Origin of the sequence: Haloimpatiens lingqiaonensis (assembly GCF_901447495.1) — a bacterium.
GTDB classification, from domain to species: Bacteria; Bacillota; Clostridia; order Clostridiales; family Clostridiaceae; genus Haloimpatiens; species Haloimpatiens lingqiaonensis.
In genome coordinates, this window is sequence record NZ_CABDWS010000019.1 from 1 (window position 1) to 45,287 (window position 45,287).

Sequence of the window (45,287 nt, forward strand, 5' to 3'; positions counted from 1 at the left end):
ATACAAACACTATCACTAATTACCACATAACTAATCATCACATTTAGGCAATGGAGCTTTACTTGCCACACTTTAAGATATTTTTACAGAAATACTTTTAATTTTTAGTCATATATATTTTTACCGCTTAGATTTATGTTTAGACTTATTTTAAATAAAAATGTTTAGCTATAATATTTGAATTTACTTTAAATAAAATGTTTAGATATAATGTTTGAATTTACTTTAAATAAAATGTTTAGATATAATGTTTAGACTTACTGTTTAGATCTACTATAAAAAAATAAAGATTGCCAATGAATAATTTCACTAGCAATCTTCAAATTTTTTTAGTAATGTAAACCGCCGCAGAAATAATCAGCAGAGATTTTATAGTTCAGATGTACAATTTTGACACCTTGTAGCTTCTATATCTATTTCAGTACAGCAGAATGGACATTTTTTTGTAGTTACTACTGGTGTTTCCTTTTTCTTAAATCTATCAAATTGACGAATAACTATGAATATGGAAAACGCTATTATTAGAAAATCTATTACATTATTTAGGAATAGTCCATAGTTTATAGTGGCAACTCCTGCCTTTTTAGCTTCTGCTAAGGAATTAAATTCTTTACCACTTAAATTTATGTATAAATTAGAAAAATCAACTTTGCCCACCAAATTACCTATTATAGGCATTATTATGTCATTCACTAAGGATGAAACTATTTTACCAAATGCTCCACCTATGATTACACCTACTGCTAAATCTACTACATTGCCTTTTAAAGCAAACTTTTTAAATTCTTTTAACATACTATTAGCCAACTTTAATTAAGTTGGCTCTCCCCTCCTTCCATGCAAAAATAAAATTTTATATATAGTTATTATTATTTAATTATAGTTATTATAATTGCTTTTGTAAATAAGAAATGATAAAAAGATGATAGTAATTTAAGATATACTAAAATTTATTTTCAATATTAAATAACGTAAAGCCCGTAAAACCTCCACCACAAGTGTACAAAGTTTTACGGGCTGAATTATAAAAGCAATTTTTTTTACATATTCATACTTTACTATTTTCTTATACTATTTTCTTATTTTCTCATTTTCTTATTTTCTCATTTTCTTATTTTCTCATTTTCTTATTTTCTTAGACTATCTTCTTATACTATTTTCTTGGACTATCTTGCTAGACTATTTTGTGCGAAGCGTAGTGTTCTTCAGCTTCCTTCTGCTTTTCCTCTAGATAAGCGCATATATCCTTAAAATCTTTAATCCATTTTATTTTGGCAAGTTCTCTTAAATCAATAACTATACCTGTGCTTTTTTGTTTTATAAATTCCATATTATATATTGGTGTTTCCACAAAACCTCTTTTGTAATTATATACGCATGGCACAAAGTCCTGCCAGTTGTTTTCAAAGTATTTTGTTTTAGCAAAGCATAATCTATATATGTGAAAAATCATCCCTAGTGGGGAGCTTTTCTTTGCAAATTTGTGACTGAAATATTCTTGGTCCGGATATTTTTCCTGTAATCTTACCCAGTAAAGTCTCTCATTTGGGTGAAGGTTGTATTTATCAAGTATTTTACACTTTTCATCGCCTAGTTCTTCCCTCATTATTCTTTCCCTTTCTTCTGCTTTTAAGGCCTTTAAAGTATCATTATCCATAACACTACAACTCCTTCTACATTTTTAAATATCTTTTCTTTTGTAAAAACCTCTACTAATTATATTTCACTGCCTCTTACTTATACTTTATTACTTATTACCTATTACTTTATTACTTTTTACTTTATTACTTTTTACTTTATTACTTTATTACTTTTTACTTTATTACTTTTTACTTCTCACTTAATTGTCAATTGTCAATTGTCAATTTTCTCTTCTTACCTCTATTCTATTATCCCAATACCTTTATTTCCAATATGGATTATTTATAAACAATATTTCATCTATAGATTATTTCTATTTAATTCATTATTTCTATTTAATTGAATATAAGCCAGTGGAATTCACTAACCTTAAAGAATATTATCTTTTACTGATTCAAATAATACTATGGAAAGGTAATTTTAATTTTATTTGAAAGGTGGTTTGTAAAATGACTGTTGTTAATAAATTAGGTCAAACATTGGAAATGATTAAAGCATCAGAATCTAGTTGTAAGACTTTCTCTATGGATACAGATGATCCTCAAGCAAAGAAGTTATTTAATCAAGTAGCTGAAAATTTAAAGATGTGCGAAGGTATGCTTCAAAGTAGAGTTAACTATATCATGAGTGAAGAACCTCAATATCAACCTCAAGAGCAACAAAAACAAATTGAACAACAAATACAAGCGCAGCAACAAATGCAATCTCAACAACAACAACAACAATAGAATAAATTGAGGAGTAAGAAGTAAGAGTGAAAAGATTAGGTACTAGGTGCTGGGTGCTAGGTACTAGGAAAGGAGGATTTTCCTCCACTACGTTACGGAAAATCTTTAATTAAATAAATGGTATAGTGGGAAAAGGTATAACTGATTCATTAAATGAAGTGGTTATATCTTTTCTTTTTGAGAGCTTAAAAAATCTTTTATTGGCGATAGCCAGCGAAAATATAGAAATATTAAATATCAAATATCAGTTAAAGTGGGAGATAACGGTAGCTACGTCCCTGGAGAACGATCTCTAACCTTCAGATGAATAAAAACTCCATCTGAAGGTTAGAGATCTGTTTATATCAATGCCTAAGGCTATAAACATCATTTATTTATGATGCGGTTCTGCGTATCACCTTCAAGTGAGGTTTTTCCATTTTATTCTTCTGTATAAATCCTACATAATTATGGTATAATTCTAAAGTACAGTATAGAAAATCCGTAGTAGGATGGCTACGGAGGTTTTGAACATTTTATCCTCCTAGGCTATTGGTGAATTATTTCACTTATAGTTAGGGGGTGGTATTGGATATGCTAGAGTTGATTATAAAAAGTTTTACTGCTATCTATATTATTAGATTAGTTTTAAAACATTGTCTTTTTATATCTAGGTTACTTATCAAGATTAAATTTCTTGGTATTCACATAGAACTTAACGGCAAAGAGAAAAAGCACCCATCCCACGAAGATTAGTGCTTCACTCTCAATTAAATCTTTATTTAATTCAACCAATAGCCCTAAAACAAAATAAATGTTCTAAGGATTGCTTAGTGTTAGCGCACTAAGCTTTTCTTATTTATATTATATCAAATTTTTATAAAAAATAAACCTATATAATTTTTTCTATTTAAAAATTTTAATCTCAATAATATAAATTGGAATTTGTGATTGAGAAAATTTCAAAATCAATTTGCCTTTTCATCTCTAAATTGGAATTTGTAAACCACTTTATATTTTGTTATTACTATCCAAAATAGAACCAATGACGATGCCAATAAGCATTCCTACTCCTGCTCCTAAAGGTATAGAAAATATAGAATTATCCCCATCTATGATAATACTAATAATAATTCCTATACCAGCACCAAAACATAATCCAAGTGATATACCTATTGTTAAATACTTGTTTGCATCTTTTTTCATATCACACCTCTTTCAAATTACTATTTATTGAATCGCGTGTACTCTCTACATCACAATATCTTACTATTATGAATTAACTTATTTTTCAATTATATCATACTTTTAGAATTTACTTTTCACAAATTAATTATAAAAAACTCTTTGAGTTTTATCCTTAAATCTTACTTCTTACTTTTTACTTCTTACTTTTTTACCTCTTACTTATACACAAAACTAAGATTTATACAAACAATTGCCTTTCGGCAAAATAAATTGAATTGTAGTTACTGCTTTATTTTAACAAGTATACTATAACTTTTCGAAAGGCTCCGCCTAAAAAATATTATGAGCCCCTTATTTGATATTTATTATTTGATATTTATTATTTGATATTTATTATTTATATATCTAGCCTGGCTACCGCCAATAAAAGATTTAAGTTAAGTCCTAAAAATAGCTAACACAATTTCAAAACGTAAAATTATGTTAGCTATCTTTTACTAGCCCACTAGCCAACTAGTCCACTAATTTTGGCCCTCTAGCACACTAGCCAACTAGCACACTGAAACATCCTTTAGTAGGCTGTCCTCTCCCCGTGACCATATACGCATGACCTGAAAAATCTGATTTTAATGGAGTGATAAATGTGAAATTTAGGACTATTGAACTAGCCTTAGAACTTCTTTATTTGTCCATTTAAAGCACCGTTAAGAAGTTTTCATTGCTTGAGCGAGGCACGAGTGAGTTTGAAAACTTTAGGGGCTTTAAATGGACAAATATTAGAAGTTCTTGGCGTATTGTTCAAGTCCAAAATTTCACATTTATCACGGAATTAAAATCAGATTTTTCCTATGCCACTTCCGTCACAATTTTTCTATATTTCAAAGGTTATGTATTTTCCTATAATTGAGTCTATAGTTTTCTTATCTTCTCTGTCAGCGTATATGGTTAACATATAGTATCCCTTGGAGACTTCATATATAGGTTTAAATAACATTATTATAGCTGTACTCATAGATACAATTATAAAAAATATAGCTGAAAGCAAAATTGTAGATACCACTGTTCCTCCAGCAGAAACAGGATTTAAAATTGGCATGGGGATTACTGAGTTTCCTTGAAATAGTCCTATAATTGCACCTAATATAGCTCCACATAATCCGAATTTTAATGTAGTATTTATTTCTCTTTTTAATAAAATACAGGTACCCCATACTTCTTCTACATAGTTATCTGTAAGCTGTTTACTGTTTAAGTTGTAAATGCCATTGTTATTGAAATCATCAATAGCTCCCTGCAGATCTTCCTTTTTTGAGAATATCTTTGTAACTCTGTAGGTGTATCTAGGCATGTTTTCTAATTTACTTTTCATATTTTCATGCAATGCGTTTTGGGTTTCTTCTTGCATTACCTTTTCATTAACTTTTCTATCTAATTCTTTCATTCTTTTTTCCTTTGCTAGTATTTGTTCTCTTTCCTTTTCATCTTCTCTAGACATACTACACTTCCTTTTTTGGTGAATTCCCCCACCACTTGCTCACACTGAAGTGGTGGTTCTAGGAAAATCATTTATATTCTCTTGTATCCAACAATTCATCTATTTTAGCTTGAAGAAAATTACTTATGGAATCTTCACTGCCTATTATCCACCCATAGTTGTATAAATGTTCTTGGGATGAATTATAGCTAGGTTTTAAAGTTTGGAGATAATTTTTTACTGCATCGGGTATTTTATTTTCTTCCACTAAAAGCATTGGTCCATGCTTACCCTTATGGGATAAAATAGATGAGGTAACTGCTATTTGCCACTGTTTTGGATTTACAAATGTGAAACTATGTCCTGGCTTTGAAATCCCCCAACCAAAATCTCTAGGCCTTGTGCCCAGCCACCAGGAAAAATTTTTACCTACATCTTTATATCTTGCAAATCCCACTGCCATACTGTATGCATCTTCACCCATTGGAATTCTTTGCACGTGTCCATATCGTGATAGCTGATCTTCTGTAGCTTTTGAGATAAGTCCTTCTCTTGCTAATATGTATATGTATGCATTACCATGTCTATTGTTTAAGGCCTTTTCTACTTCCATGGGGATCTTATCTTTTTCTATGAAAAAGAATCCATCTCCCGCATGAGCATTCCAGGCTAATTGTGGCAGGGCATATTCAGGCTCTTCTATTGGGGCTATTATTACTGCATCCTTATGATCTCCTTGAATTGCTGCTAAATAGTTATCTATATTTAAACTTAGAGAAAAGGTGTTTTCTCCATTTATATGTCTATACTTAAGCTTTTGGTCATTTAATTTTTTTAATACACCCACATCCACGTCACCTATAAGGATGATTTTAATATTTCCATCTAAAAATACTCCCCTAGGCTTAAGTCTTTCTATTTCCTTTAAAGTTTCTTCTGGTATATAATCTTTTTTAATATAAAGAATGGGAGCATTTATGGGTTCATGTGATATTCTGCCAGCTAAAATTGCATCCTCTATTTTATCCTCTCTTACTAATATAACTGCATTGGGTCTATTATGTGCAAAATTACTTGGATAAGCTACTTGAGTTATGGCCACTGTAGTTTTATACATATTTTCACCCTGTATTCTAACGGTGTTGCTGGTGATCTTTTGCTCTGTAAAATTCTTATTCCCGATTTTATTACTAGGGGATTTTTGTTCTAAAGTATTTTTGTTTAAAGTTACTCTATTTTTACCATAGTAGGGTTTATGAAAAAACAGTATATATATGAGCATGGCTAAAATAATTATTGCACCTACTAATAGACTTCTATATATTTTTCTTAAAATTTCATTAGTCATAACACCTCACGCCCTTCCCTGTTTATATTGTTATTATTCTCCACGCCCTTGCTTACCGTAAAATCTTTTCATATTATTTCAATTCCTTAACTTATATATTCTACATTATGCCTATCTTTCTGCCACTTCTAACAAGTATCCAATTTGGTATATAGGAAATTAAAAATCCCACAAAGGCTGAAAGCTGCATAAACCCAAACCAAGCTATATTGTCTTCTCTTAAAATTACTGGTGAATATACTCTTTGAAGCCACCAGATACTTAGGTACATGCCTAATGAAACTGCAGTTATACAAATAATTGTAAGAGGTAAACTTTCTTTCACTGCTTCTTTGTATACTATGCCTTTCATTTTAGCTATGATGGTAGGCATGAATAGGAACCAGTTTAATAAAAAGGCAACTATATAGCTTATTATCATGTTTAAAATCATAGGATTTCCTAATAAAAAAGAGCCATATCTTCCGTAAAAACTTATCAGTGGATACCCTATGTAATTAGATATATAGTGAGTAACTATTATGCTAGATGCCCCAAAGGCTACGCTCATTACTGTAGCAACAGCACTTTGCTTCCATAGTGGCCTTAGCCAAACCACATTTTCATTCATTTTCATCCATGGGGAATTTATGTAGCATATTATGTAAAGCCATAAACCCACAGGCCCTAAAATAAGTACTACCAGTACCCACATTATTTTTGTAATAGAATTTAGCCCTTTCATTCTATAAAACGCATGCAATCCAGTCCAAAGGGCTCCTAATAAAGAAATTAGGCTAAATATTATGGAAAGTACATCTATTCCACTTACTCCCTCAGTCCCTAGTGTTTTATAGGGCTCTATTTCTTGTGAGTAGTCTCCTCTGGCTTGAACAGAAAAATCTATTATATCTTCATCACCTATTATCCATAAGTTGTTAAAAGGACCCTCTGCAGGTGTTACCCAGTAATTAGGTTTATTTCTCCAAAGATAGTTTTCTGTTAAAGTGGATAATTTATTTTTATCAGTCCATAAAATAGGCCCTGCCTTCCCTTTAAGTGAAAGTTGGCTGCCCATTAAAGCCATAATAGGTTTCTCCTTAGAACAAAGTATAAAACTCTGGTCATTGTCACTTCTGCTCCTGTTTATATTCCATCCAACGCCCTCTTCTTCATCATAAAATCTTGAAAAGTTAATGGAAAAGCTTTCGTGATTGCGTGCAGAAATAACCTTAACAGGAATGTTCAAGTTTTCTAAGTCTTCTATGAATTTCTCCCCTGCATTATTTTTTTTGCCAAGTATGTATACCTTTTTGGGTTTTATATTATTTATTACATTTTTGGATGAGTTATAAAGCTTATTGTCTTGGTTTAAATATAGTATTAAGCCTCCATTTTTGACTATCCAGGGTGCCACTGGAATTGCCATTAAAGGCTCTTTGTCAGAAATTATAAATGCATATTTTTCTTTGTCCTCTTTATATGCACTTTGAAAGTTTTGCATTTGGTATACTTTTTCTAAGAGTTCTTCTGTGTTTTCGTAGTTTATGGCTTTTGTGCTAAGACCTATATTTTCAAAATCTTTCTTTAGTCCATCTATATTTGAACCTAAAAGAAGTATCTGTGAATTTTCCAAAGACATTATTCCTTTTGGGAATATATTTTTTGCATAATTTAGGACAGTATCTTTGTTTTTATCATCTATTTGTATAATAGGGCTGTTGTACTGCTTCACCAGTGGCATCAGACTTAAAATATGCTGCCACTGTTGTGATTTGATTATTATGAGTCCATTGGGTTTGCTTTTATAATCCCCCACTGGAAACAAAATATCTGAAATCTTTATGCCCATATCCTCTTGAGATTTTCCCATAACTCTTATGGTATTTCCCGTGTTTAGATGAATTCTTTCATTTTCTATATTTATTTTTTCTGGTATAATAGCGTTTTTTAAAATTCTCATCTGTCCAAAAACTAATATAAAACATAGAAGCATAGCTACATATACAGATACTTTTTTCATGTATATCTCTCCAATCATCATATTGCACTTTTAGGTTTTCTATCATATATTAGTATTTGTTTTTCTCCCCAAAAAATGCATAAAAGGTGGGATATTTTATCACACCTTTTATGCATACATATATATTTTTTAAAAATTCAATTCATACATTTATATTATTTTAATTTATTCATCGATTTATAATTCCAAATAAGAGTTTTTGATTTTTAAATTTGCATATCTTAATAATTAGTCTACTATCTTGTAACCTACGCCAAAAACTGTCTCTATTATGGAGTTCTTTAAGAATTTTTTTGTTTTCCATCTAATATCACCCATTTAAATTCTATTACAACACATATATGTTAAAAGTTACAATCTAGATACAATTGGGCCTTAAATTGAAACATTTATAGAATATAATTAGGAGACTAAAAGTAAATTTCATTATTTGTAAAAACAAGTTTATCCTACGTGCTAAATTAATCTAAATGCAAGTATATATTCTGTATTGAACTTTCGCAATTATAAAATAAAAATGTAAAAAGAACAAAACTCCTTAGGAGTTTTTGAAAATATGAATTTTATGTCAATAATCAAAAGAAAGCGAGGGAAAAAATTTTGTGCGGCTTTGTAGGTTATTTTACTGATAAAAAAGTCAATCCAGTACATATTGAAACTTTAAAAAAAATGAGCTCTTTGATACAACATAGGGGACCTGATGACGAAGGTATACATGCGAGTGATAATATTTTGTTGGGTTTTAGAAGGCTTAGCATACTATCCTTAGATGCTGGTAAACAGCCATTTTCATATGATGATAATAAATATCACATTATTTTTAATGGAGAAATTTATAATTATATTGAACTAAGGGAAAGTCTTATGAATGAAGGTATAGAATTTTGTACAGATACTGAGGCAGAGGTCATATTAGCCCTATATAAGAATAAGGGTAAGTCCTTTGTAAAAGACCTTAGGGGCATGTTTGCTTTTGCCATCTGGGATGAAGTTAATAAAAAACTCCTATGTGCTAGAGATCCTTTTGGCATTAAACCTTTTTATTATATGGGAAATGACCAAAGTTTTTATTTTGCGTCAGAGTTAAAGAGCTTTACATGCATACCTAATGGGTACTCCAATGAAATTTCTCAGGAATCATTACATAATTATTTAACATTTCAATTTGTTCCTGAACCTAATACTATGCTTAAAAACATAAAGCTTTTAGAAGCAGGCTCTATTTTAGAAAAAAATCTAAATGAAAATATTTCTATTGAAAAGTACTGGCATCCTAAGTTTAATCCTATGATTAAAAACGGAAACGAAAAGATTTGTGAAATTAAAAATGCCTTGGAGAATTCAGTTAAGATTCATATGAGAAGTGATGTGCCTGTAGGTTGTTTCTTGTCTGGCGGTATAGACTCTACTATAATCGCCCTACTAGCTAAAAAATTTAATCCTAATATTAAAACTTTCACTATAGGCTTTGATAGAAATGGATACAGCGAAGTGGATATGGCATATATCATGAACCGCAATCCCTAAAAATGTTTTCATATATACCATCTTCCCTTAAACATGCTTTAAAACATATTGCTCATGTTTTTCCAGATGGAGTTAAGGGCAAAAGTTTTATAGAAAGGGGATGCTGTTCTCTAGAAGAAAGATATGTGGGAAATGCTAAGATATTTAAGGATTATGAAAAAATGGATTTTCTTAAAAATTACAATAAATCTTTAAGTTATACTTTGGTAACAAAACCCCTTTATGATGCTGCCACAAAATACGATGACATTACAAAAATGCAGTATGTGGATATAAATACGTGGCTAAAAAATGAATTGTACTCTTGGGCTGAATCTACTATTAAAAATAGCATGGCCGATGAATATATAAATAAAGAAAATACATTAAAGATGCTGGAAGTTCATAGAACAGGACACATAGACTATAGCAGAAAGCTATGGACGATAATTACATTTATTTTATGGCATAAAGTTTTTGTTGAGGAAAATAAATTACAGGCTAAGGCTATTTAAAAGTAAGAAGAAAAAATATAAATAAAATTGGAAATTATTTATTAAGGTTTTATGGTGTAAGTAAAAGTGTAGTTATTTTGCTACCTAACGGTCTGCGGGCTTACCAACCTTTTCTTTTTTTATAACTTAAAGATTTTCTGAATAAAATAAAGAAACTCCACATTAATTGATATCTGATATTTGATATTTGATATTTGATATTTGATATTTAGTCCAGCTATCGCAAATAAAAGATTTAATTTAAGTCCAAAAGGATAAATAACATAATTTCACAACGTGAAATTATGTTATTTATTCTTTTTACATTCTAAAATTTTTCGTAATGCAATGAAGAAAAATTATCCTTCACTAGCCCACTAGCCCTCTAGCACACTAGCACACTAATTTTGGCCCTCTAGCCCACTAGCCCTCTAGCACACTAATTTTGACCCACTGAAAAGTTTCTATGATGCTAGTTGTAAAAATTCATTCATGGATATGGAGTATTGAATTTCTTTGGCTAGCTCCTTGTCTTCTGTAAAACCTAGTCTTTTAAATGCTCTTTGAGAGCGCTTGTTTTTACAATGAATCTTAGCTACCACTTCATCTACTCTCCAGTTAAAAAAAGCATGTTTTAAGCCTTCAAAAATTGCATTGGTTCCCAGGCCTTTTCCCCATTTATCTTTGTCTCCAATCACTATCACCATCTCGGCGCCGGAGCTTTTAGGCACAAGTCTTAAAAAACCAACTGGCTCTTTTTCCTTGGTGGTTACAACAAAGAAACTTCCATCTTGATTGAATAAGTGAGTTAAAATTGGCATGTTAACTCTGTATATTACTTGTTCAATGCTCCTGCTGACATTTTGTCTTTCATTTAAATACTGTGTAACTTCATTATCCTTTAGCCAATCTGCTATCATACAAGCATCTGATTTGAATACTTCTTGACGCAATTGAACCTTACTAACCATTTTACTCCCTGTTGTATAAAATCTACATGTGCATTTATATTAACTTCTATTATATTTTGGTAGAATTAATACAACAGTTCACCTCCTCCACAAAATAATAAACCCTCTCTATATATAAATTTAATATTTGTATATTTCATTGACTACATGTATTTACTTAATTATAAGCCATTTACATTTATGTAATTATAAATCATTTGTGTAAATGATTTGTGCATTCCTCAATCATTTATATCAAATGCCCTATTGAACTGTCAACGGCTGGAATTTGACTCTAATTATGTTTACTGGAAAATGCCATCAGAAACTTGACTTTCCCTCCCCTTTACTGCTTAATCTACCCATACTCCATTTAATCCAAATTAATTGAAAAAAAAGTATATTAAAACCCAATATGAACTTTATAATTTCGTAAGAAAATCTTCATTTTTATGGTATGCATTTTGTAATATGTTTCCTTTATTATTAACTTAATAACATAAAGGTGCTATTCTAAATTTTATTTGAATAGCTAACTTATAATCCCTATGTATTATTTATTAAAGAAATGGTATTGAGGAGGTTTTTTTATGGAAGGTTTAAGTTCTAATAATTCAATTTGTAAAGATAAAAATCACAAAAACTACAAAAGAAGAAAACGTAAAGTTCGAAAAGTTAAATATAGATTGATATTCCTTACCCTGCTTGTAGTTGTGCCTTTGATCATTTTTTCTCGTAATTTGATGAATTACAATAAAAATTATAACTACCATTTAGGAGAAAAAATATATAAGTCAATGAGTGATGAACAAAATAGAAAAAAAGCATATGTAAGTGCTATATATCTTAATGGAGGCTATTCTGAAAATACTTGCGTGCTATTTTTATCAGAAGTTTTAAGGATGAATGGAGAAAAAATAGATGTTAAAGTTTGTAATACCAATAGGCTTTTAGATATAATGAAAGCAGATGGTTGGAAAATTGAAAGAGATTATAAAAAATTAAAGCCAGGGGATATTTGTTTTACTACAGATGAGTCTTTGAATAAAAAAGGTATTCCATCTCATACTTATATATTTATGGGATGGCAAAAGGAAGGCAGCTATGATTATGCCTACATTTGTGACAATCAAGCCAAGGATTACCAAGGCAAAATATATCATTTGAGGAATATAGCCAAAGTTGATAAGATAGGCAAAAGTTCTAAGGAGCCCTTTAGCTTTTTTATGTATAAAAGATAAGAGTAAGAGGTAGTAGGTAAAACTAAAAGTTAATAAGTAAGAAGTAAGAGTTTCTTAAAAGGCTTTATCCTTCATATATAAATTGTCAATTGTCAATTATCAATTATCAATCGTCAACTGTTACTTATTAATTAGAACTATATATTTTGGGGGGATTATAGGTGAATACAATTCATAACGTGCTTGTGGTAGATGATGAAAAGGAAATTAGGGATGCTATTGAGATTTATTTGAGAAGTATTGAAAATATAAAAATAATAAAGGCTGGGGATGGCTTGGAGGCCTTGGACGCTTTGGAGTGCAATGAAGTACACTTAATTCTTTTGGATATAATGATGCCAAATTTAGATGGCATAAGGACTTGTATGAAGATAAGAGAAAAAAGAGATATTCCTATTATAATGTTATCGGCTAAAAGTGAAGATACGGATAAAATATTAGGACTAAATATAGGTGCTGACGACTATATAACTAAGCCTTTTAATCCACTGGAATTAGTGGCTAGGGTGAAATCTCAGCTTAGAAGATATATAAACTTTGGGAATTTTCCTAAAAGCTCTAGTGATCAAATAGTTATAGATGGGCTGGTTATAAATAAAGCTAGACATGAGGTTTCTGTGGACGGAAGCCCCGTAAAGCTTACCCCTATAGAATACGATATACTTCTGCTTTTAGCAGAAAATCGTGGAAGAGTGTTCCCTTCTAATGAAATTTATGAAAGGGTTTGGAATGAACCTTCTTTTAAAACAGAAAATACTGTATCAGTTCACATAAGGAGGCTTAGAAAGAAAATCGAAATTAATCCTAAGGAACCTAGATATGTAAAGGTGGTGTGGGGCGTTGGATATAAAATTGAAAAATAAGCTCTTAGGCAATCACAAATTATGGAATTTATTAGAAAGATTTGTGTTTTTGTTGTTTATAGCTATTTTTGTTTTTTTTATTTTGATAAATTCAGCTATATCTTCTATTCATTCAAAAAAACAATATATATATAATGCACAACATACATTAACAGAAACAAATTCAAAACTTGATATTATGAATAATTTCCAAAATAACAAATCTGACACTAGTTGGATAGATTTTAATTCATGGATATCACTTTGTGCAAGACCTAGCAATTTATCTATTTACAAGAATACTAATAAACTCAGCATATTGTCTGAAAAATCTCAAGAGGAACTTAATAAGTTTAGCAAAAATTTTAAGCTTACTAGTGATAATAAAGATTTTAGCAGGTTGGTTAAGTTTATAATAATTGATAAAAGCAAGCTTACATTCATTACCAACGACATTGATAATATGGATTTTATTTCAAAAAATATTAAGGCATTTTCTCAGGAGGATGGCCAATTTTACACTTATGTTTCTAGTAAAGGTAAGTGGTACAATTTGTCCTATGATTCATCTTCAGCACCTGCTGGAAACTATGATAATTCAACTATTATACACAATCCTGAAAATTTTGTAGAAGCCTATTGGTTTCCGCAAAACTATGTGTATTCTAGGGAAGATAATTTTGTTATAGAAGATTTATTTAACCAAGCAAATGATAATTTTATGTCTTATAAGAATTCTTTGACACAAGATATTGCAAATAGGAATAGAGAAATAACTATATATAAGGTATTCATAGTTCTATACGGCATTGGTATTTTTGTAATTTTACTTTCCCTTTATCATTTAGGAAGGAAGCGAATTCTTAATGGATTAAAAAATAACTTTATATGGAAGTTTTTTATATCCATAGACAACAAATTTCAAAACAAAAGCTTTATTTTTAAAGTTATAAGCTATGTATTCCTAACTTTGTTAACCATATTTGTGGCGTTTATTAGCCTTTTTTCCTTTGGAATTCTATTTGTTGTCTTCATTCCTTGGGCATTTGTATATTTAGTATTTATATTCCCTAAAATAATTAAAGCTTTGAAGTATTTAGATGCTATAATAAAGGGCGCAGATAAGATAACTAGCGGTGATTTGAATCATGTTATTCCTGAAAAAGGAGATAAGTCTTTGGTTTCTCTTGCGGAAAATATAAATAAAATTAATAGAGGATTTAAGGTGTCCATTGAGGATCAAATAAAGAACGAGAAACTAAAAAGCCAGCTAGTGGCTAATGTATCCCACGATTTGAAAACTCCTCTTACTTCTATAATAAATTATACGGATATACTGCTTAGGGAGGATATTTCCCAGGAGGAAAGAGAAGAATATTTAAAGATTCTCTATAGAAAGGGTTTGAAGCTTAAAAAGCTTATAGATGATTTGTTTCAAATATCCAAAATAAATAGTGGCAAGGTGGATTTGAATAAGGAAAATGTGGATGTTATAGAGCTTTTAAATCAGTCTATTGCAGAATACTCAGATACAGAAATTTATAATGACAAAAATTTGAATTTTATTATTAGACCTTTTAGGGATAGTATTGAGATGCCTTTGGATGGAAATAAAATGTCCAGAGTTTTCGAAAATATAATAAATAATGTTTTAAAATATTCTCTAAAGAACACTAGAGTTTATGTGGATATTGAACCTCTGGATGGTTATGGTACTATAAATTATAATAGTCCTCTAAATGCTAGAAATGTTGTAAGTGACAACAGCATCACTAATAATGAATGCATGTCTTCAGAAAATAATTCTACTATAGTTACTAGAAATAACTCTAGTATAGTTAATGAAAATAATTCTAGTATGGTTAATGGAATTAATTCTAGTATGGTTAATGAAAATAATTCTAGTATGGTTAATAGAAATAATTCTAGTATAGTTAATGAAAATAACTCTAGTATGGTTGCTGGAATTAGAATAATATTTAAGAATATATCTGCTGCTGCGTTGAACTTTGACAGGAATGAAATTTTTGAGAGATTTACTCGTGGTGACGAATCTAGAAATTCACATATTGACGGCAACGGCTTAGGCCTCGCTATAGCTAAGAGTATAGTTGAGCTGCATGGTGGAAAAATGTATGTGGATTTTGATGGTGATCTTTTTAAGTCTATTATTGAGTTGAAGTAAGGTAAAAGGATAGGTGCTAGGTACTAGGTGCTAGGTGCTAGGTTCTAGGTTCTAGGTGATAGGTGATAGATGATAGATGAGGTGGGAAAGATAAAACTGGTGAGGAGTTTTAAGAAAATATAAATTTAAGAAATTCCATAGGAATTTCAACATTAATTGATATTTGATATTTCTATATTTTTGCTGGCTATTGGCAATAAAAGATTTTTAAAGAGCTAAAAAAAAGGCTATAACTACTTCATTTAATGAAACAGTTATAGCCTTTTTATAGGATTTTTACCACAATTATTTATTTATAATTATTTATTTATAATTATTTATTTACAATTATTTATTTAATTTTATATTATAGAGTAAACATGGATTTTTTATAAACATATACCATTATCCATATATTCTTATCCTTATACATTCATATACAATTATTATTCATATATATTATTATTCATATATACTATTATCCATATATACTATTATCCATATATACTATTATCCATATATATTATTATTCATATACACTCCTAAAACATATATCCGTGAATGAAATTTTACACTGTATTAGTAATAAAGGTTTTCTGTAGGGTATTCTGGGTCGCAGGTTACATCTATGCTTAGTCTGCCGAAGGTTTGCTCATCGTTAAGGCTTATGATTGTAGTAGAGTGAGCCTGGCATCCCTTTAACATAGGCAATTTTTCCATAGCTACTTGTGCAGTTGGATTTGTAGCTGCACATATGCTAAGAGCTATTAGAACTTCTTCGCAACTTAAAACAGGATTTTTGATTCCTAATGTTTTAGATTTTAAATTTATTATAGGTTCAAGTATTACTGGAGAAATAAGGTGAATTTCATCAGAAATATTTGCTAAATACTTAACTGCATTTAAAACTACGGCTGCAGTTCCATTCATTATATCAGTGCCTTTTCCAGTAAGTATTGTACCATCGTGAAGTTCTAGTGCCACTGCTGGGCAGATTTCGTTTTTGCATGCTTTTTCCTTTAATTCAGCAGAACGTTGTCTTGCAGGCATTACAACTTTTCTATCCTCTTGTTTTAAATTTAATTCATCCATAATAAGCTTAACTCTTTGTAAAGTTTCTTTGTCTGTATATCCTTTTTTATATTCGCATTGAGTTTTGAAGTATCTTCTTATTATTTCTTGTCTAGAAGCTTCTTTTACCACTTCATCATCTGTAATTCCGAAACCAACTCTATTTACACCCATGTCTGTTGGTGATTTGTATATGGATTCTTTTCCTGTTATCTTTTCTATAATTCTCTTAAGCACAGGGAATGTTTCAATATCTCTATTGTAATTTACTGCCACTTCATTGTAAGCATCGAAGTGGAATGAATCTATCATGTTTACGTCCTTAAGGTCTGCTGTTGCAGCTTCATAGGCAATGTTTAATGGGTGTTTTAGTGGCACATTCCAAACAGGGAAAGTTTCAAATTTTGAATACCCTGCAACTTTTCCTCTTTTGTATTCATGGTAAAGCTGACTTAAACATGTAGCTAATTTACCGCTTCCTGGGCCTGGTGCTGTTACTACTACTATAGGTTTTGAAGTTTCAATATATGGATTTTTTCCATATCCTTCATCACTTACTATTGTATCTACATCTGTTGGATATCCTTTAGTAGCTCTATGTTTATATACTTTTATTCCTCTACGCTCTAATTTATTTATAAATACAGTGGTAGCTGGCTGTCCATCGTATCTAGTTATTACAACGCTATTTACCGCTAATTCGTAAGCTCTTAAGTCGTCAATTAGTCTTAAAACGTCCATATCATAAGTGATACCAAAGTCGCCTCTTATCTTGTTCTTTTCTATATCACCAGCATATACACAAATTACTATCTCAACTTTTTCTTTTAATTTATGAAGAAGTTTTATTTTAGCATTTTCATCAAATCCAGGTAAAACCCTCTTTGCATGAAGGTCAAATAAAAGCTTTCCTCCAAATTCTATGTACAATTTGTCGTAATTATTAACTCTTTCCAAAATGTACTTTGACTGCTCTTCTAAATACTTTTTGTGATCAAATCCTATCTTCATTTTACGCTTCACCATCCTAAAAATATTTTTACTTTATATAATTTTTCAATATATTTTTTGCATATATTTTTTTCAATATATAACTTTACATATATCTTTTACAATATATATCTTTTACAATATATATCTTTTACAATATATATCTTTACATATATTTTTTTGCAATATATAACTTTGCATATATTTTTTGCAATATATAACTTTACATATATTTATATTTTTTGCAATATATAATATTTTATATATAATTTTTCAATAAAAATAAATATATTTAAACTTATTGTAGTTTTATCCATACATTGTTAGTATGCACTATTTAATAAGATTAAATATATTTTTAATTGGCCAATTAGCTATATTCCTATGCTTTATAGGGACACTTAATAAGACTTCGGTATTTCCGAATAATCCATGGATTGTATCCTTCATATTAGGATACGTATATTAATGAGAATAAATGAATTTTAATGAAGAATTTCTATAGAATTTCTAATAAAATTTAATAATAAAATTTAATAAAAATACAAAGAATAATTCGAGTAAATTTCTTTGACATTTTATTATCGCATAGTTTTTTGAAATTGTAAATAGTATTTAAGCTTTAAAATTAAAATATAAATTTTCTTTATCTTTAAAATTTTATTATAGATGACATTTAGCATGAACTATCATAATAAAGGAGCTGGTGCATTAAAGAATTTAGATACCATATATTGTTATGAAAATTTAATTCTAAAACAATATATGGTAGTATTTATTCTTAGTGCCACAGCCCCGTTTGTTTTTTATTTATTCTATTCAGAAACAAATTCTATTAAGTCTTTTCCCAGTTTGGCAATGCGTGCTAAAGAATATACATCATATCCTTTTTCTGTTAATTTCTCGCGACCTGTCTGGAATGATTTTTCAATAACAATGCCTATGCCAGAAACCTTTGCACCTGCCGCTTCAACTAATCTTGCAGCACCTTGAGCCGCTTCACCATTAGCCAAAAAGTCATCTATAATTAATATTTTATCTTCTGAATTTATATATTTTTTTGATAAGGTTAGTTCGTAGTCTACTCCTTTAGTAAAAGAATGAATGGTGGTTTGATATACATCACCTTTTAAAATCTTTGAGGATTGTTTTTTTAGAGTTACCATAGGCAAATTCATCTGCATGGCAGTCATAACTGCTGGTGCTATTCCCGAACTTTCTATGGTAAATACTTTTGTAATGCCCTTGTCTTTAAAATAATTTTTAAAGTAAGTTCCCATTTGGAACATTAACTCTGGATCCACTTGATGGTTTAAAAAAGAGTCAACCTTTAATACATTTTCGTTTAGCGCCTGTCCTTCTTTTAAAATTCTGTTATGTAAAATTTTCATTGTATTTCACCTTCCTATATAAACTTGGTATATGGTATATAAATTCACACAAAAATTTTTTGAATATATTATTTACGTAAATTTATCTTATTATAATTAAACAATTATGCGGCTATTTAGTATATGGATACTGTCAAATTTCCTAAAATCACCAAAGGAATTTTGGGCTTAATTTATCATTGTTCATTTATATTGTTCATTTATACATTGCTCATTTGTATTGTTCATTTATACATTGCTCATTACTCATATCCCTTTTGTTATAATACTAAACAAAAAGATAATTGTGATTTTATAACTGCAATAGTTGAATATTTAATATTTAACATTCAACTACTGCTATATTTATATACTTCTGTAAAATAAACTAGTCCCTTTCCTTAAGTAGCACATTCAATATAAGTGCCACTATAGTTCCTGTGGAAATTCCTGAAGAAAAAATCATCTTTAAACCTTCTGGCAATTTAGCTATGAATTCTGGTCTAAAGGTAACCCCCAAACCTAAACCAATGGCTGTGGCAATTATTAATAAATTACGATTGTTTATTTTTACTTTACTTAAGGTTTGAATTCCTGCAGCTGCTACTGTTCCAAACATAACAATTCCAACACCGCCAAGCACTGGCTGTGGCATTATGTTAATAAGTGCTGCAAATTTAGGAAATAATCCTAAAAGCATTAAAAGTATTCCCGCCATAATAGTTACGTGTCTGCTAGCTACTTTTGTCAGTGGAATTAATCCTATGTTTTGACTAAAAGATGTGTTAGGAAGTCCTCCAAAGAACCCTGCAAGCATGCTTCCTATTCCATCTGATAAAACTCCAGCTCCAACACGTTTTTCATCTTCTCCTAAACCTGAAACCTCCAGTATAGCTTTAAGGCATCCTACGGTTCCAATAATGGTTACAAAATATGCTGGAATAAATGGAAGAAGGCATTTTATGTTAAAGTTGATTCCATAAGCAAAAATATTAGGTATTGATATCCAGCTGGCTGAAGCTACTGATGAAAAGTCTACCATACCCATAGGTATACAAATAATATATCCTAAAACCATGCCAATTAGTATGGATGCACTGCTTAATAATCCCTTTCCATAATGATTTAAAAGTAGTGTAACGGTCATTATAAATAATGCTATAGAAATGTTTTTCAAGCTTCCATAATTAGGTGCTCCAACTCCTCCAGCGGCCCAATCTATTGACACCGGCAGCAAAGTCAGGCCAATTAAACATACCACAGTACCTGTTACTACTGGGGGAAATAATTTCATCAAAGGTTTAATAAAAAAACTTAATATAATAACTATAATTGCTCCTAATATTGTGCCACCAAAAATACCAGCTAATCCATATTGAGAGCCTACAGCGATGGCTGGGGCCACAAAGGTAAAATCTGTCCCCATGATACAAGCAACACGCGCTCCCACTGGACCAATGCCCTTGGATTGAATAACTGTAGCTGCTCCAGCCATTAGTATTGCAGCGCTAATTAAGGCAGTGGATATTTTAGCATCCAATCCTAAAGCTCCCGAGATAACTATTGGAACTACAATAATTCCTCCAAAAGCTGCAAATATGTGCTGGAATCCTAGCAAAATCTGTGTTGGAATTTTAGGTTTATCATCTACTCCATAGTTTAGCTGAACTTCTGCTTCATTGTTTTTCATATTCTTGTGCTACTCCCTTCGTTTAGAAATATTTTTTATTATGCTTTCTATTATATTTTCTATCATACAAGGAGCTTCGTAGGGGATGATAATGTGATGCCTATACTGCTTAAAATACTTAAAAAATTACTTAAAACAAAAAACACCTCACTTATGAGGTGTTGATTTTAAATAAACATATATAAATCCATCTAGCTATTTATAGTTATTTAAAATACAATACCCCGTAGTCTGCTAATTTACGGCTAGCAGGTAGAAACTTTCGGTCCATATTACCGATGATATACGAGCTTTATGTATGATATACTGGACATTATAACATATTTCTTTTACGAGGAGAATGGGGACGGTTAATTTTTATTTAGGGAAAAAGAGGAGAAAGAATGGGGACGGTTAATTCTTATTTATTTAGAAAAGAGGAAAGAATGGGGGGACGGTTAATTTCTTATTATTTTTCTATCTGTTAAGATACTTGAACTTAATACTTAAACTTAATATAAACTTGTATAAATTTGTACATTATTGAATGTCATGAGCTTGTACATTATTGAATATCAACTTACAATTTTTATTTCTAAATAAATTATTTATGAATTTAACTAGCTTGTACAAATTTAGCTAGTTTTTATATGTTTAATATATAAGTATAAATTATAAGTATAAATTATAAGTATAAGTTATAAGTATAAGTTAAATACTCATAAATTAAATACTCAACTTTAGAACATAAATTTCAATCATATATTAGATGATTGGCCATTTTAAATTTGAAATTTAAATTGTTCATGCTATCTGCGGCTGGTGCTGCGAAATAAATTTCTCCATTATATTCCTATATTTATCATCAGTTGTTATAAGCTCCACTCCAATAGAACAAAGCTTTGACACTCTTGATTGAGTTATATTTCCAAATATCTTGCATATATCATTACATTTAAAATTGCAAAGACATCTCATTAAAAGTGCAGCTAGTGCCCTAGCAACCTTAGTATTTCTATTATTTTTAATGTATAACATCACTTTCTTTACACCAGTTTCTTTTGCTACAAAATCCATTATCTCATCTGGATCAAAATCTCTTATTAATAATGTTTTCTCACTTTTGTATTCTGTTTTCTCATTTTGAAATTCTATTTCCTCTTTTAATCTTTCATCATTACAGATGTATACAAACTTTATGTAATTTTCTCTTGCCGTTTGTACATCTGAACCAAAAAATTTCATTACATAATCTTCATCTAAAATTCCCGTTTCATCCTTTTCAAGACCTAAATACACTTTTAAACTTGAATATTTATATTTTTCTGGTTGAAACTCATAGCCCTTTATTTTCAATGGATTATTATGAATGTAAGCGGATAGTACTGTTAAATATCTGTCTGTATCTACTATTTTACTCTTGAATCTATCTTGAAATAAATGCCCATGTCTTTTATGAATTTTATTAAATGTTATAGCATATTTAAAATTTAAACCATGCATAATTTCTGATATATCTGCACCATTAGGATAAATTATAAAATGAGCATGATTAGTCATTAAACAATATGCATACACCTTAAATTTATACATTTCTTGTCTTTTTTTCATTTCATTTAAATACATATCCTTGTCTTTATCTCTTTTAAATAGAGGAACCTCTGTAATACTTCTTATCATCACATGGTATATAGCTCCATCTATCTTTATTCTTCCTCCTCTTGCCATAATATCTCCTCATTTCATAGTTATTTTTTATTTGATAGTTATTTTTTATTGCACAATTATTTTTATTGCAATTAATCTTTAATTGTTTTTATTAAATTACTTTTGTTTGAATTATAGACATAAACCAGGATTAATATTCATATTTTACATATTTACTTTTGTATATTCATATCTATGATTTTGTGTCTATAATTTTGTATATTAAAATCTAAAGTTTTGTATACTAAAGTTTGTACTACCGTTTATGAAATTCTCCTTAAAAGAAAAAATGCAAAAATAATAAGGACTGTTAATACACTTTCTATCAAAAGGTTATTAACAATCCTTACTTATTATACTTAATCTACTTATTATACTTATTATTATTCCCTTGTTAAAATTTTAATTCTCTGAAATTCTTATTTCATCCCTTAATTAACTTTAATTTAACTAAGATATAATTGATCTTACCTAATTTTTCAACTGAAATTTGACTGAAAATTTGTTAACCGTCCCCAAGTTTTTTCTTGAAACTAGCTAAAAATTTCTTAACCGTCCCCAAATTTCTTCCCCAAATTTCTAGCTGAAAGTTTCTTAACCGTCCCCTACTTGGTATGCAGTAATTCATGGGCTACATGGCTGTTTGGCTTCTCGAAAAACTCTTGGTAAGCCTGTTTTACCATTGGGTTTTCGTGGGATTTTCTTATAGTCTTGTGAGAGTCCACGGAATATATGCCTTCCATTCTCTTTTTAACTATTTCAGTGTCACATTTGCTGTATGGTTGGCCTGCTCCATTTATACATCCGCCGGGACATGCCATTATTTCTACAAAGTGATATTTAGATTTTCCATCTTTGATTTCGTCCATGATTTTTCTAGCATTGCCCAGGGAGCTAGCCACTGCAATGTTTATATCTTTGCCATTTAAAGTTACAGTAGTTTCCTTTATGCCTTTAAGGCCTCTTACGTCCTTAACGTCTACATTTTCTAAGGTTTCACCAGTTACCCATTCATAAGCAGTTCTTAGGGCAGCTTCCATAACTCCACCGGTAGTACCAAATATGGAACCAGCACCTGTAGATTCGCCTAATGGATTATCAAAATCTGCATCTTTTAAATTTAATAAGTCTATGCCAGATTCCTTTAGCATTTTTGAGAATTCTCTTGTGGTAATTACTATATCCACATCTTTCATTCCATCTCTGCCCATTTCCTCTCTGTTTGCTTCATATTTTTTAGCGGTACATGGCATTATAGAAACTACAACTACATCTTTAGGATCTACGCCTAATTTTTTAGGTAGATATGTTTTTGCCATGGCACCAAAAATTTGTTGTGGTGATTTACAGCTGGATATGAATCTTGTATTTTCTGGATATTCTTTTTCCACAAAATTTACCCATGCTGGACAACAGCTAGTCATAAGTGGAAGATTTTCACCTTTTGTAAATCTTTCTATAAACTCAGTAGCTTCCTCCATGATTGTCATATCCGCTGCAAAGTTTGTATCATAAACTCCCTTAAAGCCTAGCTTTTTCAATGCTGCTACCATTTTTGCAGTTATATTAATTCCCGCCTCAATATTAAATTCCTCTCCTAGAGCAACTCTTACTGCTGGAGCCACTTGAACCACCACATGTTTAGTTTTATCATCTAACAAAGGCCATATTCTATCGTAATCCCTTTTTTCTCTTAAAGCTCCTGTAGGACAAACTGCAACACATTGTCCACAATAAGTACAATTAGTTTCCACTAATGGTTTATTGAAGAATGTAGATATAACAGATTTAAATCCTCTGTCTACAGGGGTTAAAACATTGATTTTCTGAACCTCATTGCAGGCAGTAACACATCTTCTGCATAGTATACACTTATCCATTTCTCTTACTATAACATTAGAAGAGTCATCTATTGGATATTCTGATATTTCCCCTTGGAATCTGTTTTTTCTTATACCTAAATCCTCTGCTATCTTTTGAAGTTCACATTGGCCATTTCTTTCACATTGTAGGCAATCATTTGGATGGTCTGATAATAAAAGCTCCACAATAGTCCTTCTTGTTTTAATAACTCTTGGAGAGTGAGTTTTAATTACCATGCCATCTGTAGCTTCTACAGAACAAGATGGAATTAATTTACCCCTTCCTTCCTGCTCAACTATGCAAACTCTACAAGTTCCCTTGCAATTTCTAACTTCTCCATTATTCATATACATATGACAAAGAGTAGGTATATTTATGTTTAATTTCTTAGCCGCATCTAGTATGGAGGTGCCTTTTTCCACTTCTACTCTTTCACCATCTATAGTTAAGTTAATCATATTCATATTTTCTTCCCTCCCTCGCTAATCAATTGTTATAGCCTTAACCGGACATGCCTTGTAGCAAGCTCCACATTTTATACATTTATCTATATCAATCACATGCTTTTCTTTAACAGTGCCTTCTATAGCACCCACTGGACACCATCTAGCACATTTTGTACATCCTATACATTTATCTGTAATTTCATAATGTAAAAGAGTTTTACAAACTTTTGCTGGACATGTTTTCTCATTAACGTGTGCCTGGTATTCTTCTCTAAAATATTGAAGTGTGCTTAACACTGGATTTGGAGCAGATACCCCTAGTCCACAAAGGGATGTGTCTCTTATAGTGTGGCAAAGTTCTTCCATGTTAACCAAATCCTCTTCTGTAGCTTTACCTTCAGTTATTTTATTTAAAAGCTCTAAAAGTCTCTTATTTCCTACTCTACAAGGGGTACATTTTCCACAGGATTCATCCACAGTAAATTCTAAATAAAATTTAGCTACGTCAACCATGCAGTTATCTTCATCCAATACGATCATTCCGCCAGAACCCATCATTGAACCTATTTCTGTTAAGGTATCATATTCTATAGGTATGTCTATAAATGAATTAGGTATGCATCCACCAGATGGTCCTCCAGTTTGCACAGCTTTTAACTCTTTTCCGTCTTTTATTCCTCCACCTATTTCATATATAATTTCCTTTAGAGATATTCCCATAGGCACTTCTACAAGTCCCACATTATTAATTTTACCTGCCAATGAGAACACTTTGGTTCCAGCAGATTTAGCAGTTCCTATAGAACTATACCAAGCTGCTCCATTATTTATTATTGGTGCAATATTTGCAAAGGTTTCTACATTGTTTACGCAGGTTGGTCTTTGCCATAAGCCTTTTTCAGAGGTACGAGGTGGTTTCATTGTTGGCTCTCCTCTTTGTCCCTCTATTGAATGAATAAGCGCTGTAGCTTCTCCACAAACAAATGCTCCTGCTCCATATTTTATTTCTATGCTGAAATCAAATCCCGTACCTAATATATTTTTACCTAAAAGTCCTGCTTCTTCTGCATGGGCTATGGCTATTTTTAATCTCTGTACTGCTAAAGGATACTCAGCTCTTATATATATAAATCCTTGGTTGGAGCCTGTGGCATATCCACAAATTGCCATAGCTTCTAAAACACTATGAGGGTCTCCTTCTAATATAGCTCTATCCATGAAGGCACCTGGGTCTCCTTCGTCAGCATTACATATAACATATTTAATGTCCCCTTTTGCTCTAAGGGCTGTTTGCCACTTTCTGCCTGTTGGGAAGCCTCCGCCTCCTCTGCCTCTTAGTCCTGAATCAGTTACTTCTTTTACAGTTTCCTCTGGCGTCATTTCAGTAAGCACTTTGCCTAGTGCTGTATAGGCTCCAGAACCTAATACTTCTTCAAAATCTTCTGGATCTATTACTCCACAGTTTCTAAGTGCAATTTTAACTTGCTTTTTATAGAAAGGAATATCTTTTTTATTCTTTATCCTTTCCTTTGTTTCAGGTGCATCGTATAAAAGTCTATCTACTACTTTGCCTTCTACTATATGACTTTTAATGATTTCTTCTGCATCTTCTGGTGAAACCTTAACATAAAATACATGTTCAGGAACTATTTCTATAACAGGGCCTTCTGAGCAGAATCCAAAACATCCAGTCATTACAACTTTAGTAGTTTCCTGCAAGCCTGCTTTTTTTATTTCTTCATTAAGCTTTTCCATTATTTTATATGAATTAGCTGATTTACATCCTGGCCCGCCGCATACTAATATCTGTCTTTCTTTAACTTCTGTACTATTTCCCATGCTTTCAGTATTATATCTTAAATTAACTAATTTACTGTACTTTTCTTTTAGTTGTAGTAAATTATTATAATCTTTTATTCTTTCCATGATTTTTCATCACTCCTTTAGCCCATCTAAAATAGATTCCACTTGTTCTTTTTTGAAATAACCGTGTACCTCATCATTTATAAGCACTACTGGAGCTATAGAGCATGCCCCTACACATCTCAATACATCTAAGGTGAAAAGTCCATCTTCAGTGGTTTCTCCCTCTTTTATGCCTAACTTTCTCTTGAATTCCTCTAGGATATCTCCAGCTCCTCTTACAAAGCAAGCAGTTCCTGTACAAACACTAATAACGTATTTTCCCTTTGGAACTGTAGTAAAGAATGAATAAAAGCTTACTACTCCATACACTTTAGAAACAGGTATTTCTAGCTTATGAGCAATAAACTCCTGAACCTCTTCACTTAAATATCCATAAAGCCCCTGTGCCTTGTGCAAAACAGCTATTAAAGCTGCTTCTTTGTTATCCTGCTTTTGAATAAATTCTTCTAGTTCTTTAAATTTTGAACAATTATTGCAGCCTGTACACAACTTGTATCCCTTCCTTCCCACATCTTCAAATTTAAATTCTCTCTTTTAAATTCTCTTTATAAATTCTCTTTATAAATTGACTTTAATATTAATTAGCTTTAACCTTCATAAGATTGGCTTTGCTCTTCATAAAATTAGCTTTACTCTTCATAAAATCAGATTTACTCTTATTAGGTTAGCTTTATTTTTAATAAGCGTGGCTACATTAGTAATAGATTATAGCTTAGCTTTATAAATTAGCTTTAATAATAATAAACAGAGCTCTTAGCTTCAGATGGAGTTTTTACTCCAACTGAATGTTAGAGATCGTTATCCAGGGACGTAGCTGCCGTTATCTCCCACTTTGTTAGAAGTGGGAGTGTTACGGCAGGTAGTCATCGGATAAACTAAATATAATCTTTATTCAGTTAATTCTTAGATTAATTTTCTTTAGTTCGTTTTAAAATTTCTTTAGTTCATTTTGAATTTTGTTTATTTCATTTTAAAATTTCTTTACTTCGTTTTGAATTTTGTTTATTTCATTTTAAAATTTCTTTACTTCGTTTTGAATTTTGTTTATTTCATTTTAAAATTTCTTTACTTCGTTTTGAATTTTGTTTACTTAGTTTTCAATTATATTTAGTTCGTTTTAAATTTTATTTACTACTTTTAGACTAAAATTAAAGCTTTATACTAAACTTTATTAAACTTCAATTTAGAGTTTGATAAGTTATTAACATTTTAAACATAATTCTTTTTTATTTCCAATATATTTTTTATATGTTTCTACAACTTTTTTAATTATATCATTTTTCTAAATTTTTGTTAATCTAATTTTTTTCCTTCTAAAAAATTTATATTTTTCATATAATCGAATGAAAATTCATTTTTGGGTATTTATTACTAATAAGGCGATATTTAATTAACATTTTATTTGAATATGTTAGTTAATATTACATTCATTTTGTCCTCACTGTGTTTTGAGCTGTTTAGTTCATATATGCAACTGTTATATAACTTTTATACTTATAAAAATAGCTTATACAATAATATCTATTTAATATCTTTGCTATTGTATTATATAAAAATTCATCCTGTAATTTTATTTGTTTTGCAATTTATAAATAAAATAATTTCATAAAGTATCTATAAGTATCTATTTTTCATTATATTTAAAAAACCACCATATAACCTTTTTATGGTGGTTTTTCTAATACTATATATCATTTCGTTAATTTTTTATCATTTTCCTTCATATTACATTGTTACAATTCCATTTTTGAACTATTTCTTATTGTTATAGTTTTTTTCTATAGATTTTATTAAATTTTTTAATAAACTAATTTATTAAGTTTAGCTATTAATTTGTTAACTGTCCCCTATCTTTAAACCAATTCATTAAGTTTAGCTATTAAGTCTTGTGAATTTTTAAAGTGTATTGTGTGAATTCCAACACTGGCTGCTCCTTGTATATTATCTAATGTATCATCAATAAAGATAGTTTCTTCTGTTTTTAAATTATATTCTTCTAGTAATCTCATGTATATTTCTTTTTCAGGCTTTAATAACTTTTCTTTATAAGAAACTATGCCGCCTTGAAATAATTTAAAAAATTCATTTTTCTCTGTTACATACTCAAAAGCTAAGTGATGAAAATTGGACAAATAATAATTATTAATCCCTTTTTCTTTTAATTGTTTTAAAATTTCTATAGTATCCTCCATTGGTGTTAATAAATCATACCAACCATTAAAAGCATCTTTTATTGATTCACTGTAAAAGGCGTGTCTTTCACTAAGTATCTTTATTGCCTCAGTTTCAGTGATAGTTCCTCTATCTAGCATTAACCACTCATCACTTCTGAATACTAACTCTAGTATTTTTTCAACCTTTTCTTCATCATTAAATTTTTTAGTAAGATACGCTTTAGGATCAAACTTTAACAAAACATTTCCTATATCAAATACAATATTTCTAATCATTTTGCCCTCCAAATATAAAATAAAAATGGTATTTCACCCTCTTAAAACTCAGAACAGCCTAAAATTAAGAATATCCTAAAATTTTATATTTCTATAATATAATTATATCCTAAATACAAATAAATTGGGGACAGTTAAGCTATTTTTACAAATAAATTGGGGACAGTTAAGCTATTTTCAGTATTTCTAAGCTGAAAATAGCTTAACCGTCCCCAAATTTTTAGAATAAGTCGTACTTTACTTTTATTCTTTCTAATTTCTCTATCATAGGATCTGAGATAAAAAATAAAAATACAACCGTTGCAAAAGCATGTACTAAGTCAAAGGGAATTCCTGTGGCATAGGTGGATAATAATGCTTTTAGTGTAAATCTAGGCATTATCATGGTTATTGCACATATGTTCATTATTCCGCCATATATTAAAAATGTTGCTAATCCACCATAAATGCATAATATGAAGCGGTTGCTTTTTAATCTTCCCTTTTTAAATATTATGCCTGCAATGAATCCTATTATGCCGAAGCTAAACATTTGCCAAGGAGTCCAAGGGCCTTGTCCAAAGAAGAAGTTGGATACAAGTCCAGCCATAGCCCCTGTTAAAAATGCCTCTTCCGGTCCAAAACACACACCCGTTATTATAATAATAGCTACTACTGGCTTAAATTGAGGTAGCATAAAAAATGCCATTCTTCCCACAACGGCTATAGCAGCCATGGTAGCAATTAATATAAGTTCTCTAGCTTGAGGTTTTCTTTTTTCAAACTTCATAAAAAACGGTACCATGGTATAAATAACTATCATTATACTAATAAAAAAATATTTTCTATCATTTAATTTATATATACCAAAGGCAATAGTTAGTGGTATAAGTATTAGTATTATAAAAAATGTTATTAATTTTTGTATACTAAATTTACGCACCTTTTTATTTATACCATTTACACTGGTACTGCTATTTGTGTTTCCGTAATCAGTATTTGTATAATTAGTTTTGGTATGGCTAGTACTATTTTCTGTATATCCAATACCGTTATTTCTATTACTATTATCATCAGCATAACTATTATTACTTTTATAACTACTATTATCAGCAACATAGCTATTATTATTTTTATAACTACTATTATCATTTGCGTAACTACCATTATTTTTATAATTATCATCATTTTTATAATTATTATCATTTTTATAATTATCATCATTTTTATAATTATTATCATTATTATAACTAGCATCATTATTATAACTATCATCATTATTATAACTATCATCATTATTATAACTATCATCATTATTATAACTATCATCATTATTGTAACTAGCATCATTATTGTAACTAGCATCATTATTGTAACTATCATCATTAATATAGCTACTGCCACTAGTATACCTGTTTCTTTTATTTGTGTTTGTATTATTATTTATACTCTCTTTCGGCATATGGAAATCACCTCTTTGTAGCTGGTAACATCGTTTAATATTCCCCTGGTTAGGCGGTTTAAGGAGGTGGTGTAAAAACTGTTGTCCTTAAAGAATTTGCCAGGTTCATCCGTGGAAACTATGGTTCCATTAAAAAACATAGAACATTTATCTGAGTACTCAGCACAAAAATCCAAGTCATGGGAAACTATTATAATAGTGACTCCATCCTGTTTCAATTTTTTAATTATTGCTCCTAGCTTATATTTAAAAAAGCTGTCTAAGGCTTTTGTAGGCTCATCTAGCAATAAAACCTTAGGGCTGAGCATTAAAATTTTTGCCATGGCAACTATTTGTTGTTCTCCTCCGCTTAGATCATAGGGATGCCTTTTTAGAAGCGATTCTATTCCAAAATACTTTATTATATCTTCTAATTTTTCATTTGCCTCAGCTTTTTTTATGCCTCTACCTTTTAATACTTCTTTTAAATCTAATTCTACAGTTTTCTTCACAAATAGTGCTTGTGGATTTTGAGGCATGAGAACTATTTTGTTGTTGCATAGTATGGTTTCTCTTTTTTTAAATACATCTACATCATTGTATTTCACAGTGCCTCTATAGGGCTGGCATAATCCAGCTATTAGTCTTAGCATAGTGGTTTTCCCTGTACCATTTCCCCCTACTATGGAGTAAATCTCTCCTGCATCAACTTCTAGTGACAAGTCTTTGATTATATCTTGACCATTCTTTTCATATCTAAACCAAACTTCATTTAATTCTATAATGGATTTATCTTTTTCTATTTTCTTTCCTTTTCCCATTATTCTATCTATTATACTTACTTTTCTTATTCCTTTTGAATTCATTGAATTTACTTCTACACAAGATTTACCAAGACCTTCTGAATTCTTTGAATCTGCACCTACATAAGATTTATCTGGACCTTCTGAATTCTTCGCACTTTCATATGGGTGAACTTTATCTAATACTTTTGAATTCTTTGCATCTATATCTGTATAAAATTTATCTATGCCTTTTAACCCTTTTGTCTCTACATCTGAAGAAGATTCATCTATGCCTTTTGAATTTCTTTCATTTGTACCTTCTGTACCTTGGGACTCTACATGAAAATTCACATTTGCAGATGTTAATTCGGCATTATTATCACATACAGCACAGGTAGAGTTTGTATCATAAGAAGCAGCTATCGAGGCACATATGGTGGCTGTCTCATCAGAAGCAGCTATTTCCGAATCACAGTTAGAGGTTAATGTATCACATGCTTCCACATCTAGCTTATGGTCCTTCACATTTGGATATTGGTCATTCAAATAGGAGTTAAGCCATCTTCTACCTTCTTTTATGGTTACAGGATTTTCATGGCTGCCTAAAGTTACAGCTAATCTCATTGGTATTGGAAGGGCATTAAACATAGCTTCATTTTTACCATAAATAATTGAACCAATTTTGTTAGGTGTGGTATCTCCTACAATTTCTCCTTTGTCCATTACTATCACTCTATCAGACAAGGGCAATACATCATCTAAATGGTGCTCTACTATTATTATAGTAGTTCCCAGTTCTATATTAACCCTTTTAATGGTATTTAAAAAATCCACTGTGGCTATTGGGTCCAGCTGCGATGTAGGTTCATCCAATAGCAACATATCTGGCTGCATGACCATTATGGAAGCTAAGTTTAAAAGCTGTTTTTGACCCCCGGATAATTCTGTAACTGATTTTGTAAACCAAGTTTGTATTCCAAAAAATGATGCCATTTCGGCTACTCTTGAACGTATGGTGTTTCTGTCGTATCCAAGACTTTCTAGTCCAAAAGCTAATTCATGCCATACTTTGTCGGTAACCACTTGGTTATCTGGATTTTGAAGCACATATCCTATGCTACTGGCTTCACTGCGCAAATCTATTGATTTTATATCTTTACCCTTGTATAATATATTTCCTTTTGTAGTACCTGCAGGAGTTAAAGCTGGCTTTAAATGCCTTAGAAGTGTTGATTTTCCACATCCTGATCTACCACATATGGTTATAAAATCACCACTTTCTACTGAAAAATTAATATCCCTTAATGCATTTTCAGTGCTGCCTGAATAAGCAAATGTTAAATTGTTGACCTTAAGCGTTTCCATACCATGTCCTCCCTCACATTTACTATAACTGGAAAAATACACAATAAAGTATATGATATATAAAACAAAACACTTACTATAGATATGCTTTTATATCTTATAATAGGAAAAAACATTATTGTGTTAAATCCTAAATATGCTCCAATTAGTACAATTAATATATTTAAAGTTATGTAAATTAAACATTTCTTATCTCTAGAATCAAATCTGTATAAAGAAAAACTCGTTCTGCCTTTTAATCCATATCCCCTAGCTTTCATGGAGTCTGCTGTTTCAATACCATTTTCAAGAGCCCAAGTTATCATTATGGATATTACTTTTACACCATTTCTTATCATACTAAAAATAGTACCTTGAGAGGCTCCCCTACCTATGGATTTTTGCCCTTCTTCAACTACCTTTAGTTGTGCTTTAAATTTAGGCACAAATCTTAATGTCATAGACAGCACTAGGGATAGTGCTGGTATAATGCTTCCAAATAAGTACATAAACTTATCTGAGGTCATAACTTTATGGTAACAAGAAAACCATATAAGTACTGATACAAACATTATACCCGCACCTACTCCGAATGCTATTGATTCTAAAGTTATTCCATGATCATTTAAGAAAAACAGTGCTGTTTCTCCTTGGTGAACAAATAATGGATTTAGTATAGATATTGCTAATCCTATACACAAAGAAGAAAGCAAATTAAATTTTACTGCCTTACTGCCTCCCAAATACACAGAATATATAAAACTACATATTAATGATATTACAAGAAAAGCTGGATGCATAAAAAACATTGAAAATAAAATAACAGAAGTAAAATATGTGAAATTTATTATGGGGTGTAATCTTGAAAATGCATCACACATTATTTATCACCTATCCATTCACACCCAACATCTCTTCCTAAGTCGCATGTGTATTCCCATTCTATATTATCTCCAGGTTTGAGAAGATATCTGCTACAGCCATAGTTTGGAAACCAACCATTAACTTTGTACATCCATCCACTTAAAGCACCACAGTCAAATTCGTATAAGTTATGAATTCCTTTAATATAAACACTGTTATACATTGGGGTAAATTCGAAATCCATGTGTATTCTGTTTCTGGCCATTTCTCTTGAAAGCACATTGTACACCGATTCTCCTTCGTAATATACGGCTCTTCTTCTTTTGTATATTACTCCATCACTTGGAACCATGCATTCTTTTCCTTTACGCAAATCCCCCATATTGTTTAATATAGTGTTACATCTTACAGAGAGAATGCAATAATGGGCTCTACTAGGGTCTATCTTTACATCTTGAGGTTCAACCGGTGTTGGCATTCCCTCAGGAGTAGGGTCGGTCATATATTTATCTTTTTTAGTAGAGTCTGTATGCTTATTAGCCTTTGCAACTAATTCCGAATACTTACCATCGCTGGGATTTACTCCAGAAGTTGGCTTTTGAACTAAACTTCTATCTGCTTTATTTGGATCATCTTTTTTAAATTTGGGTCTTTCCTTGCTGTTCTTTGATGACTTGTTGCTTGAAGTTGATTTACTAGCTGCAGCTTCATTGGCCTTATTTACTACTTTACTAGCCTCGCTCTTAGCTTTCTCTTCAGCTTTTTCTTTCTCTTTATCAATTGGTTTTGATTTACTCTCCGAGTCCTGTTTACTTTCTTCAGGAACACTTGAAACTTCAGATTTTCCATTTTCCGCTATTTGAACGATTTTAGCAGCATTTTCAGCATGTTCATCTGGGGTTTCTATCTTAGCACGAACAACCATTAAACTTATACCCATAAATATAGCTATTACAAAAGCTACTATAGATAATCGTTTTTTTAACACTACACTACACCTACCTTACTAATTTAATATATTTCCAAATTTTTTAATTTAAAAATTATTAACCTTCTCTAAAACTTTTTTGCTTTTGTTTTATCTAAAAGTTGTTAATAAAAGTTGTTAACCGTCCCCAAGTTTTTCTGTTTTTTGTTTTATCTAAAAGTTGTTAACTGTCCCCCAGTTTCTTCTCTTTCTTCTCTAAAAGTTGTTAACTGTCCCCCAGGTTTTTGTTTACCTTTTCTTTAAAACCAACACTAGTGCTCCACTGCAAATAAATAAAACAGTAACAAGTATAGGTTTTGAATTATCTCCTGTTTTAGGAGTTTCTATATTTGTATTGTCTGTATCTGAAGTTCCTTCTTTATCAGTTCCGTTTTGTGAATCATCTAATTGTGCTTTTGAATCTGTACCTGTTTTAAGCTTAGAATCTGCACTAATGAAATAATCTGAGCAATGATCAATTTCAAATGTTGCTTTTCCATCTTTCACAGCTATTTCATTAACTAATTCAGCCTTTGCTGTTTTTTCATTGAAATAGTATAAATAATAATTTCCATCTTTCAAATCAACTTCGATAGTTATTTTTGCTTTTCCTGGCAACTTACCTTCATGTGAAAAGCTTAAAACAACAGCATCTTTTGCCATATCTTTAATTTTTCCATAGTTTTCAGATGTAAATGAAATCTTTGTATTAAAACTAATTTCTGGGTCTGTAATTTCATTTCCCTTAAAGCTTATTGAATAACCTTTGCCCTCTACAGTTTTATCATTAAAGGTATAAACTTCATCAGAACCCATTATATTTTTAAATACATCGTTTACAATCGTCTTATTATTTTCAAGTTCACTTATTACTTTTTCTGCAAATAAAACATCATTATAGTTTTTAACATGCTTTCTATCTTTTTCATTAAGTTTTTGGTATTCAGCCTTTAACTCCAAAACAGCCTTTTTATCCTTTAAAGTTACATTCATAGGATATATTTCACTAAAAATTCTATTATCAAGTTCTCTTACCTTAGCTTCAATTTCTTCTATCTTTTTCATTAATGACTCTAATTTTTCACAGCCAGCTTTCTTATCTGGTAAATCTGGTAATGATTTTAGAGCAATTAAAAGTTGAGAAACATTATTTTTATCATCAAGTCCAATATCACTTGGTAATCTGTCAATATTATCTAAAATTAATTTTAGTTTAGCGAGATTTTCTTTTTCTAATTCTTCTTTAAGTTCCTTAAGTTTCTTATTTGCATTATTCAATTTTTCAATATTTGTTACCTTTTTCTTGTCAGTATCGCTTAGTTTATTAAACTTATCATTTATTTCTACTATTTTTTTCTCATCAGCTAATGTAATTTTTTCTGGAAGATTATTTATAGCATTTATTACATCATTTACCATAGCTTCATCTGATACCATAATATTAATTTCATATTTTTTTACTTCATTTTGTCTATTTTTTATTTCAATCTGTATTTTTTCTCCATCTACGGCCTTTATTTCAGAATTTACTGGTATACTGCTTGTATCATAAGGACCCATTGGTATATTTACGAAGCTAAAACTCTTTACATTGGATGGAATTTCAAGAGAATAGCTTTGCTTATCTTTATCAAGGGCTATGTTGTAATTATTTCCATTGCCCTTTATAATGAATTCCTTTTGATTGGTTTCTGAACGAAAATCATATAGGTTTCTCATATTATTTCTTAAACGCCAGTAAGATACCAAACCATAAAGTGTCTGTTCTGTTGCCATACTATTTGATGCATCAGGTTTAGAGCTTGGATTTTCAGGATCATATTTATATGAGTGTAAAAATCCTCCGTCTCTATCATTTCTATATTTCATTATTCCATCAATTAATGTTTTTCCATTTTTTATAAATCTTGAATCTTTCTCGCAGTCAATTCCAACAGAACACAATGCAGTAAGAATTTGAACCGTACTTTCTACATTTTCAGTTCCCCAACTAAAATAATCACCATCATTATTTTGTCTTTTACCCATTAAGTCCAGACCTTCATCTATAATTTGCTTTATAGTTTTACTGCACTCTATATAATTTCCTTGTGCATCCTTAATGTGTTTTGATTTATATGTGTACACTTTATCACTGTTATAATATGGTGCTAAGGCTTGTATAGACATGCCTGTTATATCTATATCAGATACCTCTCCCCAAAGGGCAAATCCACCATCTGCTAATTGTTCCTCAAGTATTGCTTTTATGATATCATCTCTTGTATATTTAGCTCCATCTGGGACCTCGTATCTCATACTATCCATTGAAATAAGGGCCCAAATAGCTCCATTTATACCCTGTCCCTTAATTCCTCTTTTTGTAACACAATTATAACTACCATCTGCAATTAAATTTATAGGCTTGCCATTTGGATCAGTTCCAATTTTTGTAGGATCTCCACCCATAGCAAGAACTGCCAAAGAAATTCTATGCCACTCAGTACCTTTCACAGGGTGTAATTTACCTCTATCCTTATATCTTTCAGTAATATTTTTTTCTATGGCAGAAAGATATGCAGCATAATCATCTTTATATCCATATCTTCCAATACCTATTGGAAACCAATCACCAGGTGTGGTTCCTGCCATCTTTAAGAATTCAGGATTTAATAGTTTTTCATTTCCTTGCTTTGCCCATTTTATTATTCCTTCAATAGTTTCTTCTAGCTTTGCATTAGAAATAGAATTAACTTTTGCTTCCTTTGCAAAAACATTAGTAGTCATTCCAAGTATCATAAATATTGAAAGCATAATACTTAGTAACCTTTGTTTAATTTTCAAAACATACACTTCCCCTCTAATTTATTGCTATGTCAACACAAAAATGTATTAATTATGCCCCTATTATTCAGCTTTAATTAACTTTCCTTGAACTACAAGCCTAGCATTTTCCCACTCATATGCACAGGTAGACAAAGTAATCATTGTATCCTTACAATTAAATTCAACATCTTTAAAATACAATGCTGAGCTTTTGATTAATTTTAAATAATTGCTCAATTCTTCATCATTATGAAAATAAATTTTTCTATAATCAAAGTCTGAATTTACAACAAAAACAGAGAAAATTTCAAATTTATATTCTTTAGGAAGAATAACTAAGTCTACCATTGGATTATTCTTACAGAACTCTTCCTTTTTAAAAAGTTTTAAATCTGCAAACATGCTTCCATCCTTCATGTTATGTCCATATAAAATTATGTTCTGTCCAGCTAGGCTATTATTGTTCAATTTATTTCTGTAATCAATAAAAATAGTTCCATACTTACTTTTATTCTTTTTAATATCATGTTTAATATAGAATTCATTATTATCACATTGAACTATTGGATAGTTAATTTTACTGTTGTTAATCTTTATAATCCCTTTTATATCACTATTTATATGGGTTAAGCTTTGCATAACATCGCTGTTTTCACTCTTATTGTTTGAGCCATTTTTGATTATTTGAGAAAGTTTTTTAGATAAATCATCATTTAATTTTTTATTATAGTAATATTCATATCCCATATAAACAAGGCTTGCTGCCGAAAGGACAAAAGCTATTAGTGCAATTAAAAATACCAGCTTTCTACCTTTCTTAACCTCTCGCTCAAATATCATATTTAACCCCTTTCTCAAAACTAATCAAAAATCTTTGCTCTATATTTCTTTTGTTCTATATTTCTTTAGGACACCAAAGTTTTTATTATAAATTTATATTTTTATTGTAATTTTTTCTTTTTTGAAACACTCAAAACTACTAATGCTACTAAAGCTGTAGTAAACACAATGCTCATCATAAGAATAGGTGACTTATCACCAGTTTTAGGTGTTTCTGCAATTTCTTCTGATTTAGTTGTGTTTTCAGTTTCTGCAGTTTTATCTGTTTTAGGTGTCTCTAGCGTTTCACCTGGTTTTTGTGTTATATCTTTGCCCTGATTATCTACTGGCTTAGTACTTAATTTAGGAACTGTAACTTTACATGTAGCAGTGAACTTGCCAACTTTTGCAGTAATAACTGCCTCCCCTGCTTTTAAAGCTGTTACCTTTCCATCTTTTACAGTTACAACCGTATCATCGGAACTTGTCCATTGTACAGTTTTATCATCTGTGGTATTTTCTTCTTTATAAATAACTATTAAATTTTCTTGTGCACTTTTATCTAATACTAAAGATGTAATGTTAAGTGATATACCAGTCAAAGGAATTTTTAAATCTTGAATTTTTTTAATTGCATTATTTAACTTTTCAGCATTTGTCACCTTTTTCTGATCACTAACACTTAATTCATCAAATTCTTTCTTTATTTCCATGACCTTTTCTTCATCTTTTAATGTAACCTCTTCTGGTAAACTATCTATATCTTTTATTATTTTTTGTAAATTTTTATTAAGCTCTTCAATCTTTTCTATTGCTTTGTTTAACTTTTCAGCATTTGTTACCTTTTTCTTATCAGCGCTGCTTAACATATCAAATTGCTTCTTTATTTCCATAACTTTTTCTTCATCATCTAATATAATATTTTCTGGTAAATTATCTATATCTTTTATTAACTTCTTTACAACTCCATTAAGTTCTTCAATCTTTTTAATTGCATTGTTTAGTTTTTCAACATTTGTTATACCTTTCTGCACATCACTACTTAACTTATCAAAGTTTGCCTTTACTGCCATAACCTTTTCCTGGTCATCTAATGTGATGTTCTCTGGTAAATTATCTATCTCTTCTATTACAAGCTCTTGAATCTTTTTAATTGCATTGTTTAACTTTTCAGCATTTGTCACTTTTTTCTGATCACTAACACTTAATTTATCAAATGCTATCTTCACTTCCATAACTTTTTCTTCATCTTTTAATGTAATATCTTCTGGTAAATTATCTATCTCTTTTATTACATTCTGTAAAATTTCTTTTAGTTCTTCAATTTTCTTAATGGCATTATTTAACTTTTCAATATTTGTTATTTCCTTTTGAGCATCGGTAGTTAGTTTATCAAAATTCTCTTTTATTTTCATAACTTTTTCTTGGTCATCTAATGTAATGTTTTGTGGTAAATTTTCTATATCTTTGATAACAAGTTTTTGTAGTTCAAATTCTTTTATAACTTTATCTAATTTCATAGAAATTTCATCTACAGACTTTTGCGTAGCATCTAATTGAACAGCTATTTTATTTGCCTCGTCATATACTGACTTAACCCAAGCTTTTTTTAATATTTCTCCTTTATTCTTTGCAGAATTTATAGAAGAAATTACTGACATCAATCTATCTTTATTAGACACCTCGTAATAGTCAGTGTTTGAACCACCCATGGCATAGCCGCCACCTATATCTGCACCATAGCCATATAAAGTGAATTGTACACGAATTACATCTCCATCAACTGGATAAGAATCAGCAAAGCCTACATTTGGAAATACATTATTTAGAGCATACATCCAACCAGACATATATGTGTAATCAAACTCCCCTAAGCATTTAGGATCATATAATTCATCTGTGGGCCAGTTTCCCTTATCTTCTAAAATTTTCTTTAGTCTTTCAGGCACTTTATCCTCAATATTCACAGGAGGATTTAAAGGTTGTATTTTATCTTCATCTTTACATCCATAATCAAGTTCTCCCCCATCTCCTATTGTAGATAGATAAAAACTGCTCTCTAATTTTCCAGTACGGTTATAGGAATAACCATGTTCAGTTAAAAGTCGATCTAATGCTTGCGCTGAATTCTCTCCTTCATAAATAGGAACCTTTGTAGGTTCAATTATAAAACCTCTGCCAATGGTCAATCCTTCCACTGTCCAAGTGGCGTAACCAATCAATTCTCCCTTAGCAGCTTTTTTATATATAATGTTATAGGTTTTAGTTGCTTCGATATCACCTGAAAAGGCTCTTACAACAACTGTATTTTTACCCTCTTGAGTAAATTTAAGCGTATAGCTTGTTTTATTTTGGTCATCCCAGTTTTGATTTACCTTTTCTCCATTTAGGGTAACTTCACTTGATATTTTTTGTCCATCTAATCTAGCAATAACATCAAAGGTTTTTTTACTACCTTTTAGTGTAACCCCATCAGTTAATGTGGTTTCTAAAGAAATCTGCCCTTTTTCAGCCGCATAGACTGATGGTGGAACTGCTATTATCATCATGAACAATGATAGCAACAGCGCCACAACTTTCTTAAGTTTCATTTCATATTCCCCCCTATAAAAATCTAAATTATAAACAGAGCTCTTAGCTTCAGATGGAGTTTTTACTCCAACTGAAGGTTAGAGATCGTTATCCAGGGACGTAGCTGCCGTTATCTCCCACTTTGTTAGAAGTGGGAGTGTTACGGCAGGTAGTCATGGGATAAATAAAAAAAAGAGAACCACAATTCGGTTCTCTTTTAAACAGATTATTAAAAAATTAATTGTAAACAATAAGTATTCTCAATAATACTTATTACTTGCACAAAAATAATCAAGCTAAAATCCCACCGATATTGCTTAATAAAAAAACATAAGGCAGGTCTCCTGACTTGAAATCATCCTACTAACTTAAAGTCTTCCCAGTTTTACCAGTGACTAAGAACATTAAAATATGTTCTTTTATAAGTTTTCGTCTTTCTCACAGTAGCGGGGGCTGTTATGGTCTTTCACCATATTCCCTTTTAATGTACGTTTTAATGTACAACCCTACATTTGACTATTTAATTTTAATCATTCAAGTTCATTATATATCTTATGTATCCATAATACAATATATTTTGAAATATTTATCTTTTATGTTTTTTCAATGACATTATTGGAAATTTAAATAGAGAAAACTGGGGACGGTTAAGTTTTTTATTGTTACTTTTACTTTTTTTAGTTATTTTATTACTCTTATTTAAGCTCAAAACTTCTTAACCGTCCCCTATCTTTTACCTATCTTTTTCCTATCTTTTAAAATAAAAAGTGCCGAGAAAAACTCGACACTCTTATTTCTATAGCTTAAATGAACTTTTAAGTGATACTATTCTGTTGAATACTAATTTTTCATCAGTGGTATATTTTGAGTCTACTGTAAAGAATCCATTTCTAATAAGTTGGAACTTATCTAGTGGCTTGGCATTTTCTACAGCTGTTGGCTCAACAAATCCTTGTAATATTTCTAGTGAGTTTGGATTTATTTGCTCTAGGAAATTCTTTCCTTCATTTTCTTCTGCATCATCTAATATTAAAGGCTCAAGCAATCTGAATTCTGCTGGTTTTGCATTTTGAGCATCTACCCAGTGAATAGTTGCTTTAACTTTTCTTCCGGTAAAGCCTGAACCAGATTTTGTTTCTGGATCGTAGGTACAGTGCACCTCTACCACTTCACCATTTTCATTTTTTATAACATCTGTACATTTAACAAAATATGCACCTTTTAATCTTACTTCGTTTCCAGGGAATAATCTAAAATATTTCTTTACTGGAACTTCCATGAAATCTTCTTGTTCTATATATAACTCTCTTGAAAATGGTACAAGTCTCTTTCCTTGAGTTTCATCTTTAGCGTTGTTTTCTATTTCTAACATTTCTGTTTGATCTTCTGGATAATTTGTAATAACTAATTTTAAAGGTCTCATAATAGCCATTGCTGATGGTGCCTTTAATTGTAGATCTTCTCTTATGAAGTATTCTAACATTTGAGAATCTACTGTTGAATTAGATTTAGATACACCTATTGCTATACAGAAGTTTCTTATAGCTTCTGATGTGTATCCTCTTCTTCTTAAGCCTGATATAGTAGGCATTCTTGGGTCATCCCATCCATCAACTATTCCTTCATCAACTAATTGCTTTAACTTTCTTTTACTCATAACTGTATTAGTCATGTTTAGTCTTGCAAATTCAATTTGTCTAGGAATGGATTCCATTTCACATTCTCTTACAACCCAGTCATATAAAGGTCTGTGGTCTTCAAATTCTAAAGTACATATGGAGTGAGTTATTCCTTCTATAGCATCTTCTATTGGGTGAGCAAAATCATACATTGGATATATGCACCACTTATCCTTTGTGTTGTGATGTTCTGCATGGGCAATTCTGTAGATTATAGGATCTCTCATATTTATGTTTGGAGAAGCCATATCTATTTTAGCTCTTAAAACTTTTTCACCATCTTTAAATTCACCTTTTCTCATTCTTTCAAATAAGTCAAGATTTTCTTCTATAGTTCTATTTCTATAAGGGCTTTCTTTTCCAGGTTCAGTTAAAGTCCCTCTATATTTTCTCATTTCTTCTGCATTTAAATCACAAACATAAGCTAATCCCTTTTTTATTAAAAGAACTGCTTTTTCATACATTGTGTCAAAATAATTTGATGCAAAAAATATATCATCCCAGTTACCACCAAGCCATTTTACATCTTCTTTAATTGATTCAACGTATTCAGTATCTTCTTTAGTAGGGTTTGTATCATCAAATCTTAAATTAAATTTTCCATTAAATTCTCTTGCTAATCCTGAATTTAAAACTATTGATTTAGCATGGCCTACATGTAAATAACCATTTGGCTCTGGAGGAAAACGGGTTACTATTTTATCATGTTTTCCAGTATTTAAATCTTCAATAATTATATTTCTTATGAAGTTAGATGAATTAATTTCATTAGACATATTTTTTCCTCTCCTCTTAATTATTTTTACATATAAAATTCTTGTTATTAAATTATGTTCATTACCGCATATATAATGCTTATTGTTAAAGCTAACCTATTCAACTTTCGCAGTTATAAAATATAAAATTTGCAGATAAGTAATGGGATTAGCTAAGAATATTCATGGTACTTATTATCAATTTTAATCTAATATATCTAAAAAATAAAGTTATTAACTGACCTTTAACAAATAAATTTTAAAATATATATTATTTTTTAATGTAAAATTTTAAATTTAAAATGTAGTTGCATTTACAATGAAAATTAAAATTTCTAAAAAATTCCTTAAATTTACATTTTATAAAAACCCCAAAGGAGTTTTTCCTTTATTGTAAATTTTTGATTTTAAATTCTACATTTTAATTATCTATACTTATATTTCTAAAAATTTCTCAAATCTTTGTTTTACGTTATCTTTACCTAATATACTCATAATAGTATAAAGATCAGGTGTATTGCTTCTATGTGATAAAGCTGCTCTTACTGCACCTGCAACATCTGAAATCATACCTTTATATTGATCTGGATTTGCTTTATAGTCTTTTCTATTTGCGCAGTATCCTAATTCTAAACCAATTGCTTTTAAATCTTCAAACCACTCTTCTTGACTAGTAACATTAGTATTGTATTTATTCATGTATACTTTTATTACGTCCTTTGCTGCTTCTAATGTTAATGTCTTTGGTAATTCAACATCTTTAGCAGTTTCTTTATAGAATAATTCATCAAAGAAATAGAATATTTTTTCTTTTACTTCATCCCACTTAGCATAGTCTTTTCTTGGTTTTGGGCCTTCTTTATCTATATTAAATATTTCTTTAGACATTTTTTCATTAGCTGTAACCAATCCATACATTTCTGCATCAAATTCTTTTGCCCAAGCTACATAATTATCATAAACCACATCTGCCTTCATTTTGCAAATAACATTTTTACTTACATCATTTAATTTTACTATATCAAATAAGGCTCCTGATTTACTCATTTTGTCTAAGCTTACTGTGAAGTCATGATAATCAGCTGTAGGATTTTCTTCTCTCCACTGTTCAAAAGTTGAATTTATGATATTTAATAAATATTCTATAACTGAAACTGATGGGTATCCAACTTCTTTATAATAAGAAACTGCAGCTTCTGCATCTTTTCTCTTTGATAATTTTCTCTTTGAACCATTATCATTTTTCATTATTGTTGGCACATGAGCATATAGTGGTAATTCTAAACCTAATACTTCAAATAATTGAATGTGTATAGGCAATGAAGATAGCCATTCTTCTCCTCTTATAACATGAGTAGTTCTCATTAAAGCATCATCTACAGCATGTGCAAAATGGTATGTTGGAAGTCCATCACCTTTTATTATAACAATATCTTGGTCATTCTCTGGGAATGATATATCCCCTTTTATTAAATCATGAATTTCAACTCTATTTTCTATGTTTCCTGGTGATTTTAATCTTAATATATATTCTTCTCCTGCTTCTATTTTAGCTATAGCTTCTTCTGCACTTAAATTTCTACACTTAGCATATTCTCCGTAATATCCCGGTGTTATTTTTTCAGCTACCTGCTTTTCTCTTAAATCTGATAATTCCTCTGGAGTACAGAAGCATGGATAAACTAATCCTTTAGCAATTAAATCCTTTGCAAATGTCTTATATATTTCCGCTCTTTGACTTTGTCTGTATGGACCATATTCACCCTTAAAAGTTTCTTGTGCTGTCATACCTTCATTAAAATCCATGCCAAAATTGTGCATTGTTTCAATTGTGTCTTCAATGGCACCTTGAACTTCTCTCTTTTGATCTGTGTCTTCTATTCTTAAATAGAAAACCCCTTCACTTTGGCTTGCTAGTCTTTCATTTATTAAAGCTGTGAATATTCCTCCAATATGTTGAAAACCTGTTGGTGATGGAGCATATCTAGTAACTTTAGCTCCTTCTTTTAAATTTCTCTTTGGATATTTTTTTATATAATATTCCGGTGTCTTGTCTACATCGGGGAATATTATATTAGATAATTTTTCTAAACTCATTTTTATTCCTCCTCGTATAATAAGTTTATAGCAGTCATTTAACTGACTATAAACTTATTTATTTTTATATTTTAGTATAGATAAGAAAGTATCTATGTTTTTCTGTGGGGATTCTCCCAATTCCATAGTTGC

General features: G+C 30.4%; 32 protein-coding genes and 2 riboswitches. Of the genes, 7 read left to right on the forward strand and 25 right to left on the reverse strand.

Going from position 1 to position 45,287, the window contains the following annotated elements; genetic code table 11:
• Window positions 1-369: 369 nt before the first annotated feature.
• Window positions 370-795: a large conductance mechanosensitive channel protein MscL gene (mscL, locus tag FGK85_RS05480; RefSeq protein ID WP_138204561.1), complete on the reverse strand. Its 426-nt coding sequence runs from the start codon at window positions 793-795 to the stop codon at window positions 370-372.
• Window positions 796-1,174: 379 nt separating this feature from the next.
• Entirely contained in the window at window positions 1,175-1,657 is a 483-nt protein-coding gene (locus tag FGK85_RS05485; RefSeq protein WP_138204514.1) for a hypothetical protein, read from the reverse strand.
• Between the two features lie 433 nt (window positions 1,658-2,090).
• Here FGK85_RS05485 and FGK85_RS05490 point away from each other — a divergent pair, with 433 nt between their 5' ends.
• On the forward strand, window positions 2,091-2,369 hold the full coding sequence (locus FGK85_RS05490) for a DUF1657 domain-containing protein (protein ID WP_138204516.1): 279 nt from the start codon (window positions 2,091-2,093) through the stop codon (window positions 2,367-2,369).
• 567 nt (window positions 2,370-2,936) lie between these two features.
• Window positions 2,937-3,104, forward strand: coding sequence for a hypothetical protein (locus FGK85_RS05495; RefSeq protein WP_171011336.1), 168 nt, complete (start codon window positions 2,937-2,939; stop codon window positions 3,102-3,104).
• A gap of 255 nt (window positions 3,105-3,359) precedes the next feature.
• Here FGK85_RS05495 and FGK85_RS05500 read toward each other — a convergent pair whose 3' ends face one another.
• From FGK85_RS05500 to FGK85_RS05515, 4 genes are all read right to left on the reverse strand, one after another.
• The gene (locus FGK85_RS05500) at window positions 3,360-3,554 is read right to left on the reverse strand and encodes a glycine zipper domain-containing protein (RefSeq protein WP_138204520.1); all 195 of its coding nucleotides are present in this window, start codon (window positions 3,552-3,554) and stop codon (window positions 3,360-3,362) included.
• A gap of 853 nt (window positions 3,555-4,407) precedes the next feature.
• Window positions 4,408-5,031, reverse strand: coding sequence for a magnesium transporter (locus FGK85_RS05505; protein ID WP_243122808.1), 624 nt, complete (start codon window positions 5,029-5,031; stop codon window positions 4,408-4,410).
• Window positions 5,032-5,098: 67 nt separating this feature from the next.
• Window positions 5,099-6,358: a cell wall-binding repeat-containing protein gene (locus FGK85_RS05510; RefSeq protein ID WP_138204522.1), complete on the reverse strand. Its 1,260-nt coding sequence runs from the start codon at window positions 6,356-6,358 to the stop codon at window positions 5,099-5,101.
• A 100-nt stretch (window positions 6,359-6,458) separates the two neighbouring features.
• A complete protein-coding gene (locus FGK85_RS05515; protein WP_138204524.1) occupies window positions 6,459-8,360 on the reverse strand; it encodes a DUF4396 domain-containing protein in 1,902 nt (633 codons plus the stop codon).
• Window positions 8,361-8,960: 600 nt separating this feature from the next.
• Here FGK85_RS05515 and asnB point away from each other — a divergent pair.
• Both asnB and FGK85_RS15570 read left to right on the forward strand, forming a co-directional pair.
• Window positions 8,961-9,887: an asparagine synthase (glutamine-hydrolyzing) gene (gene asnB / locus FGK85_RS05520; protein WP_243122809.1), complete on the forward strand. Its 927-nt coding sequence runs from the start codon at window positions 8,961-8,963 to the stop codon at window positions 9,885-9,887.
• Between the two features lie 2 nt (window positions 9,888-9,889).
• Window positions 9,890-10,381, forward strand: coding sequence for an asparagine synthase-related protein (locus FGK85_RS15570; protein ID WP_243122810.1), 492 nt, complete (start codon window positions 9,890-9,892; stop codon window positions 10,379-10,381).
• Between the two features lie 443 nt (window positions 10,382-10,824).
• On the opposite strand, the gene FGK85_RS05525 is transcribed toward FGK85_RS15570, so the two are convergent.
• Complete coding sequence (locus tag FGK85_RS05525) at window positions 10,825-11,331, reverse strand: GNAT family N-acetyltransferase (protein ID WP_138204526.1); 507 nt, start codon at window positions 11,329-11,331, stop codon at window positions 10,825-10,827.
• A 569-nt stretch (window positions 11,332-11,900) separates the two neighbouring features.
• Between FGK85_RS05525 and FGK85_RS05530 the strand changes: the two genes are divergently transcribed.
• The 3 genes from FGK85_RS05530 to FGK85_RS15720 all read left to right on the forward strand — a co-directional run bounded on the left by FGK85_RS05530 (window position 11,901) and on the right by FGK85_RS15720 (window position 15,578).
• Window positions 11,901-12,551, forward strand: coding sequence for a hypothetical protein (locus FGK85_RS05530; protein ID WP_138204528.1), 651 nt, complete (start codon window positions 11,901-11,903; stop codon window positions 12,549-12,551).
• Between the two features lie 170 nt (window positions 12,552-12,721).
• Window positions 12,722-13,414 carry a response regulator transcription factor gene (locus tag FGK85_RS05535; RefSeq protein WP_138204565.1) on the forward strand — a complete coding sequence of 231 codons (693 nt, stop codon included), beginning with the start codon at window positions 12,722-12,724 and terminating at the stop codon, window positions 13,412-13,414.
• Entirely contained in the window at window positions 13,392-15,578 is a 2,187-nt protein-coding gene (locus FGK85_RS15720; protein WP_138204529.1) for a sensor histidine kinase, read from the forward strand. Before FGK85_RS05535 ends, FGK85_RS15720 begins: the two co-directional genes overlap by 23 nt.
• Window positions 15,579-16,136: 558 nt before the next feature.
• Here FGK85_RS15720 and FGK85_RS05545 read toward each other — a convergent pair.
• The 18 genes from FGK85_RS05545 to gltX all read right to left on the reverse strand — a co-directional run bounded on the left by FGK85_RS05545 (window position 16,137) and on the right by gltX (window position 45,155).
• The gene (locus FGK85_RS05545; RefSeq protein ID WP_138204531.1) at window positions 16,137-17,639 is read right to left on the reverse strand and encodes a DUF1846 domain-containing protein; all 1,503 of its coding nucleotides are present in this window, start codon (window positions 17,637-17,639) and stop codon (window positions 16,137-16,139) included.
• A gap of 794 nt (window positions 17,640-18,433) precedes the next feature.
• Entirely contained in the window at window positions 18,434-19,009 is a 576-nt protein-coding gene (locus tag FGK85_RS05550) for a xanthine phosphoribosyltransferase (protein ID WP_138204533.1), read from the reverse strand.
• Window positions 19,010-19,376: 367 nt separating this feature from the next.
• A complete protein-coding gene (locus FGK85_RS05555) occupies window positions 19,377-20,678 on the reverse strand; it encodes a nucleobase:cation symporter-2 family protein (RefSeq protein WP_138204535.1) in 1,302 nt (433 codons plus the stop codon).
• 207 nt (window positions 20,679-20,885) lie between these two features.
• Window positions 20,886-20,987, reverse strand: a riboswitch (purine riboswitch).
• Between the two features lie 474 nt (window positions 20,988-21,461).
• A complete protein-coding gene (locus tag FGK85_RS05560) occupies window positions 21,462-22,385 on the reverse strand; it encodes a transposase (RefSeq protein WP_138204537.1) in 924 nt (307 codons plus the stop codon).
• A 584-nt stretch (window positions 22,386-22,969) separates the two neighbouring features.
• Window positions 22,970-24,691 carry an NADH-dependent [FeFe] hydrogenase, group A6 gene (locus FGK85_RS05565; RefSeq protein ID WP_138204539.1) on the reverse strand — a complete coding sequence of 574 codons (1,722 nt, stop codon included), beginning with the start codon at window positions 24,689-24,691 and terminating at the stop codon, window positions 22,970-22,972.
• Window positions 24,692-24,709: 18 nt separating this feature from the next.
• Entirely contained in the window at window positions 24,710-26,599 is a 1,890-nt protein-coding gene (locus tag FGK85_RS05570) for an NADH-ubiquinone oxidoreductase-F iron-sulfur binding region domain-containing protein (protein ID WP_138204541.1), read from the reverse strand.
• Window positions 26,600-26,608: 9 nt separating this feature from the next.
• A complete protein-coding gene (locus FGK85_RS05575) occupies window positions 26,609-27,088 on the reverse strand; it encodes an NADH-quinone oxidoreductase subunit NuoE family protein (protein ID WP_138204543.1) in 480 nt (159 codons plus the stop codon).
• A 1,364-nt stretch (window positions 27,089-28,452) separates the two neighbouring features.
• On the reverse strand, window positions 28,453-29,049 hold the full coding sequence (locus tag FGK85_RS05580; protein WP_138204545.1) for an HAD family hydrolase: 597 nt from the start codon (window positions 29,047-29,049) through the stop codon (window positions 28,453-28,455).
• Window positions 29,050-29,269: 220 nt separating this feature from the next.
• Window positions 29,270-29,818: an ECF transporter S component gene (locus tag FGK85_RS15585; RefSeq protein ID WP_243122811.1), complete on the reverse strand. Its 549-nt coding sequence runs from the start codon at window positions 29,816-29,818 to the stop codon at window positions 29,270-29,272.
• 170 nt (window positions 29,819-29,988) lie between these two features.
• Window positions 29,989-30,432: a hypothetical protein gene (locus FGK85_RS15590; RefSeq protein WP_138204547.1), complete on the reverse strand. Its 444-nt coding sequence runs from the start codon at window positions 30,430-30,432 to the stop codon at window positions 29,989-29,991.
• Between the two features lie 39 nt (window positions 30,433-30,471).
• A complete protein-coding gene (locus FGK85_RS05595; RefSeq protein WP_138204549.1) occupies window positions 30,472-32,619 on the reverse strand; it encodes an ABC transporter ATP-binding protein in 2,148 nt (715 codons plus the stop codon).
• Window positions 32,592-33,479 (reverse strand): energy-coupling factor transporter transmembrane component T, encoded by an 888-nt coding sequence (locus FGK85_RS05600; protein ID WP_138204551.1) that lies wholly within the window; start codon window positions 33,477-33,479, stop codon window positions 32,592-32,594. Before FGK85_RS05600 ends, FGK85_RS05595 begins: the two co-directional genes overlap by 28 nt.
• A complete protein-coding gene (locus FGK85_RS05605) occupies window positions 33,479-34,450 on the reverse strand; it encodes a DUF4430 domain-containing protein (protein ID WP_243122812.1) in 972 nt (323 codons plus the stop codon). Before FGK85_RS05605 ends, FGK85_RS05600 begins: the two co-directional genes overlap by 1 nt.
• Window positions 34,451-34,678: 228 nt before the next feature.
• A complete protein-coding gene (locus FGK85_RS05610; RefSeq protein ID WP_138204553.1) occupies window positions 34,679-37,252 on the reverse strand; it encodes a prenyltransferase/squalene oxidase repeat-containing protein in 2,574 nt (857 codons plus the stop codon).
• A gap of 63 nt (window positions 37,253-37,315) precedes the next feature.
• Entirely contained in the window at window positions 37,316-38,074 is a 759-nt protein-coding gene (srtB, locus tag FGK85_RS05615) for a class B sortase (protein WP_138204555.1), read from the reverse strand.
• A 101-nt stretch (window positions 38,075-38,175) separates the two neighbouring features.
• A complete protein-coding gene (locus tag FGK85_RS15595; protein ID WP_243122813.1) occupies window positions 38,176-40,644 on the reverse strand; it encodes an Ig-like domain-containing protein in 2,469 nt (822 codons plus the stop codon).
• Between the two features lie 297 nt (window positions 40,645-40,941).
• A riboswitch (cobalamin riboswitch) is annotated at window positions 40,942-41,148 on the reverse strand.
• A 272-nt stretch (window positions 41,149-41,420) separates the two neighbouring features.
• Window positions 41,421-43,079 (reverse strand): glutamine--tRNA ligase/YqeY domain fusion protein, encoded by a 1,659-nt coding sequence (locus FGK85_RS05625; RefSeq protein WP_138204557.1) that lies wholly within the window; start codon window positions 43,077-43,079, stop codon window positions 41,421-41,423.
• 414 nt (window positions 43,080-43,493) lie between these two features.
• Window positions 43,494-45,155: a glutamate--tRNA ligase gene (gltX, locus tag FGK85_RS05630; protein ID WP_138204559.1), complete on the reverse strand. Its 1,662-nt coding sequence runs from the start codon at window positions 45,153-45,155 to the stop codon at window positions 43,494-43,496.
• Between the last annotated feature and the right edge of the window lie 132 nt (window positions 45,156-45,287).

Coding starts and splice junctions, on each gene's coding strand:
- mscL (WP_138204561.1), bottom strand. CDS start 795: ATGTTAAAAGAATTTAAAAAGTTTGCTTTAAAAGGCAATGTAGTAGAT.
- FGK85_RS05485 (WP_138204514.1), bottom strand. CDS start 1,657: ATGGATAATGATACTTTAAAGGCCTTAAAAGCAGAAGAAAGGGAAAGA.
- FGK85_RS05490 (WP_138204516.1), top strand. CDS start 2,091: ATGACTGTTGTTAATAAATTAGGTCAAACATTGGAAATGATTAAAGCA.
- FGK85_RS05500 (WP_138204520.1), bottom strand. CDS start 3,554: ATGAAAAAAGATGCAAACAAGTATTTAACAATAGGTATATCACTTGGA.
- FGK85_RS05505 (WP_243122808.1), bottom strand. CDS start 5,031: ATGTCTAGAGAAGATGAAAAGGAAAGAGAACAAATACTAGCAAAGGAA.
- FGK85_RS05510 (WP_138204522.1), bottom strand. CDS start 6,358: ATGACTAATGAAATTTTAAGAAAAATATATAGAAGTCTATTAGTAGGT.
- FGK85_RS05515 (WP_138204524.1), bottom strand. CDS start 8,360: ATGAAAAAAGTATCTGTATATGTAGCTATGCTTCTATGTTTTATATTA.
- FGK85_RS15570 (WP_243122810.1), top strand. CDS start 9,890: ATGTTTTCATATATACCATCTTCCCTTAAACATGCTTTAAAACATATT.
- FGK85_RS05525 (WP_138204526.1), bottom strand. CDS start 11,331: ATGGTTAGTAAGGTTCAATTGCGTCAAGAAGTATTCAAATCAGATGCT.
- FGK85_RS05530 (WP_138204528.1), top strand. CDS start 11,901: ATGGAAGGTTTAAGTTCTAATAATTCAATTTGTAAAGATAAAAATCAC.
- FGK85_RS05545 (WP_138204531.1), bottom strand. CDS start 17,639: ATGAAGATAGGATTTGATCACAAAAAGTATTTAGAAGAGCAGTCAAAG.
- FGK85_RS05550 (WP_138204533.1), bottom strand. CDS start 19,009: ATGAAAATTTTACATAACAGAATTTTAAAAGAAGGACAGGCGCTAAAC.
- FGK85_RS05555 (WP_138204535.1), bottom strand. CDS start 20,678: ATGAAAAACAATGAAGCAGAAGTTCAGCTAAACTATGGAGTAGATGAT.
- FGK85_RS05560 (WP_138204537.1), bottom strand. CDS start 22,385: ATGGCAAGAGGAGGAAGAATAAAGATAGATGGAGCTATATACCATGTG.
- FGK85_RS05565 (WP_138204539.1), bottom strand. CDS start 24,691: ATGAATATGATTAACTTAACTATAGATGGTGAAAGAGTAGAAGTGGAA.
- FGK85_RS05570 (WP_138204541.1), bottom strand. CDS start 26,599: ATGGAAAGAATAAAAGATTATAATAATTTACTACAACTAAAAGAAAAG.
- FGK85_RS05580 (WP_138204545.1), bottom strand. CDS start 29,049: ATGATTAGAAATATTGTATTTGATATAGGAAATGTTTTGTTAAAGTTT.
- FGK85_RS15585 (WP_243122811.1), bottom strand. CDS start 29,818: ATGAAGTTTGAAAAAAGAAAACCTCAAGCTAGAGAACTTATATTAATT.
- FGK85_RS05595 (WP_138204549.1), bottom strand. CDS start 32,619: ATGGAAACGCTTAAGGTCAACAATTTAACATTTGCTTATTCAGGCAGC.
- FGK85_RS05600 (WP_138204551.1), bottom strand. CDS start 33,479: ATGTGTGATGCATTTTCAAGATTACACCCCATAATAAATTTCACATAT.
- srtB (WP_138204555.1), bottom strand. CDS start 38,074: ATGATATTTGAGCGAGAGGTTAAGAAAGGTAGAAAGCTGGTATTTTTA.
- FGK85_RS15595 (WP_243122813.1), bottom strand. CDS start 40,644: ATGAAACTTAAGAAAGTTGTGGCGCTGTTGCTATCATTGTTCATGATG.
- FGK85_RS05625 (WP_138204557.1), bottom strand. CDS start 43,079: ATGTCTAATGAAATTAATTCATCTAACTTCATAAGAAATATAATTATT.
- gltX (WP_138204559.1), bottom strand. CDS start 45,155: ATGAGTTTAGAAAAATTATCTAATATAATATTCCCCGATGTAGACAAG.